The organism is Trichocoleus sp. ST-U2 (genome assembly GCF_039961875.1).
Taxonomy (GTDB): Bacteria; Cyanobacteriota; Cyanobacteriia; order Cyanobacteriales; family FACHB-T130; genus FACHB-T130.
Window position 1 is genome coordinate 57,672 of record NZ_JAMPJY010000023.1, and the last position, 41,123, is coordinate 98,794.

Annotated in this window: 34 protein-coding genes (1 of these 34 only partly in view); 18 read left to right on the forward strand and 16 right to left on the reverse strand. The window is 46.1% G+C overall.

Translation table 11 applies throughout. The features are described 5' to 3' along the window. Together hisB and fabI are read right to left on the reverse strand one after the other, a co-directional pair. On the reverse strand, positions 1 to 632 hold the 5' portion of the coding sequence (gene hisB, locus NC996_RS16325; protein ID WP_190686061.1) for an imidazoleglycerol-phosphate dehydratase HisB. The gene continues 13 nt to the left of window position 1, outside the view; the window shows 632 of its 645 coding nt (coding positions 1-632); its start codon is at positions 630 to 632; the stop codon falls past the left edge of the window. Between the two features lie 153 nt (positions 633 to 785). Next, positions 786 to 1,562 (reverse strand): enoyl-ACP reductase FabI, encoded by a 777-nt coding sequence (fabI, locus tag NC996_RS16330; protein WP_190532578.1) that lies wholly within the window; start codon positions 1,560 to 1,562, stop codon positions 786 to 788. Positions 1,563 to 1,941: 379 nt separating this feature from the next. Here fabI and ntcA point away from each other — a divergent pair, with 379 nt between their 5' ends. The 3 genes from ntcA (at position 1,942) to NC996_RS16345 (ending at position 4,941) form a co-directional block, all read left to right on the forward strand. After that, the gene (gene ntcA / locus NC996_RS16335) at positions 1,942 to 2,613 is read left to right on the forward strand and encodes a global nitrogen regulator NtcA (RefSeq protein WP_190409995.1); all 672 of its coding nucleotides are present in this window, start codon (positions 1,942 to 1,944) and stop codon (positions 2,611 to 2,613) included. Between the two features lie 247 nt (positions 2,614 to 2,860). Further along, a complete protein-coding gene (locus NC996_RS16340; RefSeq protein WP_190409996.1) occupies positions 2,861 to 4,462 on the forward strand; it encodes a DUF3084 domain-containing protein in 1,602 nt (533 codons plus the stop codon). A 74-nt stretch (positions 4,463 to 4,536) separates the two neighbouring features. Beyond that, positions 4,537 to 4,941 (forward strand): pre-16S rRNA-processing nuclease YqgF, encoded by a 405-nt coding sequence (locus tag NC996_RS16345; RefSeq protein WP_190686063.1) that lies wholly within the window; start codon positions 4,537 to 4,539, stop codon positions 4,939 to 4,941. 56 nt (positions 4,942 to 4,997) lie between these two features. Here the strand turns inward: NC996_RS16345 and NC996_RS16350 are convergent, their stop codons facing one another. Further along, entirely contained in the window at positions 4,998 to 5,261 is a 264-nt protein-coding gene (locus tag NC996_RS16350; protein ID WP_190409998.1) for a DUF3146 family protein, read from the reverse strand. Between the two features lie 275 nt (positions 5,262 to 5,536). On the opposite strand from NC996_RS16350, the gene NC996_RS16355 reads away from it, so the two are divergent. Then, the gene (locus NC996_RS16355; protein ID WP_242037560.1) at positions 5,537 to 6,943 is read left to right on the forward strand and encodes a GTP-binding protein; all 1,407 of its coding nucleotides are present in this window, start codon (positions 5,537 to 5,539) and stop codon (positions 6,941 to 6,943) included. A 467-nt stretch (positions 6,944 to 7,410) separates the two neighbouring features. Continuing rightward, positions 7,411 to 8,043: an ankyrin repeat domain-containing protein gene (locus NC996_RS16360; protein ID WP_190686070.1), complete on the forward strand. Its 633-nt coding sequence runs from the start codon at positions 7,411 to 7,413 to the stop codon at positions 8,041 to 8,043. Positions 8,044 to 8,117: 74 nt separating this feature from the next. Here NC996_RS16360 and NC996_RS16365 read toward each other — a convergent pair whose 3' ends face one another. After that, entirely contained in the window at positions 8,118 to 9,908 is a 1,791-nt protein-coding gene (locus tag NC996_RS16365; protein WP_190686072.1) for a mechanosensitive ion channel, read from the reverse strand. 273 nt (positions 9,909 to 10,181) lie between these two features. Between NC996_RS16365 and NC996_RS16370 the strand changes: the two genes are divergently transcribed. Further along, positions 10,182 to 10,640 (forward strand): SRPBCC family protein, encoded by a 459-nt coding sequence (locus NC996_RS16370; RefSeq protein ID WP_190686075.1) that lies wholly within the window; start codon positions 10,182 to 10,184, stop codon positions 10,638 to 10,640. Positions 10,641 to 10,651: 11 nt separating this feature from the next. Here NC996_RS16370 and NC996_RS16375 read toward each other — a convergent pair whose 3' ends face one another. Continuing rightward, a complete protein-coding gene (locus tag NC996_RS16375) occupies positions 10,652 to 11,479 on the reverse strand; it encodes a SirB1 family protein (protein ID WP_190686078.1) in 828 nt (275 codons plus the stop codon). Between the two features lie 107 nt (positions 11,480 to 11,586). Beyond that, positions 11,587 to 12,897: an HlyD family efflux transporter periplasmic adaptor subunit gene (locus NC996_RS16380; RefSeq protein ID WP_190686081.1), complete on the reverse strand. Its 1,311-nt coding sequence runs from the start codon at positions 12,895 to 12,897 to the stop codon at positions 11,587 to 11,589. A gap of 308 nt (positions 12,898 to 13,205) precedes the next feature. On the opposite strand from NC996_RS16380, the gene NC996_RS16385 reads away from it, so the two are divergent. Both NC996_RS16385 and NC996_RS16390 read left to right on the forward strand, forming a co-directional pair. After that, the gene (locus tag NC996_RS16385; protein ID WP_190410005.1) at positions 13,206 to 13,478 is read left to right on the forward strand and encodes a hypothetical protein; all 273 of its coding nucleotides are present in this window, start codon (positions 13,206 to 13,208) and stop codon (positions 13,476 to 13,478) included. Positions 13,479 to 13,678: 200 nt separating this feature from the next. Next, positions 13,679 to 13,858 carry a hypothetical protein gene (locus NC996_RS16390; protein WP_190410006.1) on the forward strand — a complete coding sequence of 60 codons (180 nt, stop codon included), beginning with the start codon at positions 13,679 to 13,681 and terminating at the stop codon, positions 13,856 to 13,858. Between the two features lie 99 nt (positions 13,859 to 13,957). Here the strand turns inward: NC996_RS16390 and NC996_RS16395 are convergent, their stop codons facing one another. Further along, positions 13,958 to 14,461, reverse strand: coding sequence for a hypothetical protein (locus NC996_RS16395; RefSeq protein ID WP_190686084.1), 504 nt, complete (start codon positions 14,459 to 14,461; stop codon positions 13,958 to 13,960). Further along, complete coding sequence (locus tag NC996_RS16400) at positions 14,430 to 15,653, reverse strand: damage-control phosphatase ARMT1 family protein (protein ID WP_190686087.1); 1,224 nt, start codon at positions 15,651 to 15,653, stop codon at positions 14,430 to 14,432. The genes NC996_RS16395 and NC996_RS16400 overlap by 32 nt, the downstream gene beginning before the upstream one ends. 161 nt (positions 15,654 to 15,814) lie before the next feature. On the opposite strand from NC996_RS16400, the gene NC996_RS16405 reads away from it, so the two are divergent. The 4 genes from NC996_RS16405 (at position 15,815) to NC996_RS16420 (ending at position 21,904) form a co-directional block, all read left to right on the forward strand. Next, entirely contained in the window at positions 15,815 to 17,374 is a 1,560-nt protein-coding gene (locus NC996_RS16405; RefSeq protein ID WP_190686090.1) for an FAD-dependent oxidoreductase, read from the forward strand. A gap of 39 nt (positions 17,375 to 17,413) precedes the next feature. Then, positions 17,414 to 19,126, forward strand: coding sequence for an adenylate/guanylate cyclase domain-containing protein (locus NC996_RS16410; protein ID WP_242037559.1), 1,713 nt, complete (start codon positions 17,414 to 17,416; stop codon positions 19,124 to 19,126). Positions 19,127 to 19,455: 329 nt separating this feature from the next. Then, on the forward strand, positions 19,456 to 20,160 hold the full coding sequence (locus tag NC996_RS16415) for an actin-binding WH2 domain-containing protein (protein WP_190410010.1): 705 nt from the start codon (positions 19,456 to 19,458) through the stop codon (positions 20,158 to 20,160). Positions 20,161 to 21,172: 1,012 nt separating this feature from the next. Further along, positions 21,173 to 21,904, forward strand: coding sequence for a hypothetical protein (locus NC996_RS16420; RefSeq protein ID WP_190410011.1), 732 nt, complete (start codon positions 21,173 to 21,175; stop codon positions 21,902 to 21,904). Between the two features lie 10 nt (positions 21,905 to 21,914). Here NC996_RS16420 and NC996_RS16425 read toward each other — a convergent pair whose 3' ends face one another. Beyond that, positions 21,915 to 24,059, reverse strand: coding sequence for a peptidase domain-containing ABC transporter (locus tag NC996_RS16425; protein ID WP_190686093.1), 2,145 nt, complete (start codon positions 24,057 to 24,059; stop codon positions 21,915 to 21,917). A gap of 1,021 nt (positions 24,060 to 25,080) precedes the next feature. On the opposite strand from NC996_RS16425, the gene NC996_RS16430 reads away from it, so the two are divergent. The 3 genes from NC996_RS16430 to NC996_RS16440 all read left to right on the forward strand — a co-directional run bounded on the left by NC996_RS16430 (position 25,081) and on the right by NC996_RS16440 (position 28,692). After that, on the forward strand, positions 25,081 to 26,058 hold the full coding sequence (locus NC996_RS16430; RefSeq protein WP_190440527.1) for a substrate-binding domain-containing protein: 978 nt from the start codon (positions 25,081 to 25,083) through the stop codon (positions 26,056 to 26,058). Between the two features lie 88 nt (positions 26,059 to 26,146). Further along, positions 26,147 to 27,691, forward strand: coding sequence for a sugar ABC transporter ATP-binding protein (locus tag NC996_RS16435; RefSeq protein ID WP_190527183.1), 1,545 nt, complete (start codon positions 26,147 to 26,149; stop codon positions 27,689 to 27,691). Further along, the gene (locus NC996_RS16440; protein ID WP_190440522.1) at positions 27,688 to 28,692 is read left to right on the forward strand and encodes a ribose ABC transporter permease; all 1,005 of its coding nucleotides are present in this window, start codon (positions 27,688 to 27,690) and stop codon (positions 28,690 to 28,692) included. The genes NC996_RS16435 and NC996_RS16440 overlap by 4 nt, the downstream gene beginning before the upstream one ends. 118 nt (positions 28,693 to 28,810) lie before the next feature. Here NC996_RS16440 and NC996_RS16445 read toward each other — a convergent pair whose 3' ends face one another. Then, positions 28,811 to 29,866, reverse strand: coding sequence for a tetratricopeptide repeat protein (locus NC996_RS16445; protein ID WP_190686096.1), 1,056 nt, complete (start codon positions 29,864 to 29,866; stop codon positions 28,811 to 28,813). A 552-nt stretch (positions 29,867 to 30,418) separates the two neighbouring features. Continuing rightward, positions 30,419 to 31,957: an ATP-binding protein gene (locus NC996_RS16450; protein WP_348260005.1), complete on the reverse strand. Its 1,539-nt coding sequence runs from the start codon at positions 31,955 to 31,957 to the stop codon at positions 30,419 to 30,421. A gap of 37 nt (positions 31,958 to 31,994) precedes the next feature. Between NC996_RS16450 and NC996_RS16455 the strand changes: the two genes are divergently transcribed. After that, complete coding sequence (locus tag NC996_RS16455) at positions 31,995 to 32,159, forward strand: hypothetical protein (RefSeq protein WP_190430055.1); 165 nt, start codon at positions 31,995 to 31,997, stop codon at positions 32,157 to 32,159. Between the two features lie 243 nt (positions 32,160 to 32,402). On the opposite strand, the gene cysS is transcribed toward NC996_RS16455, so the two are convergent. Beyond that, on the reverse strand, positions 32,403 to 33,884 hold the full coding sequence (gene cysS, locus NC996_RS16460; RefSeq protein WP_190686099.1) for a cysteine--tRNA ligase: 1,482 nt from the start codon (positions 33,882 to 33,884) through the stop codon (positions 32,403 to 32,405). A gap of 547 nt (positions 33,885 to 34,431) precedes the next feature. Between cysS and NC996_RS16465 the strand changes: the two genes are divergently transcribed. Then, positions 34,432 to 35,571, forward strand: a complete 1,140-nt coding sequence (locus NC996_RS16465; protein ID WP_190686102.1) for a GTP-binding protein — start codon at positions 34,432 to 34,434, stop codon at positions 35,569 to 35,571. A gap of 126 nt (positions 35,572 to 35,697) precedes the next feature. After that, a complete protein-coding gene (dtd, locus tag NC996_RS16470; protein WP_190675703.1) occupies positions 35,698 to 36,153 on the forward strand; it encodes a D-aminoacyl-tRNA deacylase in 456 nt (151 codons plus the stop codon). 77 nt (positions 36,154 to 36,230) lie between these two features. On the opposite strand, the gene NC996_RS16475 is transcribed toward dtd, so the two are convergent. The 4 genes from NC996_RS16475 to NC996_RS16490 form a co-directional block, all read right to left on the reverse strand. Then, positions 36,231 to 37,589 carry a DUF2330 domain-containing protein gene (locus tag NC996_RS16475; protein WP_190686105.1) on the reverse strand — a complete coding sequence of 453 codons (1,359 nt, stop codon included), beginning with the start codon at positions 37,587 to 37,589 and terminating at the stop codon, positions 36,231 to 36,233. Positions 37,590 to 37,618: 29 nt separating this feature from the next. Then, positions 37,619 to 38,545 (reverse strand): RnfABCDGE type electron transport complex subunit D, encoded by a 927-nt coding sequence (locus NC996_RS16480; protein WP_190686107.1) that lies wholly within the window; start codon positions 38,543 to 38,545, stop codon positions 37,619 to 37,621. 486 nt (positions 38,546 to 39,031) lie between these two features. After that, positions 39,032 to 39,763 (reverse strand): DNA repair protein RadC, encoded by a 732-nt coding sequence (radC, locus tag NC996_RS16485; RefSeq protein ID WP_190686110.1) that lies wholly within the window; start codon positions 39,761 to 39,763, stop codon positions 39,032 to 39,034. A 135-nt stretch (positions 39,764 to 39,898) separates the two neighbouring features. Next, complete coding sequence (locus NC996_RS16490) at positions 39,899 to 40,849, reverse strand: phosphoribulokinase (RefSeq protein WP_190410023.1); 951 nt, start codon at positions 40,847 to 40,849, stop codon at positions 39,899 to 39,901. Positions 40,850 to 41,123: the final 274 nt, after the last annotated feature.

Here is a 41,123-nt window from a genome sequence, read left to right on the forward strand (position 1 = left end):
TTAGAACTGGGGATCGTACCGCCACGACGGGGATCAACTTCGATTGCCATGCGGAGCGATCGCGCAAACGCTTTGAACGTCGCTTCAATAATGTGGTGCGAATTAATTCCATCTAGTTGGCGAATGTGCAGCGTCATCTGGCTGTGATTGACCAACGCCACAAAAAATTCCCGCACCAGCTGGGTGTCATAAGTCCCGACTCGCTGAGTCGGAATCTCTAAGCCATAGCTCAGATGAGGACGTCCGGAAAAATCTAACGCTACCTGAACCAACGCTTCATCGAGAGGGGCGAGGAAATTCCCAAATCGGACAATTCCTTTGCGATCGCCCAGTGCTTGATGCAACGCCATTCCTAGGGTAATTCCCACATCTTCATTGGTATGGTGGTCATCAATTTCCAAGTCTCCCGTCGCGGCTACATCCAAATCAATCAGGCTGTGAGAGGCGATTTGATGCAGCATATGGTCTAAAAACGGAATGCCGGTTTTGGCATTGCAAGTGCCATTCCCGTCTAATTTGACGGTGACGATAACATCCGTTTCGCCCGTCTTGCGGGGAACCCTTGCCATGCGAGGAGACAAAAGCTGTTCAATGCTTGGAGAAGGTGGAAATTGGCGATCGCGTGCCTGCATCGCAGATGCTCACTCAAGAAAATAAAGTTAAGTTTATTATCCTACGTTACTGAGCATCTGGGAGACGCGAAAGCCTTTAAAATGCAAAATTAAAAATTAAAAATTAGCAGAATCTTTGCTTTTTAATTTTTAATTTTTAATGTTTGATTCTTTTTACATCCCCATAATCTCGTATCCCGCATCGACATACAGCACCTGACCTGTAATGCCACTTGCCAAATCGCTACACAAGAAAGCAGCCGCATTTCCCACTTCTTTCTGAGTTACAGTGCGTCGCAGCGGTGCCACTTCCTCAACGTGATGGATCATATCCAGAATGCCACCTACCGCCGACGATGCCAAAGTACGGATGGGACCCGCCGAAATTGCATTCACGCGAATATTCTGCGGTCCTAATTCAGATGCCAGGTAACGGACACTCATTTCCAGTCCAGACTTGGCAATTCCCATCACGTTGTAGTTGGGGATCACCTTAACGCCGCCTAGATAAGTCAGCGTGACAATGCTGCCACCTTCTGTCATCAGTGGTTTTGCTGACCCAGCAAGTTGTACCAGCGAATAGGTACTAATTTCTAGAGCTTGGGTGAAGCCAGCACGAGTAGTGGTACTAAAATCACCTGATAAATCTTCCTTGTTCGCAAAAGCAAGACAATGGATCAGGATGTCTAGCTTGCCCCACTTATCGCGGATGGCGTCAAATGTAGACTGAATTTGGGTCTCATTCTGGACATCGCAGGGTAAAAATAAGCTGGGGTTGAGGGGTTCTACCAACTCTGCCACTTTTTTTTCAAAGCGGCCTCGGTCGTCTGGCAGGTAAGTCACTCCTAGATTCGCACCCGCTTGGTGCAGTTGCTGAGCAATCCCCCAGGCGATCGATCGATTGTTGGCAATGCCGGTGACAAGGGCGTTTTTTCCGGTTAAATCTAGCATAAATGTCGATTTTGAAGGCAATATTAGAGGATATCCGATTTAGGGGAGTATTCAAGATCGCGATCGCCCGGAGCAAGGCTGTCTAGTACGGGTAAGGAGCGTGCCTCCTTACTCACCATGCATCCCACCCGATAGCGCAGATACTGTCAAGATATCAACATTTTCCGTCATAATCTTACTTGCCTTGAGCAGGGAGAGAACTAAAGAAGGTAGCCGGGGAAACTACTTTAAAATTTTGTATCAAATAGCACAAAAACCGCTTGGAAGTCAGTTTATCTGTGTCTAATGTCAGAAAACTCTCATAGTTGTTTTGCTATGGTTAAAGTTCCTCCGACAGAAAGTTGCAGAAGTCTGTAGGGCAGCATTTAGGAAAAAGGAAGTGGCAGTGACGCAAGATAGACCGCTAGCAGCTGTGTTCCGTCAACTGGGAGGTGGGGCGTTTCCACCCGTGGTGGAAACTTTTGAGCGGGGCAAGACGATCTTTTTCCCAGGAGACCCGGCTGAACGGGTATACTTTTTGCTCAAAGGTGCAGTAAAGCTGTCTCGCGTGTATGAAGCTGGGGAAGAAATTACCGTGGCGCTGCTGCGAGAAAACAGCGTTTTTGGAGTACTGTCCTTAATTACAGGGCATCGTTCGGATCGGTTTTATCACGCTGTAGCATTTACGCCAGTGGAGCTGCTTTCGGCACCGATCGATCAGGTAGAGCAATCGCTCAAGGATAATCCGGAGCTATCGATGTTGATGCTGCGAGGGCTTTCTTCGCGCATTTTGCAAACAGAAATGATGATTGAGACATTAGCTCACCGAGATATGGGATCGCGCTTGGTGAGTTTTCTATTGATTCTGTGCCGTGATTTTGGCGTTCCTACCGCCAATGGAATTACGATCGATCTGAAGCTTTCTCATCAAGCGATCGCTGAAGCAATTGGCTCCACTAGGGTAACAGTCACCCGCTTACTGGGAGATTTGCGGGAGGAAAAAATGATTTCTATCCACAAGAAAAAAATTACGGTACACAACCCAGTTACACTGAGTCAGCAGTTTACTTGAAAACAGCTAGAGGCTTTGGTCAGGTTGTCGGTTAGGTTGTCGGTTAAAACGGCATGGTAGCGCGAGCAAGTTATCAAGTTTTAACATTTAGTCGGGAGTTCAGTTAAAAGGTCTCAGGTTTTAAGCGGATAGTTTTCAACCTTGCAACCTTTAACCTTTCCGATTTCACCTTCGATCTTTAATTCCTGTTAACCCTTTCTCTAGCCTGCGATGCGATAGGCTGTAACTGGAATGACTGTAGCAGACAATGACCGACAGTGCGCTCTTCCTGATTTTGTCTATTTTAGTGTTGGGAAGCGTCATCGCAACGGTAGGCGATCGCATTGGCACGCGCGTGGGAAAAGCACGCCTGTCGTTGTTCAATCTGCGTCCCCGCAAAACAGCTGTTTTAGTAACGATTCTAACGGGACTAACGATTTCTGCCTCAACACTGACAATCATCTTTGCGACAAGCGAACAATTGCGGATTGGAGTTTTTAGACTCCAAGAAGTGCAGAAAAAACTCAAGACAGCAAGTAAGGATATTGCTAAAGCGAACGAGCAGAAACGGAAAACCGAAAGCGAACTTGCTAAAACCGCCGCCCAAAAAGAGCAAGTAGAGAAGGAACTCGCTCAAGCTCGCACCCAGCAATCTGTCGCTCAGCAGCGCTTAGATGCGATTAATCGATCTTTGGCAGCTGCGCTGGCTAAACAAGGCCAGACGGAGGCGCAACTAAATCAGACTCAAAGCGAACTGACCCGGGTTGCCAGCAGCTTTCAGCAAACCCAAAAACAGCTTACATCTGTCTCAGGGCAAGCCAAGACGCTACGTTCCGAAATCCAACAACTTCAAGCAGAACGCCAAGAATTGCTCCAGCAGCGAAATCAAGTCAGAGCTGAAATTACTGAATTCAAAGCGAAAGTGACTCAGCGCGACCAAAAAATTGCCCAGCAAGACCGAGCAATTAGCCAACGCGATGAGCAAATTCTCAAGCGGGATCAAGCCCTTGTCGAACTTGATGAGAAACTTGCTGCCTTTCGGAAGAGCCTGAGCGATCGCGATGAGCAAATTGCCCAGCGAGACAAAGCCTTATCTCTACTTGACAACAAAATTTCTCAACGAGATGAGGTGATTGCCCAGCGAGAAAATCGCCTTAAAGAACTCGAAAAACAACAAGCTTCCCTAGAGCAGGAAGTGGCAACCTTAGAACAGTATTACCAGTCTTATCAAACTTTGCGTCAGGGTAGTCTGGCACTGCTGCGCGGTCAGGTTCTGGCGGCTGGCGTTTTTCGTATTGTCGAGCCAGCCGCAGCCCGACAGGTCATCGAGCAGCTGTTACGGGAAGCGAATCGGACAGCGATTAAAGCGACCCAACCCGGTCTCAACAAGGTGGCGAACGAGCGGGTCGTGCAAATTACAGAGGCACAGGTAGAGCAACTGATCAACCAGATTCAGGATGGTCGAAACTATGTAGTCCGAGTTTTTTCGGCAGGGAACTATGTCCAGGGAGAAAAGCAGGTACAAGTCTTTGCAGACGCCGCACCCAATCAAGTTGTATTCCGCACTGGTGAAGTCGTAGCAACGACATCTGCCGATCCTTCAAACATGACCGACCAACAAATTCGGCAGCGGATTGACCTGCTGCTTGGAGCATCCCAGTTCCGAGCCACTCGCGCGGGGATTTTGGGCGATACAGTTCAGGTTGGCGACAATCGAATTGTTAGCTTGATTCGGTTTATCGAGCAGTTGAAAAAGCACAATAAGCCGATTTCTCTGAAAGCGGTCGTGGCAGAGGACGCCTATATTGCCGGACCCATGAAATTAAATTTGGAGGCAGTTGAAGACGGAGAAGTTGTGGTGAGGATGTAATTTATTAGTCATGAGTGATGAGATGATGACTAATGGCAATTAACCATTCGTAAATTAGCAATTAGCCAATTCAGATGATTTTAGGGTTCGATCCAGGGCGCGATAAGTGTGGTTTAGCCGTAGTGGGGAAAGACAATTCTCTGCATTACCACCAGGTTGTACCAGCAGAAGCAGCGATCGCAACGATCCTTGACTTATGTGAAGAGTACCCAATTGATACTCTGGTGATGGGCGATCAAACCACTTCCAAAAGTTGGAAAAAGAAACTTCAGCAATTCCCAACGTTGGTGCCGATTGTCCTGGTAGATGAGCGCTACAGTACATTGGAAGCACGCGATCGCTATTGGCAAATGTACCCTCCCCAAGGTTTAGGACGCCTGATTCCCCAAGGGATGCGGAGTCTACCCCGACCAATCGATGACATTGTTGCCATCCTCCTCATCGAAAGATACATGAAGCAACGAGAGACGAGGAACTAGGAAACTCTGTCATTCTTAACTTTCTTAATTTAAACTGAACTCAAAACTCAAAACTTTTAAAGTTCCGCCCGGATCGTAAACGCATAGTCCCCTCCAGGCTCTAGCTGGTAATCTTTCTGTTCTAAAAATCGACCCAGAGGTTCCTGAATTAAAGCGCGTCCCAAAGAGGGTGTCACCGACAATTGACCCTGTCGGAAACACCACTGGAACTGCCATTCATATTCCGCCGCCGTGACTTCCCCTGCCAGAAAGCCCCGTTGCCAGGAAAGATGGGTAATTCGGACGTGGGCAGTAGTTTGAGGTAAACGCTTAGAACTCACAATCGCTGTGCCGATCAAATACCTTCATTCAGCAACAATACTAAACTTATTGCGATCGCCTTCGAGATAACATCATTCTCACAGCTGATACTGAGCTGGCACGAACCGAGTAAAAATATCCCTCTGGATATGGAAAGTGCCAGACTAGATCGGTATTGACTAGGATGAAAGAAGAGTAACATCTGAGCAAAAAAGGTGCAATTTTGAGTCGTTTATCGTCTGACCGAACCCCAAATGCCAGCCAGTTCCCTTCACAAACCCCGGACGCGACAGATTTGGATCGGGAACTAGATAACGCCATTTTGAGCTTTGATGACATCCAAGCAGAACTGAATTACAAAAAGGCGCAAAATGCTCTGCGAGACTTGGTAGATAACCTGGATCTCACTCCTCAAGAGCGGACGGGACTGGAATCCGAGATTAATGATTTGGCAACGATGCTGGAGAAGTTAGATCGATCGGTCGTCCAGATTGCCGCCTTTGGGATGGTGGGACGGGGTAAATCTTCAGTACTGAACGCCTTATTAGGTCAGAACGTGTTTGAAACGGGACCGCTTCATGGCGTCACCCGCACCCATCAAGGTGCCAGCTGGCAACTGACTCAGGAGAATGAGACGGGAAGCGTCAGCGATATCCTACGAGTCACGCTGCCGAGTGCGGGCAATTCCCAAATCGAGCTAATTGACACCCCTGGAATTGACGAAGTAGACGGAGAAACCCGCGAAACCTTAGCCAGACAAGTTGCCAGACAAGCAGACTTGCTGCTGTTTGTCATTTCGGGCGACATGAACAAGGTGGAATACGAGGCACTATCGCAATTGCGGGAAGTCGGTAAACCGATGTTGCTGGTATTTAACAAAATTGACCAGTATCCGGATGCCGACCGGATGGCGATTTACCGCAAAATTCGGGATGAACGGGTGCGGGAATTGCTCTCACCGGATGAAATTGTGATGGTTGCTGCCTCTCCCCTGGTGGCGCAGGCGGTTCGTCGTCCTGACGGAACAAGGGCAGTGCAGCGACGACCAGGATCGCCGCAAGTCCTGGATTTGAAGCTGAAAATTTTGGAAATTTTGCACCGGGAAGGCAAGGCTTTGGTAGCGCTCAACACCATGCTGTATGCCGATGATGTGAACGAACAGATGATTGCTAGGAAGATGCAGATTCGCGATGAAAGTGCGAATCAGATTATCTGGAAAGGGGTGATGACGAAGGCAGTTGCGATCGCACTCAACCCAGTTACGGTTGTCGATCTCCTCAGCGGTGCCGTTATCGATGTGGCAATGATTCTCACTTTATCTAAACTCTACGGCATCCCCATGACCCAACCTGGAGCGGTGGGACTGCTACAAAAAATTGCCATCAGTATGGGTGGAATTAGCGCTAGCGAACTTTTGGCAACTTTGGGACTGAGTTCTCTGAAAAGTCTCTTAGGACTCTCCGCACCCGCAACGGGTGGAGTGTCTTTAGGTCCCTATCTATCAGTTGCTGTGACTCAGGCAGGTGTTTCTGGGGTTTCTTCTTATGGGATTGGACAAGTCACTAAAACTTACTTGGCGAATGGAGCTTCCTGGGGTCCCGATGGCCCAAAAGCCGTGGTGAGTCGCATTCTGACTTCGCTGGATGAAGCCTCAATTTTGAATCGGATTAAGAATGAGTTGAGTGCAAAATTAGTAAGTTAAAACAAGCGATCGCTATTTTTGAAAACAAGTGATCGCTATTTTTGAAAACAAGCGATCGCTTGTTTTTTCGGTAGTGGTAAACAGGTAGTGATATTCAATGCTCAAAGCCTTGTACGGTAGGGGGTGAAAGTGGATTTATCACTACTGATTCTATACCACTACCGTTTTTTCTTCCTTGATATTTATCTAATTCAACTTGCAAAATCATCAACCACTGAAAATGATATTTTGTTTTTTTTTAACTCATTATCCTTATAGCAAACTACTTGTTTTGTATATATTAAAGTCGTTTACTAGCACCCTGAAAACTGCTAGGAAGAGGTGCAAGAGATTTTTTTAAAATATATTTACAAATTATCTTTTACAACATCTAGCCTATCAGGTATTTCTTTTAATTCATATTATGGTAGTTTTACAACCAGTAAGTTTTGATAGATTCCCGATTTTCACAATTGCTTATTCGCAAAATGAAATATAGTTCTCTATTAGAAGATATTAACCAAGCTTTCTCAGGCTTAAAAAAACCGTTACTCATCCCTATTCTTCCAGAAAAAGGAGTGCTTGAAGGTGAATATTTAGCGATTCAGCAAGATTTTGGTGAATTTTCCAAAAATGAAATGAGCGACGAGCAATGTTCAATGATGATTTGTGATGCTTGGCTTATTTCAGATGAAGCTTTGTGTTACTTTCTCCCCAGACTAGCCAGAAGTGTCTTGCAAAACAGAGGTTTTGAAGACTTTCTTTACAGACGGATTGAAAAAATTAATGAAACCTTGCTAAATCAAAAGCAAAAAATGATACTTAATCGCCTGATTTTTACTCTTAAAGATATTGAAAAGGAATTAGAAATAGAGGAAAAGCAAGAATTAGAAGAGTCTTGGAAAGACTGGGAAGAATCTTTGCTGCAAAGCGAGAATATAAATGAAAAACTCTTATTGGCTATCGCTAGAAATAATATTGATAATGTCAAAAAGCTAATTAGCCAAGGGGCTAACATACAGGAAAGAGACAAACAGGGAAATTCACCCCTAGACATTGCCAACTACAAAGGATACATCAAGATAATTGATTTGCTCAAGCAAGCAGGTGCTAAGGAATGATGGTGCGTGAGGAACATTTGAAAAGGGCGGACACGGATGCCCACCCTACTTTAACTGACCGAGAAAATTTGTGATTAGCGAGGCGTTTTATCTTCTTTAAAGGATGCCAGCCATTCGCGGACTTGCCCAGCTGCAACATCGCGGCTACCCAGACCGAAAGCAAGCGCGATCGCGACTGCGATCGCTCCTAGCAACAAACCAAAAGCTAAGTTAACGATATCGCTAGCAATTCCCATCTGTTGCAGCGCCATTGCTGAAACCAGGGCGATAATCGCAATCCGAGCAGTTTGTCCAAGTATCCGCGATTGGCGAGTACCGGAGCTGGTAATCAAGTTAAAGGCGAGGTTCGCAAGATATAGACCAATCGCAAACACCACCAAACCGGCGAGAATGCGACCTAATATCACCACAATGCCGCTGACCAACAGAGTCAACGCCGGAATTTGCAGAATATTGGTTGCTGCCACTGTCGCAAACAGCATGATGCCAACCAATACCACAATCCCGGCGAGTTCTGACGGGGTGCGGGTGGGAGGCGTGGGTTGCTGAAGGACGGTGTCTTGTCCTGTAGGCGGTCTTTGTGCCTCTGGAGCCGCAGGTAGAATTGGCGTGGCGCGGGTGTAGGGTCTAGGTTGGAGTCCCAGCCAGTAGAAAATATTGTTGAATCCGACGCTGGTAAGGATGTTGGTGACTAACTCGGCAACAAAGTGTCCAACCACATAAGCGAGACCTAGAATCAACGCTGCTGTAAAGATTAGCGGAATCGCGTTGAGAATTTGGGTCAACATGGCGATCGCCGGAACCGAAATTGCCGCAATTCCCAAAGCATTGAGAGCAGCGATCGCGGTCGGGATTAAAATCAGGACAAAAACAATTGTCCCGATTAGCCAAGAGAGCGTCTGTCCGCCGGTTGCCCGTGAAATTCCAAACCTCGCTCCCAACCGATCCGTGCCGGTTGCTGTCAGCAGATTTGTGACAATCCGCCGCACGACCTGCGCCAGTAACCAGCCTGCTGCACCGATGACGATAGCCGTCAAAATGTTGGGTACAGCTGCCAAAATTTGATTTAGCAGGTTATTAACCGGACCAAGTGCCTGCTGTAGCTGTAGGGCATCTAAGATCAGCGGCAGAAATAGCAAAAAGATAAACCAGTACAGAGCATTCCCTAAGGTATCGCTCAGAGAATACTGGTTTGTTCTTGGCGTCGTACCCCCTGGCGTCGTACCCCCTGGCGTCGTACCCCCTGGCGTCGTACCCCCCGGTGTCGGACCTCCCGTTTGCTCGCCCAAACGTTCGTCTAACCGCAGCGCCCGCAGTCCCCGCGTCACCACTAGCTTTGTCAAAGTTGCCAGTACCCAGGCAATTCCTAAAAGAATCGCTGCACTGACCAGTTTGGGGATGAACTGGGTGACTTGCTCTAACAGAGTGTTAAGAGGACCAGCAACCGCTGTTAGTTTTAGAGTCTGTAAACTAGCAACGATGGCAAAGAGCATAATCAGCCAAAACACCACGCTGGAGATCCATTTCTCCACAGGCGGCCCATCTTCAGCACCTTGGCGACCTGTAATCCACGCTGCTAAACGATTATCGATGTCCGTACGATTCAGCAGTCCTCGCACCGCCGCCGCCGCCAGGGAAGCTACGATCAAGCCAACGACTAACGCTAGGATCGCCTTAATCAGATCCACTAGCGAACTGCCTAGATTCAGTCCAAGGTTTGAAAAAATATTGTCAAACGCAAAATTATTGGTTGCCGGAGCGGTTTCAGCCGCCGGTACGGGTGTACTCTGCGCTAACAACCCGTTCAACCTGAGTGGCACCTCTCGAAAGAGAGTGAGTGTAATTCCTTGCCAAGTTCCATTCATGGTGTTCTGAGTTAACGTCGGATGGGCAAATATACAAAAGTTACGCTGCTTAGCAGGAATGCCAAGACTTATCCTACGCTGATAAATTCTCTAGCCACTGCATTGGAGAATATAAAGCCGACTAAAACAGGATGAGATAGATATAGACCAGCAACCTAAGTTTTTAATCTATCTTTATAGATAAATAAGCCAAAAAAGTCGAATATTTGCGGTTTTTAGCGGTGCTTCCCGATTTGCGTTTGTGTAGCGTTCACTCCCAGTAAGCTGTATAGTATGTCCCCTATTGAAGTATTTGAGCAATCTATCCAAATCAATGCCAGTGCAACGGTGGTTGAGCGCTGCATTACCGACAATGCCTTGATGCATCGATGGCTGAATCCGGCGTTGCGGTGTGAACCCGTCGGAGAGTGGCGAACGGATGTGGGGAGTCAAAGTCGGTTTATTATTCAAATTCCCCTATTGCAACCGACTCTCGAAACGGTGGTTGTGGAGCGAGAACCGGGGCTAATTGTGTGGGGATTTGAAGGATTTTTTAAAGGACGCGATCGCTGGGAATGTCAGTCAGAGGCAATGGGAAAGGGCACGCGCCTGCTGAATCGCTTCGAGTTTGAAATTCCCAGTCCTTTAGTGCGTTGGGGTTTTAATACCTTCGCCGCCGCCTTAACCAAAGCCGATATGCAAGCTCAATTGCGACGTCTCAAACGAATCGCAGAAGAGATGGATCGCGAATAAGTAGCGAATAACTAATAGATATCGTGTTCGATTTGTGTCAGTAACTGGCGAATCACCCCAGCATCCTCCGCATTGGGAAGTATCGCCAGATAAATGTTTAAATCTTGGGATGCCTCTGACCAGCGACCCATTTGGAAGTAGAGAAGACCGCGATCGCGCAATTCCATCGGTGCGTCTGGGAACAACAGCAAAATCCGTTCCACTGTGGCGAGTGCTTTTTGCAACTCCTGGCGGTTCAGGTAAATCATTTTCAGATTTGTCAGCATCCGCGTCAAAAAGCGCCGAGAACTCACGGGTTCTACAAAAGTCGCTTGCAGTTGCACAGATTGCTGGTAAATCTTTGCAAGTCTATCTCTGCAATCTTGCTCAAACAGAATCTCGCCGCGATGGAAGGCGTCCACAAAGATTCCCACATCCTCAAACTGCGGGCGAATCAGGAAATGCCCCGGCATCCCCACCCCAACCATCGGAAAATCAATGCGTCGTGCAATTTCTAAATAAACTAGCGCTAGGGCGATCGGGATGCCAGTGCGCCGATCGATTACATCATTTAAAAAGCTATTGCGGGGATCGTAATAGTTCTCGTTATTTCCAGTAAAACCTAAGTCGTCGTAAAGATACTGATTGATAGTTTGAATCACCCGCAGGGGATATCGTTGGGCAGGTAGGCGTTCTTGTATCTCCGCTGCCATTGTATCGAGGGCATTGAGGTATTCATCCGGGTCGAGGTCTGGATATTCTTCCTGAGCAATGTCCAGAGCAGCTTTTGCCAGATTAATTTGCTCATCTGGCTGATTAATTTCCTGATAAAAGGATAGGCGACCCAGTGGCAAGTTCATGGCAATTCAATTGTTTAGCGAAACTCTTCCTCTGATTGTAGAAAACAACGTGCTATCTCGCTTGTAACTAAAGGATAATTAGTAACTTAGCTGTGCTAGCCATCTAACTACAAATCGGTGAGCAGCCTTGCCTTTCTAAGAATAAATGTTAGTACGGTTTCTTCCCTAGAAATAATCTCTGCGGCAATTTCCATTCCTGGTTGAATCGGATAGGGGCGATCGCCTTTGAGCAGATTTATTTTTTCTGGCTGGATGGTTACTTCGTAGGAGGGCGGAACCGCAGGAGCGTTGGCGTTATTATTTTCAGGCGCGATCGCATCGGGTGCGATCGCACTCACTTTTCCGGAGAGAGTTCCATAATCGGGATAGGGATAGGCAGAAACCCGCATCTGTACCTTTTGCCCAACCGCCACTTTCCCGATATCCTGAGCCGCTACCCGCGCTTTCACGATGAGTGGCGTGTTGCTGGGAGCAATTTGAGCAATTGGTTCGGCTGCACGCACCACCTGAGAGGCATTTCGCAGTTCTAGTTTGAGGATGGTGCCAGATGCTGGAGCACGAATCACGCTTTTTTGCAGTTCCATCCCGATTTGTTTGAGTTCGCGGGTGTCGCTGTTGAGTTGATTTTGAATTTCAATTTGACGCTGAATCAGGGTTTTTCGTTCTTTGTTCAATGTTGCTAAGGTAGATTCACCCGTTGCTCTTTCTTGAGCGATTCGTTCGTTAGCAATTACTACGGGTGCGGCACTGGGATTAAGCATGGCTTTTGCCCGTTGTAGTCTCGCTTGCGCGGCTTTGAAAGCTTCTTCTTTTTCCTTGATTTGCAGTTGAGCGATCGCGCCCGTATTTGCTAGCTGTTGATATTGATTCATCTGCGCCCTTGCTAAATCCACAGATGCCTGTGCTTCTTGCACTTCTGCCTTAGTTATGATTTCCTTCTCTTGATAGTCTCGTTGGTTACGACCTAGATCCGCTTGAGAAACGGCAATGTTGCGATTCATCAAGTTCCACTCTGCCTTTTGCTGGCTGTCAAGGGCACTGATTTGAGCTGCGATTTGACTCAGTTGCTGTTGGTTATTCTGGATATTTCCTTGCAGTTGGCTTTTTTTCGTCTGGAGTTGGGAATTATCCAAGATAGCGATCGCATCCCCTTGTTTCACGACCTGATTTTCTTTCACAGAGATGCTTTTAATCGTTCCTTCTGTTGCAGCTTGTACGATTCGCAGCTCACCTATAGGACGCACAACGGCAGCAGCTTTAACAGTAATGTTGTACTGCGTATAAGCGGCAAGCATCACAGCTACCCCAAAAGTACCGACTAAAAACAATCCCCCTAGCGTTGTCCATCGGCTGATGGGAGGAAGAAATTCGTCGCTAGAGACTGGGCGGAGAAAGTCGGGGTTGCTGTCACTAAGCATGATTGTCCCATTCAGTGAATGAGTGTTCTCTACTATGATTGCATTTACTTTAAATAAAATTTAATTTCTTTGCCATTGTTTAAAATTTGAGCAGTTAATCGCTTTTTCCTAGCGCAGCCTGTTGTCTGAAATTTACACAATACTTTTTGTTGATTTTTTAAAATTATTAAATTAATTAGGAGTCGCGTTGGTTGAAAGCGTGTTTGTTTTGATGTAAAACCTTACCTCAGAGGGGTACGGTCATTTAGGCTACCGAGTAAAACTCTAATTAGTTAACAACAATACACTTGAAAATTTAGGAGGATTTTATGCCCCATCCCTTTGATCTAGCGCTTTCCGAACTGGAAACCGTGGAGTTCAATCTTCTAGAAGAACTCACGGATGAGGAAGCTGCCACCATTACAGGCGGTTTTCACACACCCACGACACCTGGCAGCATACCGATTGGAGGGAATGTTGTCACTCCACTGGAAGTTAACGATGAGGGTGGGTATTTTATCACCCTGTGGCTTGGTGAAGAAGGTGGTTATGTAACGATCCCAGCGACACTCCCTGAAGACGGAGGCAACGGACTGCAATAACCTTATTGAAAGTAATGTCCGATTAACTTTTTTTCCTGAAATCATTGATTACTAAGGCAAAATTGAGCTGGTTCTTCAGGCAGAATCAATGGAATTGGGGCACTTTTTAAAGAAAAGCCGCAATTCTATATTCTTTTGTAAGTAGTCTCTAGAGCAGTTTTGCTCTATCGCATCTTTTTTATTTTGCTTGAAGGACGGAAATGAAATCTGCAAGGCATCAAAAACGTGTTTTGGAAGAAATTTTCTGTGTTGAGAATCTTTTATTCAAAGATTATTATCAGCAATCAATTGTTCAAAGGGATGCGATGCTCGCCTTGCGATCGCTCTTTTCAAAAATGCTGCGTTTATTACTTGATGGCAAAGAAAAACTCGTGGCTTGAGCCTGGGTTTGGTCAACCATGAAAAAACCCACCCTAATTTTAAAATAGGGGGGTTGCCATGTGGTTTGACTGAATAGTTGCAGCGAATAAATTGACGATTTAACTGCTAGTAACTGTTAAATTTCCTCCAGTTCCAGTCAAAGTTCCATCCACGATTGATATTGTTGCTGGTTCTGTTAGTTGAGCTGTATAGCTGGTATCGTCAATCGTGAAACTGATGTTAAATGGACTGAGATTGAGAGTGCCATTGGGAATCTCAGCCTTCAAATCGTCAAAGTCAAAACTGAATAAATCTAAACCTCCAGCCACTGCCTCTTGTTCCTGTTCGGATAGTTCTGCAAACAGGGATTGGTCTTGAGGTTGCATTGGTTGGTTGTTTGCACCTACAGTCATGATGTTGCCCTCAAAATAAACTTTGAAGCGTTGGAAACTTCTGCCGTGCTTAAAACTTACGTAAATAAAAACAGCTTTTCCTCCCACTTTTGGGAGATTAGCATTTGATACCGTTGGTTGTAATAATGCAGTCGGCTTTGTGTGAGTAGTGGGTACGGGCAACTTTTCGCGATCGCTTCTAACCGGCGAAGTCAACAAACTGGATGACACCCCGCTGTCCGTTGGTTAACCAGTGAGGATCTTCTTCGTTAAGTGTGTTTATCTGAGTTGGCTGTAAACCTGCCACCAGTTCAGATTTGAGGGTGCGTAGTGCCACTAACGGTGCTGGGAAGTAGCAGGCAATGTCTTGAAAAGGGGTAGTAAAGTCCCAGTGGCGATTGCCTAAACAGCGGCGGTAGTTAGCATCTCCTTTAATAAAAATTAGGCTGGCGGGTGCTAACTCTTGTCGCAAAGCTTCGGGCATTTCCCAGAAAGGCAAGGGCATTGTCCAAAATAAATCGTCATAGCATCGCAAACGACCGGAAGCGATCGCTTCTTGCAAGCGCAGAGAAAGCGATCGCACTTCTCTATCAATGTCAGCAGCCAAAACCTCTAAAGTGTAATGGACATCCTGAACGGTCGCATCAGAAACGAAGATAGGATACCGCTTCAGGTGCAGGGAAATCTCAGCCGCCTGAGTGGTTAGCAGAAAATCTACCAAGCACAAATCGCAGACGAGTTCAAAACCAGCATTATCGACGATGAAGTCAATTCTTCCCCCATCAAGGCTGGCAATCCTGTCCGCAATGATGGGTGTATCATCGACCAAAATATGAGCCTCTTCGTGCTGAATTTCCTGACGGCTGCGATCGCTTTCTCCAGCCTCAATAGGCCAAAGGCTGAGATCGGCGCGGTTGCCCCACAGTGAAAAATAGAGCAGTGGGATTAAACGAGTATGGCGATCGCTTGTATGATGCCCAATCCTAGCGGCGATTGCCCGGATTGAATCCATTGCCGTTTCTAAACCCAAGCGTTTTTGCAATCCGTAGGGATCGACGCCTTGGCTCGCTCCTGGCAGAAAGTAATTGGTTGCTTCCACAATCCGCCGGAAAAAGTATAACTCTGCAAATAACCAGGGAATGTCTATCCAACGCTTCCCCAGAAAAGGAGCCAAATATGTTGTCCACGCAGCCAAATCTGGGCCATTGTCATCTTTGAGCGATCGCACGATCCCATTTGGCAAGTCCCGGATCAAGGTTTCCAGGTTGTCTACAATCGATGCTGGAAAGTCGTTTTCAGCAATTACTCGCTGCGCGATCGCAGGCATTCGCTTCAGAAGCGTCATGTTTGCAAAAGAGCCTTCCTCCGACATCATCAGCGGTGGAGGAAGCGGTAATCGAGGCTTTAAAATCTGCTGTGACATTAGGCGATAGTGCTTTTTATCATGTGTCGAAAGTAATTCTACTTAAACAGCAATTTTATTGACTCTACAATCTGGTCACATAAAGCTCATCAAGCCAAAACCCTCCACCTTGAGAACTCTTGCCGATTAGGATGGATTGGGAGCATCTTTTGCAAATATCCATGAGCCTAACCGAACAGATTCTATCTCAGGTACCGGGAAATCCTCTCCTCGGACTGCGTAAAGCCGATAGCCTTTGGCAAGCCATCAAGGAAGACACTACACCGATTCCGATGGTGGTGAAAGAAAGCCAAGAGCCGCTAGGAAGCGTAGACTGGGATGCAATAATCTGCGGCGGCACTTTGGGAATTTTAATCGGTGCTGCTTTAGCTCAGTTGGGGTGGCGAGTTGCCTTGATTGAAAGAGGAATCTTGCGCGGTAGAGATCAAGAGTGGAATATCTCCCGCCAAGAGTTAGAAGTGTTTTTAGAGCTGAATCTACTGACTGAAGCGGAATTAGAGCAAGCGATCGCAACCGAGTATAATCCCGCCCGCGTCAGCTTTTTAGGCGGTTCTGAGGTATGGGTGCGCGATGTTCTGAATATCGGCGTCGATCCCGTTTTTCTGCTAGACACGCTCAAATCAAAGTTTCTGGCTGCTGGCGGACAGTTGTTTGAAAACACTCCCTTTGAAGGGGCAGTGGTTCACCCAGATGGCATCAGGGTGGAAGCCTCCGGCGGCTTGAAAACGCGGTTATTAATCGATGCGATGGGACATTTTTCACCCATTGTTCAGCAAGCGCGACAGGGAGAAAAACCGGAAGGCGTCTGCTTAGTCGTGGGGAGTTGCGCCAAAGGCTTTCCTAGTAACGAAACCGGCGATCTGATCGCAACTTTCACATCGATTCAAAATCAATGCCAATACTTTTGGGAAGCTTTCCCAGCACGAGATGGCAGAACGACTTATCTATTTACTTACCTGGATGCTCACCCCAGCCGTCCCAGTTTAGAGTTCTTCTTTGAAGAATACCTGCGCCTGTTGCCCGAATATCAAGGCGTGGAAGTGTCCCAACTGCAATTTCAACGAGCGCTATTTGGCTTCTTTCCCTCTTACCGCAACTCATTAAAGATGCCTTGGAGTCGCATTCTGCCCGTAGGAGATAGCAGTGGCAACCAATCTCCCGTCAGCTTTGGCGGGTTTGGGGCGATGGCGCGGCACCTGAAACGGTTAACAGAAGGCATTCACGAGGCTTTACAAATAGATGCTCTCGACAAGAATGCTTTGGCACTTTTGCAACCTTATCAGCCAAATATTGCTGTAACCTGGCTGTTTCAAAAAACAATGGGCGTGGGAATCGAGCAAAAAGTTGACCCAAATCAAATTAACCAGTTGCTTTCTAGCGTATTTCAAGCAATGGCACAGCTGGGAGACGAGGTATTACGCCCATTTTTACAAGATGTTGTCCAGTTTCCCGCTTTATCAAAAACCCTGTTAAAAACAGCCGTCACTTACCCCGGATTAGTGGCTCGAATTATTCCCTTAGTGGGAATCCCGATGCTTCTAGATTGGATGGTTCACTACCTAAACTTGGGAATTTACACGGCTTTATATCCTCTAGCAACCGCCCTGCAACCGTGGACGAAGACGTTACCGCCACTGCCTCGATACTACTGCGATCGCTTCCTCCAAGCTTGGAAATATGGCTCCGGAGGCGATTATAGAAGCCTGAAGAATCTAGGGTGAAGCCCTTCGGTAAGGGTAAAAGAAACCATAGAGGCAAGCATGATGAAGCCTAAAAGAGGAAATTTTACACTTGATACTTCACGCTTGAGACTTCATCCTTTATCCTTAGGTAAACTCTGGCATCGCTTGAGCATTACCAGCAAGTTTACTTGGGCAGTTGTGGCGCTGCTGCTGCTGATTACACAAGTCGCGATGACGAGCTGGCTGTCGCTGAATGCAGTGGTGCGAGAGACAGAAGCGGCGATTCTCACCAGCATTGAGGTGCAGGCAAAAGTATTTCAGATGGATGCCGCCTTACAGGACGCCCGCCAACTGGAAAAAGACTTTTTTTTGAGCTGGCCTTCTATGGGATTTTCCAGCGCTAGCCAGGATTATGTCCAGGCGCATCGGGAGCAAATTGACAAAGCCCTGGATATCAGCAGCCAGTTGCAAGAGTTACTCAATGGTGGGAAGGTTAGCGATGCTTTGCGTCGGAGCAATCCGGAATTGGTGGCTTATGTAGAGCTTGTCGAGCGCTATGCTAGCAGCTTTAAAGAAGCTGTGGCGTTGGTGGGGACACTGGGAATCGATGATGTGGGGGTACTGGCGCGGTTAGAGCAAAATTCGCGGCTATTGCACGACACGCTGCAACTCTCTGCCAGTTCGGAGTTGATGATTTTATATCGGGAAATGCAGTCGGTGGAGAAAGAATATCTCTCCAACCGTCAGGAGGACAAAATCCAGGCGGTGTATGAGGCGGTGGAACGTTTGCGCCAGGGAATTCAACAAGCACCCCAACTCAATGCCACTCAGAAGGCGGCGGCGTGGGAGTATCTGAATGCTTACGAGTTAGCGATCCGAGAAATTATCAACCTCGACGCTCAAATTAGAAGCAAAATCAGCACTTTTGACGAGCAAGCGGCAAGTGTTTCCACTAAAGTAATTGGGTTGGCAAATGCTGACGTACAGCGATCGCGCCTTGAAATCGCCCGAACCAGCACGCTAGCTACGGTACTGCAAGCGATGACAGTATTGACGGCGGTGTTGCTATCTGGGGTGATTGCGAATATCTTCGCCACCGCTTTAAAAAATTTGCAAGCAGAACAAGAAAAATCTGAGCGTCTGCTGCTGAATATCTTGCCAGAAGCGATCGCCCATCGACTAAAACAGGAACAGCGCACGATTGCGGAAAACTTTGCCGATGTGACGGTATTGTTTGCTGACATTGTTGGTTTTACCGAGCTTTCGGCTCGAATTTCTCCAACTGATGTGGTTGAGTTGCTCAATCAGATTTTCTCAGCCTTCGATCGGCTGGCAGATCGCCACGGGTTAGAGAAAATTAAGACGATTGGAGATGCCTATATGGTGGTGGGAGGACTGCCAATGCCTTCAGAAAATCACGCGGAAGCGATCGCGGAAATGGCACTGGATATGCTGGAGGAAATGACTTGCTTAAGTACCAAGATTGGCGAAGCATTGTCTACCTCTCGCCCTCAACACTACACCATCCGAATAGGGATTAATACGGGTCCCGTCGTTGCAGGCGTTATTGGCACGAAAAAGTTTATCTACGATTTGTGGGGCGATACGGTGAATATTGCTAGCCGTATGGAATCCCAAGGCATTGCGGGTTGCATTCAAGTGACAGGAGCAACTTATGAACGCTTACGGCATAAGTACCAGTTTCAGGAACGGGGAACTATCCAGGTAAAAGGCAAAGGGGAGATGAAAAGCTTTCTCCTCAAAGGCAGACATCAAGACGATTCACGATAGATGAATGGTACTGATATATAAGAGCCTTGAGATAAATCTCTCACCTTAAAGCTAAAGCTTAAAACAGGTTGAAAGCCTTTGTTTCCCCAGTATTTGGGCCAATTTCAACTGATTTTAGCTCTTATCCCTAACTTTAGTTCAGGGCTGAAGTCAGCGCGATTCCACTATAGATTTTTGTAGAAGACTTGCGATTCTCACGTTTTTCAGGACTGCGAACAAGCCAATCTCTAAATATTTCCGGCTCAACTCGAAAAAGCGAGGTTAAGGAATGTAGATCATCCCCAGTTTATTATTGAACCTCTCTTGGCTCTGAGTCAAAAGATCGCACCATGATTAAACAAGAATTTCAAACCACCCACTACTTTACCGTTTTAATGGGGCTGCTACGCGATCGCCAAGGATTTATGGAAGAAATTCGTCAAGGCGTAAGACTTCCCAGTAAAATCACCTCTCTACTCGTTTGTAGTTCCCTCTTTTTTGCCGCCTATGGCGCAATTATCGGTTCATCTCATAGCTTTTTACAAGCATTGTCCTCTGCTGTTAAACTTCCCTGCTTCTACTTAATCACGCTGATTCTTTGCTTGCCAACTTTATATTTTTTCAGCATTCTTTTTGGCTCAAGCAAAAGTATTGGACAGTATTTCGCCATGCTTCTAACTTCTGTCGCCGTGATTAGCGTTCTAGAATTTAGCTTGGCACCCGTAGCGCTAGTTTTTCTGTTGACCGCCCACAACTACCAATTTTTTGTATTGTTAAATGTGGGTATTTTTGCTCTCACCGGATTGACTGGCGTCACTTTCCTCTATCAGGGAATACAGTTTATGTCCGTACAAGATAGCGAAGCAGCACAAGAAACTCGTACCAGAGTTCTGAAATTTTGGTTAATTCTTTATGCTTTAGTTGGCTGTCAATTAGGCTGGACACTCAGACCCTTTTTTGGAACTCCTGGACAATTTGTATTGTTTCGACCGATGGAAGGGAATTTTTATCTGAGTATTTTCAAAGCAATTGGACACCTTCTAGGTTTTAATTAAAGCTGCACTCAAATAGCACTTGTCTACGTTCAGGATTGTCCATCCTACTTAGCTCGGTCTTAGCTAAAATATCGGAATTCTTGTTTGGAAGCAGTACATAAACCCACCCCTGCTCCTCCTCACTTTCAGAGAAGAGGTTAGGGGTGAGGTTACGAGTAGATATCGAAACAAAGTGAGAACTGCTATATATATCGATAGATAGTTGATAGTTGTAATTTCTGTAGTAAATCGTTACTGTTTTTAAGGAAAAAACTTCGGCTAGATAATATTAACAAGTGATTCTGGCTCACGATTAATATCAGAAAATGATGCGATCGCTTGCAGGATCGCGCTTAATTCACAAAAACTTCATTTAAAGCCCCTAAATTATGAATTTAGGGTAAAGGATTCTTTCATCGGTGATAATACTGATAGCAATATCCTCAGATCAGCGGTGAAATCTACTCATTTCAGTAGCGAAGCTACAGTTCGTTGAATTTGGATGTTTGAGTGTAGGGTAGGGAACACGGACATTTTGCACCTTACTCTGGGAACTGGGAAGGCAACAATCCATCCACCCCTCGTTTCTAAGCGTCAGCCTAGAGAACGAGAGGAATCAAGGCAGAGCTTTGATTTGGTAGGTGCAAGATGTAAAGTATCTGGAATCAGGATTGATTAGGGATTCGAGAGTTCCTGGTGTCATACATCGGCTTTATGAGATGTATGAGAGCGATCGCTTCCAGTTATGAAGTTTTTAGAAGCTTTGTCTCGCCCCTGTAAGGTGTTGCAGGTTTGTTAAGCGATGAACGTTTTTGGAAGTGGTAGGTAGGAGAAACAGGTAGCAATGACAATTAAAAATCCCGCAACTACTAATTTTTTCTGTCTTCTGTCTTAAGTACCATCCAAAATCTCCTGAGCCAATTTTGGCGTTAAAGCTCAAAGACAACCTGCATTCTCATGCTAGTCCAACCCGCAAAAAAATTATAAACATCGGCTTTTTACTTACGAGATGGTCATCAAAGGAAACAAACTCATGAAAAAAACTCTAGCCGCCCTTACTGTTGGCTTTACCTTAGCGATGGGAGCCACTTCTGCTAACGCCGTTCCTCTTTACGACGGCGTATCACAGCCAAATCAAACGCCCGCTCAACAAGGATGGGAATATAAAGAAAATGCTTTTAAGTCTCCTGTACCGACTGCAACGCCTTCCACTGAAGGCACTATTTTGAATACGGGTAATACCAGTAATCAAGCAGGCTACTTCAAAGTATCGCCAGTGCTGCTTGACCGCAGTACCGGATATAGCATCAGTTTCAGCGTCAAGGTGAGTTCAGAAACTCACCTCAACAACAATCGTGCAGGCTTCAGTCTGATTGTGATGAGCAATGGCGTCTCTGGTGAAACGCAACCTTATGGGCTGGAATTAGGTTTCTGGCAAAATAGCATCTGGGCGCAAAACGTTGGTTTTACTCAAGGCGAGAAAGTAACTTTCAACGTCCAGAAAACGATGAATAACTATGTATTGTATGTAAAAGACAACCAGTATCAACTGTTTATGAACGGTTCTACCTTTCCTGTTTTGCAAGGCAATCTGCGTCAATATACCGGATTTACACCGCCTCCCGGATATCTCAACCCTTACACAACTTCCAACCTGATTTTCTTAGGCGACAACACGACATCCGCCACGGCGAACGTTACCATAAAAAGCCTCTCCGCATCCTCTGCCAGCAATGTTAACCTCACCAATGCCTCTGTAAAATAATCATTTCACTTTAGGGAATCAAAAAGTCCAAATGAGCGCCAGTTTGGGCTTGTAGCTCCTCCAGAGAACCTTGCAATTTCAAGCGACCTTGCTCCAGAAAAACAATCCAATCAGCTCGATTAATTACTCTGGGGCGGTGGCTAATTAAAATGGTGGTTCTGCCTTGGCGGTGAGACAGCAACTGCTCTAAAACTTGCGCTTCGCTCACCGGATCGAGTCCCCCCGTGGATTCATCTAAAATCAGAACTGGCGGCTCGTTTACAATCGCTCTGGCAATTGCTAATCGTTGCCGCTGTCCGCCAGAAATATTTGCCCCGAATTCACCCAAAACGGTTTGATATTTGTCGGGTAGCTTGCTGATAAATTCATCTGCACCCGCAATCTGGCAAGCTCTCACAATGTGTTCAAATGCAACGTGAGGGGAACCTAAGCGGAAGTTTTCTACAATTGAGCGACTCCAAAAGTGAGGCTCTTGAGGAACGAGAATCACCTGTTGTCGCAAGCAATCAAGTGATAAATCTTGCAGATTATAGATGCCAATGCGGAGATTTCCAGAATGTGGTGAATATAATCCAGCGATTAACTTCGCCAGGGTGCTTTTACCGCAGCCAGATTTACCAATGAGTGCAATAACTTTTCCTCCAGGAATTGTTAGCGAAAAATCTTCTAAAAGGTCAGTTCTGCCAGCGTGGTGGAAGTTGAGATTTGTGGAAATAATATCTGCATCTCCCGGAATTTTAGCAAAGGGTCTTTTGTCATCAACCGGATTTTCTGGTGTAGAGTCAATTACTTCCGTAAGACGTTGGGTGGCGGTTTGAACGCGAGTGAGTTCATCGACAAATCCCACGACTGCCCCAATAAACGCTAGAAAGTTTCCATTCATGCCGTTAAAAGCTAACAGTTGCCCAATAGTTAATTCTTTACTAATCACCAAGCTACTGCCAAACCAAAGTAAAATGACGCTACCAATACTAGAAACTAATCCAGAAAAGGTACTGTTGATAATGACAATCTGAATTGTCCGGAAGGTGATATTAGCAAGGCGACCGAAGCGACTCTGAAATTCTTCCCAAAATTGCGGTGCAGATGTAGTCGTTTTGAGCGTCAGTGCCCCTTTAAAAGTCTCAACTAAAATGCCTTGATTTTCTGCTTCTAAGACTAATAAGCTCCGAGTTTTTTGTTGCAGTGTCGGTAGGAAAATAATTGTGGAAATTGTCATAACAACAGCAATGCACACAGCAACACTTGTTAGTTTGATGCTGTAGAACAACATCAAACTAAAAGAAACGATGGCAATAAATAGCTGACTCGGCAAACTAACAACGACTTGAGAAACTAACTGATTAATTTCTTGAATATCTCGCAAGCGGCTGACAATTTCGCCACTGCGACGAGCTTCATAATAGGAAAGCGGCAAACGCAAAATTGCTCTGCCAAATTCTAAAACTAAGCCTAATTGGAGCCGTTGAGAAAAATGGGCGATTAGGTTAGATTGCACCAGTCTGAGGCTACTGGATACAACGTTCATCACCATAACAGCAGTCACGACACCCGTTAGTAGCTGGGTATCCCCCCGAACCAGCACATCATCGGTGAGGATTTGGATGAGGAAGGGGGACGTCAGGGAAAGCAACCCCAAGACAAGGTTAATGATAAATGCCTCAGCCAGAATCCCTCGGTAAGCCCAGACGGGTTTAAAGAAACGCCCAAAACCGCCAACTTTATCATCAACTTGGGCAAAAAAGCGGGCGGAGTCTGGCTCTAGTAACAGCATGATGCCATTTGTCCAGCCTGCCGCTAGCTCGTTTTTAGTGAGGTAACGGATGCCGACAGCGGGATCGGCGATCGCATATTTTTCCCGGTGTTGCCCGTATAAAACAACCCAGTGGTACCCCTTCCAGTGAATGACGGCTGGTAGCGGTGCTTGCTTCAATTTGTCAAGAATCTGTGGTGAAGCTTTCACTGCTCTGGCATTAAAACCGAGTGCTTCTGCACCCCGCCGGAGTCCTAGCAATGTGGTTCCTAGCTGTCCAGTGCCTACGGCTTCACGGATGCGGTTGAGCGTAAACGTCCGCCCGTGGTGTTTCGCGATCGCAGCAAGACAAGCTGCTCCGCAGTCTTCTTCACTGTGTTGTAAGACATGCTCGTACTTCATGCTTAACTCATGCCATAGTGTCAGGATTTATGCGGTTCGGTAACTAACACACTATAGGCGCACTATAGACAAAATCTAATGGTCAACTTGAACGGTTGATAGAGTTAGGAGGCGCTCAAAAGCAGTCACTACAAGAAGATCGTGGCTGCTTCCCTTTGACATTCGTGACCGCCTCAGTCAGTTTTGGCAACGAGCATCAATCACAAAGCAGTAGATGCATACTTGGGTTTTCATCAACCCAGCTCAACGATGGGAGCGATCGCTCCAAAGCGAAAATCTCAATCAACACGCAAGTAACCACATTTACATAACTTGTCATGAATGTTTGATAAAACCCTTGGTCAAACATTTCTGCAATTATGACGTTTGCATCTAATATGAGGCGTTTGAACAATCCCAGCCTCTTGACAAGAGTCCTACCTCTTTACATTAAATCAAATACATTAAAACAAAAAATTATTAATTATTAACAAGCCGTATTACTTAGCTATAACTACTTTAGCCTACCTCTTAAGCATTGAATGAATAATCCCAACAATCCTTATAAGAACTCATACACAAAACTCAATAAAATTTGCTTGTTTTAAATGTCTTTCCTCTATCTTGAGATTGATGCTAACTCAGTATTTAAGTCGCAAAATATACGATATCGCGAGTCAAATAGAAGAAGACTCTGCAAGCCTTTAAACAAAACCTTTAGTGGCTTTTGCTAAAAAGTTTTCTCTAGTTTTGAAACTCTAAAACGCTTACACAATTTTAATAAATTTTAGGAAAAAATAACTTTTCTTAGGAGGAAGCAAGAAGGGATTTCCTGAACATTTTTCTTTAAATAAGCGTTCCAGCAATTGAATTGAGAAAATTTTACTAGCAAGAAAGAAAAAGGAATTGTATAACCCTATATTTGGAATTTTATTACCTAAAACTTAAGGTATTAAAGCTTCAATCTGAAAGGATTACTTTTTGGTTTGCGGGCTAAGATTCGCGCGACTCTTTCCAAATGATTATTCATTGGAGTTTAAAGGTGAAACGAGTAGCGATCGCATTGAGTCTTTTTAGTCTAGCTAGTAGCGCTCTTGTGAGTTGCACGTCAGCTCCCCAGAACACTCAAAACAGCCAACAAAACAGTTCAGAACTTTCATCGGTTGCTGTCACAGTCCGCGATCTCGGCAACCCCTTCTTTGTACAAGTTGGTAAGGGTGCAGAGGCGGCAGCTAAGAGAATTGGCGGTGCGGACGTTAGCACAACCCTCGTCTCCAGCGGGGACGATTTAAATCAGCAATTTAATCAAATTGAAAATTTCATTGCCTCAGATGTCAGCATGATTATACTTAATGCTGCTGACAGTAAGGGGATTTTTGCAGCAGTTGAAAAAGCTAAACAAGCAGGAATTCCAATCATTGCAGTTGATACTGCCGCTGAAGGAGGTGTTGATGCCACTGTTACCTCCAACAACGTGCAAGCAGGTGAAGTAAGTTGTCAATACATTGCCGATCGATTGAAGGGTCAAGGCAATGTTGTAATTATCAACGGACCTCCTGTTGCTTCAGTTGTTGAGCGAGTCCAAGGATGTCTGAGCGTATTTTCCAAATATCCCAATATCAAGATCCTTTCAAAAGATCAGAATGCAGAAGGTAGCCGTGATGGTGGGTTGAGAGTCATGAGCGATTTGCTCACATCCTTCCCAAAAATTGATGCCGTTTTTGCAATTAATGACCCTTGTGGTATTGGTGCGGAGCTAGCTGCTACACAAGCGCAACGCAAAGAGTTCTTTATTGTTGGCGTCGATGGCGCACCCGAAGCTCTAGATGCGCTCAAGCAGGAAAATAGCTTATTTGTTGCGACTGCGGCTCAAGATCCCTTTCGCATGGCAGCCAAGGCAGTAGAGGTCGGGAATGACATTATCAAAGGGAACAAGCCTGCCAATCCAGACATTCTCATTCCAGTCACGTTGGTTACTCGTGAAAACGTGAATCAGCATAAAGGCTGGACAAGTGAATAACGAAATTTTTGTCGTTAATTGCACCAATTTATGACTTGATAATCCATCCATTTGAATCGTATTTTCACAAACATTACAGGGATTTCTGATGGCAAGTAGCACTCAACCCTCAATAAAAACTAAACCTGTACTCGAAATGCAAGGAATTACAAAAACCTTTAATGGTTTCACCGCCTTGCATGATGTAAATCTCACTATTTATCCTGGGGAAGTTCATGCCCTTATGGGTGAAAATGGTGCAGGCAAGAGTACGCTGATGAAAATCCTGGCTGGAGCCTATATAGCCGATGCAGGGGAAATCAGAATTGACGGTCAAGCTGTTAAGATGACAGACCCAGGTCAAGCCAGAGATTTGGGTATAGCCATTATTTATCAAGAGCTTAATCTCGCCCCAAATCTGACCGTGGCTGAAAACATTTTTATGGGGAGTGAGCTTAAGAAAGGAGGCACCTTCATTGACCGAGACGGAATGCGGCATCAAGCATCTGAGGTATTGAGAAACCTCGACGCGAGTTTTGATGCGGGCGACCTGGTTTCAACCCTTTCCATTGCAGAACAGCAGCAAGTTGAAATTGCTAGGGCGCTCAAACACAAGAGCCGCATTCTAGTAATGGATGAGCCGACAGCAGCGCTTTCAGACCGAGAGACAGAGAAACTTTTCGAGGTTGTTCGCCGCTTGCGGAATGAAGGGATTGCGATTATTTACATTAGCCATCGGATGGAAGAGATTTATGCGCTTGCTGACCGCGTTAGCGTGATTCGAGATGGCGGGTATATAGGCTCTCTGGAGAGGAGTGAAATTTCCGCCCCTCGCTTAGTAGAAATGATGGTGGGTCGTTCTTTACAGGATTTATACGAACATAAGCGTCAAACCCATCCTGGCTCAGTAGTCCTTGAGGTAAAGAATTTAAGTGATGGGCGCAAGGTAAAATCTGCGAGTTTTAAACTGCATGCTGGGGAAATTGTTGGTTTAGCAGGCTTGGTTGGCGCAGGCAGAACTGAAATTGCTCGTCTTATTTTTGGTGCTGACCGAAAGGCTAGCGGTGAAATAAAACTGGAAGGTCGTTCTCTCAATATCTCGACACCCGATGATGCAATTAAAGCAGGAATTGCCTATGTCCCAGAAGATCGTAAGGATCTCGGTCTATTTCTGGAGATAAGTTCTGGTGAAAATATCACTATGAATGTTCTTGGACGAGAGGCAACCTCTGGCATCATCAACTCAAAATCCCTTTTTAAAATTGTGGCTGATGCCGTTAGCAACTTAGGGATTCGTCTTGCCAGCCCAAGCATCAGGGCAATGGATTTATCTGGGGGAAATCAGCAGAAGTTATTGCTAGCCCGTTGGTTGGCAATTAATCCCAAGGTACTTTTGCTCGATGAACCTACGCGCGGCGTTGACATCGGCGCGAAAAGCGAAATTTATCGAATTATTAGCGATCTGGCAGCAAAAGGTGTAGCCATTTTGATGATTTCCAGCGAACTGCCGGAAATCGTGGGAATGAGCGATCGCGTCTTGGTGATGCGTGCGGGAAGCCTGGTTGGTGAAGTAGGCGGCTCAACTGGGGAAGCAATTACACAAGAGAACATCATGGGTTATGCCACAGGGGCAAGAGAGGTAGCAAAATCATGAGTCAAACAGAAGTAAGAACCACCAGAAATGGAACGAGCGATCGCTCTAAAGCGAGTAATCGTCAAGCTTGGAAAAATTTCATTCAGGTTGCTGGTATCCTCCCGATTTTGGTTGCAATCTGTATAATTTTTTCAATTGTTACGCCAAGCTTTCTTTCGCCCGGAAATCTGATTAATGTCATTCGGCAAGCATCGATCAATATCGTGCTAGCGACCGGGATGACATTTGTCATTTTGACCGGAGGAATTGACCTTTCTGTGGGGTCAATTTTGGGCGTGACAGCAGTTGTCGGGGTGCTTGTCTCGTTGATCCCAGGTCTTGGTTTACTTGCCATACCAGCCGCCCTATTAGCGGGATTAGGGTTAGGCTTACTAAATGGGTCGTTGATTGCCTATTTAGGTTTGCCACCTTTTATCGTCACGCTTGGTTCTTATACGGCTTTGCGGGGTGTTGCTTACTTAGTTGCTAATGGCACGACCGTTCTAAATCGAAATCTAAATTTTGCTTGGATAGGCAACAATTATCTTGGTCCCATTCCCTGGCTAGTTGTGATTGCTTTGCTTGCCGTTGTAGCGAGTTGGTTTGTCTTAAGACGGACAGTATTGGGAAGGCATATTTACGCCGTAGGCGGTAACATACGGGCAGCACGACTGACAGGAATTAAGGTAAGTCGGGTGCTGTTATTTGTTTATGGTGTGAGTGGGTTGCTTTCCGGTTTAGGCGGAGTGATGAGCGCCTCGCGTCTCTACAGTGCGACGGGTATGTTAGGTCAAGGCTACGAACTCGATGCGATCGCTGCCGTCATTTTAGGAGGAACCAGCTTCACGGGTGGCATTGGCACCATCTGGGGGACTTTACTGGGTGCTTTAATTATTGCCCTCCTCAACAATGGGTTAACCCTGATGAACGTGTCATTTTTCTGGCAGTTGGTTGTTAAAGGTCTTGTGATTATTATCGCCGTGACGATTGACAAACTTCGCACCCGCACTAGCGCTGCGTAAGCGTTGAGCTTCCGATGACAGACTGGTAGGAAGCGATCGCGCGTCAGGCAGAATTAGTCTAAAAAACAGGGAGTCGCGATCGCGACTCCCTGTTTGCCGATCCTCACCGAAGATTTAACTAACGACTGCGTTGAAGATAGCTTTCTACATTGCTAATCGCTCGTGTCGCATATGAATCCCCAGGACGTAGATTAAGTGCCCTTCTAAAGTTAATCAAAGCAGTTTGGTAATCTCTTTGTTGGGTTGCAGCGTACCCAAGTCTCATGTACTGAGTATAATTGCCCTGCCGACCACTCCGTTGCGTAGCCCCTGTATTACCTGCGGGATTCTGCTGGGTAGTGCCCGTTCCTGCTGGATTTTGTTGCCCAGTCCCAGTTCCGGCTGGATTCTGCTGAGTTGCACCCGCACCAGATGGAGTTTGTTGCCCAGCCCCAGTTCCGGCTGGATTCTGCTGAGTTGTACCCGCACCTGCTGGAGTTTGTTGCCCAGTACCTGTACCTGTACCTGCCGGATTCTGCTGAGTTGTACCAGTTCCCGCACCTGCTGGAGTTTGTTGTCCAGTACCTGTACCGGCTGGATTTTGCTGAATTGTACCAGTTCCCGCGCCTGCTGGAGTTTGTTGCCCAGTACCTGTACCTGTACCTGCCGGATTCTGCTGAGTTGTACCCGCGCCTGCTGGAGTTTGTTGCCCAGCGCCAGTTCCGGCTGGATTTTGTTGAGTTGTACCAGTTCCCGTGCCTGCTGGAGTTTGCTGGGTAGTGCCCGCACCTGCCGGATTCTGTTGCCCAGTGCCAGTTCCTGCTGGAGTTTGCTGAGTTGTGCCAGTGCCAGTTCCTGCTGGAGTTTGCTGGATAGTGCCCGCGCCTGCCGGATTCTGTTGCACAACTCCTGGGCTAATTACCTCATAGTTAGGTTGCCCAGTATGAGTACCGGCGGGAGTTTGTTGGTTAGTACTCGTACCCGTACCAGCGGGAGTTTGTTGGTTAGCACCAGCCCCAGATGGATTTGTTTGTGTCCCACCTGGAGTACTCTGAGCTAATAATTGTTGGCTTCTCGTACTAGAGTTGGAATTGATGAGGGCTAATGCTGGAAAACTGAGGAAAACACTAGCGCCAGCAACGCTCATCAAGCTAACAAGCTTTTTAACCGAATGTTTCTGATTTTGCGTACTCATGGGAATATCCTGAACTTAGCCTAAAAAATACTGACTTTGGCAACTTTCTTGCCAAAAGCGAACAAATGTTGGTTGTAAAAAAATTGACCTTCAATCAGTTACGTCAGTTAGCAGCCTAAAGACATATTTCTTGAAACTCTTTGTTAAAACCCTACCTCTATTATTTTCTTGGCTCGTCTATCTAAAGAGTTGTACTAATGTTAAATTAATCTGTCTAATTAGGTAGTAATATCCAATCCGATTGATTACTCGCAATTTCCCAAAATCCAAAGCAAGTCTAAGTCTCTGGCTCTATCTCTCCTCCCTGAAATGTGGGTAGATAGAGGAAGCGGTTTCCTCGTGCGGGAAATCTACCAGATTTGAAATGAGGCAGCTAATAGAAATCCACCGTACCTATACTTTGATATCGCAAGCCTGAATGATTCGTGAAGGCGAGATCCCCGACTTCGAGAAAGAAGTCGGGGATCTGAACTACTAGCATCCACACTCAAATAGGATTGCCATAACAATTGAGTTAAAAAGGTTTAGAAAAAGACAAGCAGAAATTTTGGCTCAGGCGCACTGAGACAGAGTAGCGGATGAATTGTACTGCTGAATCGGAATCGCGATCGCAAACTCTGTTCCTTTCCCCGTTTCGGAAATATAGGTCAATTGACCGCTGTGTTTTTCTACCACGATTTGATAACTAATTGACAACCCTAAGCCAGTTCCTTTGCCAATAGGTTTAGTCGTAAAGAAAGGATCGAATAATCGTTGCTGTACCTCCGAGGTCATCCCAATGCCGTTGTCTGCAATCCGAATTACAACTTGATTGTTATCTCCGACTTCCGTGCGAATCCGAATTATCGGTGATGGGTAATGGGTATTTCCTTGTCTGTGACTAATTTCCTTTTCTAGTGCCTCAATTGCATTGCAGAAGATATTCATGAATGCTTGGTTGAGTTGCCCAGCATTGCATTCTACAAAAGGAAGGTCGCCATAGTCTTTTTGAACCACAATATCAGGGCGTATACCTCTGCCTTTGAGCCGATTTTGTAGAAACAGGAGCGTGTTGTCGATGCCTTCGTGAATATTGACACACTTCACTTCTGCTTCGTCGAGCCGAGAGAAGTTCCGCAGGGAAAGAACAATCTCAGAGATCCGTTCTGCACCTACCTGCATTGAAGATAGAAGTTTCGGCAAATCTGACCTCAGAAAATCCAGGTCAATGTCTTCCATTTCTGCTTGTATCTCTGGCACTGGCTGAGGATAGTGCTGGATAAACAGGTGCAGCAAGTGCAGCAAGTCGTAGGCATACTCGCTGGCATGGGTGAGATTGCCATAAATAAAGCTGACAGAGTTATTAATTTCGTGGGCGATACCGGCAACGATTTGTCCCAACCCAGACATTTTTTCGGTCTGAATCAGTTGAGCTTGAGTACGCTGGAGTTCATGCAGGGTTTGCTCTAACTGGGTTGTTTTCTCTCTGGATTGAGCTTCTGATTGCCGCAGTGCTTCTGCTGCCTGTTGATGAATCTGCGATTGAGCAATGAGTAACTGATGTACGTCTAAGAGTCTGCAAATTCCCGATTGCAGTTGCACGACGAGCGGTTCGTAAATGAGTTCGGGCGATCGCTTTAAGGACTGCTGTACAGTTTCGACAATGGAACTGTTGCGATCGCATACTAAAATCTCACATCGGGCAATGCTGTAGAGTGCCTTCAGAGAAGGCGGGGAAGATAACTCTAAGCTGTAGAGACGGCGCATAGATTCAAAGAAGCGCCGTCGCGAAATCATTCCGACGAAATTACCTTGTTCGGTAATAATCATGCCAGGAAGCAATGGGTTCGCTTCAAAAATCTGGATTGCTTCCTCTACGGCACGTTCCGACTCGATACTAGCGTCGTAGAGCGTTAATTCTTCTAGCGTCGAATCTAAATGTAGGGGTGACGGTTGGGAAGTCGCCTCTTTTTGGCTTTGTTCAAAATCCTCAGTCCGGGTTACTGATGCTTGCTCAATCCATGCCCAGGGCGTTACTTGTTGTTGAGTCCTGCTTAGCATTTCTTGTGAGTAGTCCGTCCAGTGAGAAGTGTCTTCTGGAATTTTGTGCATCAGTCCCATCGCACCTCTGTTAATGCCCTGATTCAGTATGGCTACTATCAAGCTTTTGAAAAAGCTGCGTAGTGCTACCGATCTCTACACGTTTGCGATCGCAAATTCCGGATTAAGCGATCGCGATCGCTTACGTAAATTTACGTGTTGTTCGATACACTATACGGAAACTTTAAACGCAAAGCCTCTACCACGGGTGTGAATTAGCACTCTTCTTTTGTGTAGATGCCATTTTGTAGGCTTTTAGCCACTCTCCTAATCAAGCAATCAGCCAAGGTAGCCAAATTGCTAAACTCAAAAGCGTTATAAACAGCGCTGGCAAAGTCAGGATGAGACTCAGATGACGAGAGTGAGGGTGAGAAAGAAGAAAGCGATCGCTCCTGCTGAAAATCTCGTCAAGGCGATCGCTATTGGTGCAACATAGGCAGTTGCCGCTATGCTCATCTTAGTTACGATGCCATCGCGTACCATCCGGGCTATCAATTAAAGTAATGCCCTTGGCTTGTAGCTCGTTGCGAAGGCGATCGCTTTCAGCAAAATTTTTCGCAATCCTGGCTTCCTGTCTCTGCTGAATCATCGCCTCAATGTCTGCATCGCTGAAACCACCAGAAGCGGCAGTTTCAACCTGTAGCTTTGCGATCTCGTCAGCACTTACTTCCAAGCCCAACACACTTGACAAATCAACCAAGTTATGCCAGTAAATTTCTAATTGTTCGGGTGGGATCTCAGTTTGACCCTGATGAACGAGGATATTTCCCTGCTTGCCTAACTCTTTGGCAAGTTCAAACAATATGGTTAACCCGCCAGGAAAATTCAAGTCATCATCCACTTCTGCCTGAAATCTTTCCACAGCGTTGTCATGTCCCCCCTCGCTGACGGGGAGATTAGCGGGGTTTCCCGTCCAACCTAGTTGGGAACCGTACTTATATCCAAACAACAGACCTTCTTTTAGCGTATTCCAACCGTTTGTCGCCGCTTGTATTGCTTCATCGGTAAAATCAATCGGCTTGCGGTATTGGGCTGTAAGAACAAATAGCCGCACCGCCATTGGATCGACGGGTCGATCGAGTAACTCGCGAATGGTGATAAAGTTGCCCAGAGACTTAGACATCTTCTCGCCATTTACCGTCACCATCCCGTTATGCAACCAGTAGTTTGCTAACGGCTTGCCAGTCACCGCCTCCGATTGGGCAATTTCGTTCTCGTGGTGCGGGAAAATTAAGTCAGCACCGCCAGCATGGATGTCGATTGTATCGCCTAAGCGATCGCGCACCATTGCCGAACATTCAATGTGCCACCCCGGACGACCCGCACCCCAAGACGATTCCCAGGCGGGTTCCCCCGGTTTTACCGCCTTCCACAGCGCAAAATCAAACGGATCTCTTTTCTTGGACGCTTCCAGGTCTTCCACCTCCACCCGGTTACTCGCGCCCGCTTGCATATCTTCTAACTTGCGTCCCGACAGCTTACCGTACTCCGGAAATTGACGCACCGCATAGTAAACATCACCCCCAGCGGGATAGGCAAAATTTTTCTGTTCCAACTCGTGAATCAGCCGCTGAATCCCATTGATCGTGTGTGTAGCACGCGGATATTCATCGGCTTCTTTGATATTCAGCCGCGCCATATCCTCAAAATAAGCTTGGATGTAGCGTTCGGCGACTTCTTCCATTGACGAACCTTCAAGACGCGCCCGGTTGAGGATTTTGTCATCAATATCGGTAAAATTCTGCACATAGCGCACGTCGTAGCCGACAAATTGCAGATAACGGCGCGTCACATCCCAGACGATGCAAGCTCTTGCATGACCCAAGTGGCAATAGTCATACACCGTCACGCCGCAGTAGTACATCCCGGCTTTACCGGGTTCAACAGGTTCAAAGGCTTCCTTGCGACGAGTGAGGGTGTTGTAGAGTGTTAGGGCCATTCCTAGAACTTAAGAAATAAAGTGCATCTGTATCAGTATTTTAAATTCCCTGGTCAGCAAGCCATCCACTCATCCGAATTAAAATTTTACTTTGTCGCTAATTAAGTCTCAAAAAGTAGGTGCTTAAGAGAGTAACTAGGGAGCAATGCGGCTTCAACACAACATCATGCGCTTCAACATCGACTTAACGCGATAGCGTTAGCGAAGCGAGGCGTTAGCCTAGCGCTGACTTGTCAGTTCGCATCCGCTAACACTAACGCTAACAACATCGCTTTACTGATCGAAATTCGCTTCAAGATGAAAAATGCTTAGGCGATGCGAAAAGGATTGGAGAATGCCTTCTTCGGAGTTAGGTAAGCTGGAGGGAGAGAGCGATCGCTCTGTTAGCGCGTATGCGAAGCTGTTCGCTTGCTATAAAGTAAAAGGTTGGATCTCCATTTCAAGCCATCATCGGGATCTAAACCTACACTCTGCTTAGCGCTTAGCTCCTACAGTAATTTACGTATAGCTCTATCAACGTTTTTTGAGAAAATCTGAAAGTCGCACTATGCAACCAGCCACCACTCCCAGTCAATCTCCAGAGATAGATGCCCCCAAGCACGGCTTACCCGTGACGATCATTACAGGTTTCCTTGGCAGTGGCAAAACCACCCTCCTCAATCACATCTTGAGCAATCAGCAAGGCGTCAAAACCGCTGTTCTGGTTAATGAATTTGGTGAGATCGGCATTGATAATGAGCTGATTGTCACCACCGGCGAGGACATGGTGGAGTTAAGTAACGGTTGTATCTGCTGCACCATTAATAACGATCTCGTCGAAGCCGTCTACAAAGTTCTGGAACGCGAAGAAAAGGTCGATTATCTGGTAGTCGAGACAACCGGACTCGCAGATCCCCTGCCAGTGGCACTTACCTTTTTAGGTACCGAACTGCGAGACATGACCCGCCTAGATTCCATCATTACGGTGGTAGATTCGGAAAACTTCAGTCTCGATTTATTCAACAGCGAAGCCGCCGCCAGCCAGATCGCATACGGTGATATCATCCTGCTCAACAAGGCAGACTTGGTGGATGAAGCCGACTTAGACTCCTTAGAAGTCAGAATTCGGGATATGAAAGGCGGTGCCCGGATTATGCGAACCACCAAAGGACAGGTGCCGCTACCGTTACTCCTCAGCGTCGGTTTATTTGAGACTGACAAATATTTCCAAAACGAAGAGGCAGAAAAGGGTCACGACCATCACCACCACGACCACGGTCATGACCACGATCATCACGATCATCACGACGATCATAGTAGTTGCGATCACGATCATGGCGTTTGCACTCACGACCATCACGACCACGATCATCATTCCCACCACTTGGAAAATGACGGGTTTACCTCAATTTCTTTTGAAAGCGACAAACCTTTTGCGATCAAGAAGTTTCAAAATTTCTTAGATAATCAGTTGCCCTCGACCGTCTTCCGTGCCAAAGGGATTCTTTGGTTTGATGAAAGTCCTCGGCGTCATATCTTCCATCTGTGCGGCAAGCGCTTCTCCATCGATGATGAAGATTGGACAGGAAAACCAAAAAACCAGTTGGTACTGATTGGTCAGGATTTAGATAAAGAAACTCTGCAACAACAAATCAAAAGTTGTGTTTGTCTGCCTTCTACTTCTCGCGGTAAAGGCTTTGGGAAATAGTTTTTAGGAATTAGCTAATTGCTAAATTCCTAATCGCTTTTCTTAGTTAGGTCAAATAGATCGCGGCTCTAATGTTTGGTCGGGACATGGCATTGTCATGTCCCAACAGATGTATCGAAGCTAATTATGCGCGTTGTCATTCAGCGAGTTAAATCCTCACAAGTTGAGGTATCAGATCGAGTAGTCGGTAAAATTGGGCGCGGACTTAATTTACTCGTAGGCATTGCCGAAACAGATACCGAAGCCGAACTGGAGTGGATGGCTCGTAAATGTCTGGAATTACGCTTATTTCCAGATGAACAGAATGGTAGCGGGCGTTGGGAGAAATCCATCCTAGAAATTGAGGGTGAACTGCTGGTAGTCAGCCAATTCACCCTCTATGGAGATTGTCGCAAAGGACGCCGCCCCTCTTTTGATAAATCTGCTGCGCCTGCGATCGCTCAAAATCTTTACGAACAGTTTATCGCTAAGTTGCGCCAGAGCGGTTTGCGCGTAGAAACAGGCGAATTTGGGGCGATGATGCAGGTAGCAATTGAAAATGATGGCCCTGTTACTTTGCTGCTAGAACGAGAAGCGACTTAACTTGAATAACATTGACTCCAAAGCTGTAAATTCCCCCCTTCCTTTGCAGGAAAGAGGGTTAGGATGTTAGGTCATTATTAAGGCCAGATGTTTTGCCACCAAGGTCTGGAATTGCTTTGTGCAACAGGCATTTTCTTCCGAATATCCTGAATATTCCACCCAGTCAGCTTGGCGAGAGTCTGCGCCTCTTGTTCAAATCGTTTAGTCAAAGACTGTTTATACTGTTGACCCGCTTGACACTTCACATCTCCTGTAAAGGGATGACGAAGAACATAACGACCCTGAAAACTTTGTTCATTTGATGTTTCTTGAAACACCAAATCTTCCGGGAATTTATCGCGGGTGTACCGGACGTGGAGACGGGTAATAAAAACATTGTTAGAGGGAACAACGGCTCTCCGGAAAGGCGCTGACTCGCGGGCATCCGAAGGATAATTATCTAGCCAAAAAACACCGGCTTTCCGCAGTTCTTCTGGATTTAAAGGTTCGGCAGAACAGGGATCGCAGTTTCCCATGTTCCAGGCATATTCCAGAAAGGCAACCTTTTTGTCTTCACGAGTGTAAGAAGTTTGAAACATCGATTTGTAGAAATCGCCAAATTCATTTTTGACGAATACTGGAATTTCAGCATCCGAGGGGATTTTTACAGTTCGGTAATTGGTAACTTCAGCTTGTCCTTTAGGCGATAAAACGTAAACAATCAAATCTTGTTCGCTAGTAGAGTTAATCATCCCTAGACGAATCGGCAACATAAATTTAGGCGATTCGTAAGCCATCTGTAGAGGTCGCAGAAATTGAGAGCCGGAATTTTGAAATTCTTTAAGATTGACTTTTGCAACAAAGAATTTCATATTTTGCCGGATATAAGGTTGCAGCAGTTGTTTTGCACCCCGTGGAATCTTATATCCGTTACGATTTAGCCACGTTTCTAGACCGTTTGATTCCTTTGCACTGAGAATAACAATGTCATACTCTCCCACATTGAAACGAGCTTCTACAGTGACACCCAAGCTATTGTCTTCATCCCTGCTAGCTCTTGCACCGCCTGACGTTGGTGCGGATGCTGGTGCAGGGAGCCTCTCATACATGACCGAATTACAAGGATCTTCGTCAAAATATTCCACCAGTCGCGGCGCACTAAAAGCATCCAATCGCTCGATAATTTTAGGGTCGCCAACGTGAACCTGTTCTTTCTGAAGCACTGTCGGAACGGGGACAACCAGGGCAAAGTCTTTGACATCCCCTTGATAGTCATTCGCCATCGTTAAAATAGTGCGATCGCGATCGCGAGCAATTACTACTTGCGAGGATTTATTGTAAAGCTTTGTATCCGCTTTCGCTACATAGAAGCCACAAAATCCCCAGGCTGTCGGAGCAAAGCAAATAACAGCCAGAAGCGTTATCACTAAAGTTTTACAGATCCGAAATAACTTCATTGTCACCTCTGCTAGTAATTAATAAAGACTTACACTTGTAGATACGTTTCAGATTCAGTTTCCTCAGGTTTATCAATGACTGAATTACTGAATGTTTGTGAGGAAGTCTCCACCCAAGAAAATCGGCGTGCTGACCAGAGAAAATCTAACAGAACGGTCATAGGTGCAAGGGCGAATAAAGCCCAGAAAACAGCAGTAGAAATAAAAAATTGATTTCGCAAGAAAAAAGTTAAGCAGCCAATAGAAACTGCCCATACTAAACGCCCACTCCTAGCGTTAGGAATAGAGCGAGGATCTGTAATCATAAATAGAGCGAATAACAACAAAGAACCGCTCATCAATCGATGTAAAAATACATCCCATGTCCAGCCAAGCCAAATATTGCGAATTGCTTCCAATAAAGCGTAAGAACCTAAAAAAGCAGCAGTTGTATCCCAACGACCAACTCGTTTTAAAATCGTGCCCCCGGTGCCTGCAAATAACAGCGCATACCACCATTCATCTCCCCATTGTCCGGGCGAAACCCAGGCATCTTTTGTCAAGATAAGCGCGGCAATAATACCAAAGTTAGCAGGGTTAAAAAAATGCTTGTTCCGAAAATTAAAAATGAATTTACTTAGAATTGCGAAAGAGCCAGCCAAAATCATTGTGCTGTAACTATCGGCTCTTAGGAGCAAACTCAGACCTAAAGCCGTAATAAAAGCACTCCGTAATGAAAGATTGATAGGAACATTTATTAAAACAGAATCAATTTCATTGGGACAATTATCTTGTACCGGAAGCAAATTGAATAAGTTTTGTTTAATCGATACTGCTAGCCACTGAGTCACTAGACAAGTTATCATCACCACTAGAATTAGATCCGGTCTTAGCGTCCAGTCTCTTGTCCAAATACCCAAAAACAGGAACAAGGATAGAGACAAAATTTGATAGTCTCGGACATCTTTTAGCAGCATTGCCGATTAATAGTAAGATTAGCCGTATCTTTCTCCTGAATCTAGACGCAATAAGATGCGAACAGGGGTTCTGTTACAGAAATTGTTACAAAGATGCCGGTTAGTTAAGACGGTTTTTACCAGCGATTCAACTCCCAGACTTCTTGGAGAAGCGAGGGATCTTGCCAATGCTTTTCATGAATTTTAGAAAGCTTTTCAAAAGTAGTCTATATAGAAATCTTATTTGAGTTATGAGCCAGCGATTTAGATCCCCGACTGCTTCATGAATCAGCAACTCTCACTTGTGAAATTGAGAAGCCTCCAAGATTAATGGCTATGCTTTACCCATAAGTCCAAAAACCCTGTAGGGATTTTCGCATTTGAGCGATAACTTGAGGACAAAAACGGGCAACTCGCTATCCAAAGGCTTCGCCCTTTCCCGTAGCGTGACAGGGTTTTCAACAGATGTGGGTAAAGCATAGAGGTTATGGGGACGTTGTCACGACTTCAATCCCCCTGCGGATACTCCTCCCATAAGGTGGTTGTTTGCCGCAGACTCAGATAGTCACCATTGCCTAAAATCAAATGATCTAGCAGCGGAATACTTAAATATTGCGCTCCCATCAACAACTGACGGGTCAAATTAATATCTTCTTGACTGGGTTCAATGCTCCCTGACGGATGATTGTGTGCAATAATCAGCCGCGTCGCACCCTGGCGAAGGACTTCTCGGAAAATCTCGCGGGGAGGAGCCAACGTTTCAGTTGCAGTGCCAATGGTAATCACTTGAGTACCCACCAAGCGATTCTTCACATCCAACAGCACCACGGCAAATCGTTCTTGCATCTGCCACATCAACTCATGACTGAGCGCAGCAGCAGCGGCAGCAGGACTATCAATCATGGTGCTAACTCCGGGGCGAGATAGAAACGCCCTTTTTCCTAACTCAACCGCTGCTAGAATTGTGGTGGCTTTTGCTGGCCCTACACCGGGAATTTTTGTCAACTCTTGAACGCTGATATCTCGTAACATATCCAGCGGATCGCGTTGGTGTTGACTTAATTCCTGTAATATGTATTGCCCAAGACCGACAGCGGAAAGTTTTCCTGCCCCTTGACCCGTGCCCAGCAAAATCGCAATTAGCTCAGCGGTTGCAAGATTTTTGGCTCCCTGCGCCATTAATCGTTCGCGAGGACGTTCGCTAAGGGGTATATCTGCAATTCTGAGGCAATAGGTCATAAATGCACCGGGAAAGACTATATCTAGTTTTCCCGATAGTCCCGCAAGAGTTGCGATCGCGCCAAGAACAAAACAATTAAGAATTAAAAATTAAAAATTGAGAAATTCAACTTTTAATTTTGCATTTTTAATTTTTTAATTCTTTACTGTGTGGATATTTGCAGCTTTGAGCATATGATAGGCAACTAGTAGCTGAGTCAGTGCCAGAGGGTAACTTTGGAGCGTTTCCCCAGTTGTCCCGACGAGAGTACCCAGATTGGGGGTGCCGTCCAAGCTACAGAAAGGCAGTAAATCGGGGATGTCGTTACACAGCATCCGCTCTAAATCTTTGACTTGTTCGCTGGTTGCTTGACCGTCAATTTCTAGCACATCAACCGGCTTACCCATATCCCGCTCAAGTTCCAGGCGAATTGCCGGTTTGTAATTAGGACTGCTTGGGTTCAAAATCTCGGTCAAGCTTGGATGTGGAATCGTCGGTCTGAGTACCAATTGCACATTCAGGTGTGAACTGCTCTCCTCTGGCGCGTCTGTAGGCGGGTAGAAACTCACCACGATATCTGCCCATTGGCGCTGGGGACGGATGTATGCTTCTGAGTCTGGTTCGCGCTTTCTCAATTGTTCGCGAACCTGTTCTTCGTTATAGCCCCGTTTCATCGTATCTCGCTTGATCTTCCACTCAGCGCGTAGAGCTTCAGGCGGTGCTAAATAAACTTTTACATCGTGATAGTCACGGGTTTTCATGGTTGAATAACCGAGAAGCCCTTCAACAATCACAAACTTGCTCGGCTTGATATACTCAGGCGGATCGAACATCCCCGTGTCGTGGTTGTAAATCGGCTTCAGGATGGGCTGTCCATTTTGAAGCAGGGACAGGTGTTGCTCCATGATATCCAAGTAGTTGCAGTCGGGATGCAGTGCTGAAATTCCCTTCTCTGCACGCTGAATCCGGTCGTACTTGTGATAATCGTCGGTACAGATAATGGTGACATTTTCTTCACCTAATATCTGAGCAATTCCTCGTGTTAGTGTTGTTTTCCCAGCGGCACTGTCACCAACAATGCCTAGAATAATCGGACGATGGCTCATTTTCCCTCTCGCGCAAAAGCAAGTCCTGCTGGACATTCTGAATTGTTCAATTGTAGAAGGAATAGGGATCAACTCGATCGCAAGAATGCCTGCTGTTCGGGCGTTGGTTCTCTGGGCAGGTTGCGCCAAGCGTGTCCTTTTATCGGCACCCGCTTGAGTAAATTAAACTTAATCGGAAATAAGAGGTTGTAGAGAAAAGTGGGATCGTTTCTATTCCTTTCACCCTAAGCTGTCACCAGCTAGCGATAGCTGAGACGGAAGTTGTGCAATCCAC

What these genes read in the sequence shown, in the direction of transcription:
- fabI (WP_190532578.1), bottom strand. Translation starts at nt 1,562, where the DNA reads ATGCTAGATTTAACCGGAAAAAACGCCCTTGTCACCGGCATTGCCAAC.
- NC996_RS16340 (WP_190409996.1), top strand. Translation starts at nt 2,861, where the DNA reads ATGACCGACAGTGCGCTCTTCCTGATTTTGTCTATTTTAGTGTTGGGA.
- NC996_RS16345 (WP_190686063.1), top strand. Translation starts at nt 4,537, where the DNA reads ATGATTTTAGGGTTCGATCCAGGGCGCGATAAGTGTGGTTTAGCCGTA.
- NC996_RS16360 (WP_190686070.1), top strand. Translation starts at nt 7,411, where the DNA reads ATGAAATATAGTTCTCTATTAGAAGATATTAACCAAGCTTTCTCAGGC.
- NC996_RS16365 (WP_190686072.1), bottom strand. Translation starts at nt 9,908, where the DNA reads ATGAATGGAACTTGGCAAGGAATTACACTCACTCTCTTTCGAGAGGTG.
- NC996_RS16370 (WP_190686075.1), top strand. Translation starts at nt 10,182, where the DNA reads ATGTCCCCTATTGAAGTATTTGAGCAATCTATCCAAATCAATGCCAGT.
- NC996_RS16375 (WP_190686078.1), bottom strand. Translation starts at nt 11,479, where the DNA reads ATGAACTTGCCACTGGGTCGCCTATCCTTTTATCAGGAAATTAATCAG.
- NC996_RS16380 (WP_190686081.1), bottom strand. Translation starts at nt 12,897, where the DNA reads ATGCTTAGTGACAGCAACCCCGACTTTCTCCGCCCAGTCTCTAGCGAC.
- NC996_RS16385 (WP_190410005.1), top strand. Translation starts at nt 13,206, where the DNA reads ATGCCCCATCCCTTTGATCTAGCGCTTTCCGAACTGGAAACCGTGGAG.
- NC996_RS16390 (WP_190410006.1), top strand. Translation starts at nt 13,679, where the DNA reads ATGAAATCTGCAAGGCATCAAAAACGTGTTTTGGAAGAAATTTTCTGT.
- NC996_RS16400 (WP_190686087.1), bottom strand. Translation starts at nt 15,653, where the DNA reads ATGTCACAGCAGATTTTAAAGCCTCGATTACCGCTTCCTCCACCGCTG.
- NC996_RS16405 (WP_190686090.1), top strand. Translation starts at nt 15,815, where the DNA reads ATGAGCCTAACCGAACAGATTCTATCTCAGGTACCGGGAAATCCTCTC.
- NC996_RS16410 (WP_242037559.1), top strand. Translation starts at nt 17,414, where the DNA reads ATGATGAAGCCTAAAAGAGGAAATTTTACACTTGATACTTCACGCTTG.
- NC996_RS16415 (WP_190410010.1), top strand. Translation starts at nt 19,456, where the DNA reads ATGATTAAACAAGAATTTCAAACCACCCACTACTTTACCGTTTTAATG.
- NC996_RS16420 (WP_190410011.1), top strand. Translation starts at nt 21,173, where the DNA reads ATGAAAAAAACTCTAGCCGCCCTTACTGTTGGCTTTACCTTAGCGATG.
- NC996_RS16425 (WP_190686093.1), bottom strand. Translation starts at nt 24,059, where the DNA reads ATGAAGTACGAGCATGTCTTACAACACAGTGAAGAAGACTGCGGAGCA.
- NC996_RS16435 (WP_190527183.1), top strand. Translation starts at nt 26,147, where the DNA reads ATGGCAAGTAGCACTCAACCCTCAATAAAAACTAAACCTGTACTCGAA.
- NC996_RS16440 (WP_190440522.1), top strand. Translation starts at nt 27,688, where the DNA reads ATGAGTCAAACAGAAGTAAGAACCACCAGAAATGGAACGAGCGATCGC.
- NC996_RS16445 (WP_190686096.1), bottom strand. Translation starts at nt 29,866, where the DNA reads ATGAGTACGCAAAATCAGAAACATTCGGTTAAAAAGCTTGTTAGCTTG.
- NC996_RS16450 (WP_348260005.1), bottom strand. Translation starts at nt 31,957, where the DNA reads ATGCACAAAATTCCAGAAGACACTTCTCACTGGACGGACTACTCACAA.
- NC996_RS16455 (WP_190430055.1), top strand. Translation starts at nt 31,995, where the DNA reads ATGGCTACTATCAAGCTTTTGAAAAAGCTGCGTAGTGCTACCGATCTC.
- cysS (WP_190686099.1), bottom strand. Translation starts at nt 33,884, where the DNA reads ATGGCCCTAACACTCTACAACACCCTCACTCGTCGCAAGGAAGCCTTT.
- NC996_RS16465 (WP_190686102.1), top strand. Translation starts at nt 34,432, where the DNA reads ATGCAACCAGCCACCACTCCCAGTCAATCTCCAGAGATAGATGCCCCC.
- dtd (WP_190675703.1), top strand. Translation starts at nt 35,698, where the DNA reads ATGCGCGTTGTCATTCAGCGAGTTAAATCCTCACAAGTTGAGGTATCA.
- NC996_RS16475 (WP_190686105.1), bottom strand. Translation starts at nt 37,589, where the DNA reads ATGAAGTTATTTCGGATCTGTAAAACTTTAGTGATAACGCTTCTGGCT.
- NC996_RS16480 (WP_190686107.1), bottom strand. Translation starts at nt 38,545, where the DNA reads ATGCTGCTAAAAGATGTCCGAGACTATCAAATTTTGTCTCTATCCTTG.
- radC (WP_190686110.1), bottom strand. Translation starts at nt 39,763, where the DNA reads ATGACCTATTGCCTCAGAATTGCAGATATACCCCTTAGCGAACGTCCT.
- NC996_RS16490 (WP_190410023.1), bottom strand. Translation starts at nt 40,849, where the DNA reads ATGAGCCATCGTCCGATTATTCTAGGCATTGTTGGTGACAGTGCCGCT.